The following is a 41,148-nucleotide window of genomic DNA, read 5'->3' on the forward strand; positions in this document are numbered from 1 at the left end:
CTAAATAATTAGAGTTTCTTGCAATTTGATCATATCGCTTTAATAAATTTGCCTTAGCTCGTTTTACCTCTTCTGATGTAACAGGATTATTTTTAAAATCATCTAAAACATTTAACAATGTACTTTCTGCTTCATTTAAAGATTTATCTGAAGGTACATCAACATTAAAATACATAAATGAAGGTTCTTTTGTAAATGGGGAATAAGACCATAATGAAGATGCCTTTTCTCCATCAATTAACGCCTTATATAACCTTCCCGAAGGCTCATCGGTTAAAATATTCTCTAAAACTGCCATTGCAGCATAATCTTCGTGTGAACCAGCCGGTGTATGATACATGGATGAAACAATTTGTAAGTCTCCTACTCTACTCAATGCCACTCTTTTTTCACCATCTTGAGCAGGCTCTATAGTTGGAATATCTCTTAAAGGAGCCTCTGGTTTTTTAATTCCTGCAAATTTTTTCTCAATAAGTGCCAACATTTTCTCTGTTTCAAACTTCCCTGTAACCATTAAAACAGCATTATCTGGTCTATAATATTTTTTATAAAAACCTTGCAGATTTTCTATTGGAACACGCTCTATATCAGACCTATTACCAATAGTAGACTTACCGTAGTTATGCCATAAAAAACCAGCACTAATAACTTTTTGCATAAGAACTCTTGTTGGCGAATTTTCACCACTTTCAAATTCATTTCTAACTACAGAAAATTCAGACTCTAAATCTTTTTTTGCTATATATGAATTTACCATTCTATCAGCTTCTAAATCTAAAGCCCAATCTAAATTTTCATCATTAGCATTAAACGTTTCAAAATAATTAGTACGATCATAATAAGTAGTTCCATTAGGTCTAGCACCACGAGCCGTTAACTCTTTTGGGATATCTGGATGATTTGGTGTCCCTTTAAACACCATATGCTCTAATAAATGAGCCATACCTTTTTCTCCGTAACCTTCGTGACGTGATCCTACTTTATAAGTGATATTTACAGTTATTGTTTGTGAGGAATTATCTGGGAATAGTAAAACTTTTAAACCATTATCAAGCATATACTCAGTTATACCTTCAACATTGGCTGTTTGTTTAACTTGTGCTTCTGTAGTAAAACTTACTAAGTAGGCTAATAATAAAATTGTAAAAATTTGATTGATGTTTTTCATATGATTCTATTTATTGATTTTCGATTGTCTTATACAACTTCTGTAATAATCATTCATCTGACTAGCTAAATTTTTATTTATGGATGCTTCATTATCTATTTTTTAGTAGAAACCATAAATGTAGGAATTTAATACTATAAAGCAGTTAAAAAAATTATAAATTTAAGTAAGACTCTTGTTAATATCTAGCTAATTGGTAAATCCACTTTCTGTATACGAATTTGTTAACAAATTCCATTTTTATTCCTCATAAATAATCGTATTTTTACCGATATTTAAACCAAATCATTTAATGGGTAAAATCATTGCAATTGCTAACCAAAAAGGAGGTGTTGGAAAAACAACAACATCTATAAACCTAGCTGCTTCACTTGGCGTTCTAGAAAAAAAAGTATTACTTATTGATGCTGACCCTCAAGCAAATGCAACTTCTGGAATTGGAATTGATGTTGAATCTGTTGAAATAGGCACCTATCAGCTTTTAGAACATTCAAATTCTGCAAAAGAAGCTGTCGTTAAAACTGACACACCAAACTTAGACATTATTCCAGCACATATTGACTTAGTTGCTATTGAAATAGAGCTTGTTGATAAAGATGAACGTGAATACATGTTAAAAAAAGCATTAAGAGATATTAAAAACGATTATGATTACATTATAATTGATTGTGCGCCTTCTTTAGGTCTTTTGACTTTAAACGCTTTAACAGCTGCTGATGCTGTAATAATACCTATTCAATGCGAATATTTTGCTTTAGAAGGTTTAGGAAAATTATTAAACACAATTAAAAGTGTTCAAAAAATTCACAATACAGAATTAGATATTGAAGGCTTATTATTAACCATGTATGATTCACGGTTACGTTTATCTAACCAAGTGGTTGAAGAAGTACAAAAACACTTTAACGATATGGTTTTTCAAACCATTATACAACGTAACGTCCGTTTAAGCGAGGCTCCAAGCTATGGAGAAAGCATAATTAATTATGATGCTTCTAGTAAAGGAGCTAGTAATTACTTAAGTTTGGCAAAAGAAATTATCAATAAAAACTCTTAAATTATGGCTAAGGCAACAAAAAAACAAGCTTTAGGTAGAGGTTTATCGGCTCTTTTAAGCGACCCTAGCAACGACATACAATCTGTTCAAGATAAAAATGCTGATAAAGTTATTGGTAATATTATTGAATTAGATATAGATTTTATTGAGGTTAATCCTTTTCAACCTCGAACTAATTTTAGTGAAGAATCTTTACGCGAACTAGCTTCTTCTATTAAAGAATTAGGTATTATTCAGCCTATAACCGTTAGAAAACTTGGATTTAACAAATATCAATTAGTTTCTGGTGAGCGTCGTTTTAGAGCTTCAAAATTATTAGGTTTAGAAACAATTACATCATACGTCAGAATTGCTAACGACCAAGAATCATTAGAAATGGCTCTGGTTGAAAATATTCAACGTCAAGATTTAGATCCTATAGAAATTGCATTATCATACCAACGCTTAATTGATGAAATTAATTTAACACAAGAACAAATGAGTGAGCGCGTTGGAAAAAAACGCTCCACTATTACAAATTATTTACGTTTATTAAGATTAGATCCTATCATACAAACAGGTATGCGAGATGGGTTTATATCTATGGGACACGGGCGTGCTTTAATTACTATTGAAGACCAAGCAACACAATTAGATATTTATGAAAAAGTATTATCTAATAAGTTATCTGTAAGAGAAACCGAAGTTATGGTACGTAACTTTAACGATAATGATGAAGTAAAAGTACCTTCAAAAGGTAAAGAAGAAGACTCGGAAGAATTGCCAAAATTCATAAAAAAAGGCATAAGTACATTTTCAGAATACTTTGGGCATAAAATTGACGTTAAAGTTTCTAAGAACGGTAAAGGAAAAATAACGATTCCTTTTCATTCTGAGGAAGATTTTAATCGTATTAAAAAATTAGTTCAAGGTGCCAAATAAATTCATATTAGCAAGTCTATTCGTATTACTTTTTTGCTTTTCAATTATTGGACAAGAAAAAAAAACAAAAAAACAAAAACCTGAAAAAGAGATCGTAATAGATACATTGGTTAATATTAACGAACCAATAAATCCACTTTCTCCAGCAAAAGCAGCTTTTTATTCTGCTGTTTTACCTGGTTTAGGGCAAGCATACAACAAACAATATTGGAAAATCCCTATTGTTTATGCAGCTTTAGGTACTGGAATATATTTCTACACAAACAACAACAAAGAATACAATAGATATAGAGATGCTTATAAAAGTAGATTAGCTGGCTTTAAAAATGATGAATTTTACACACAAGATGCTTTAGGTAATCCTGTTGAAAGAGTTACAACAGATGGCTTGGAACGTGCTCAAAAATTCTACAGAAAAAACAAAGAAATGTCGCTTTTGGCTATTGTTGGCATTTACGCTTTAAATATTATAGAAGCTAATGTATCATCGCATTTAATGCAATTTAATGTCGATGAAAACTTATCTTTAACACCACATTATAAAATGAATGAGATTGATGCAACAAGCAATCTCGGATTAACTTTAAATTTTAAATTTTAACATGAACATTGCTTTACTAGGATACGGAAGAATGGGTCAAACCATAGAACAAATTGCCATTAAACGTGGACATAATATTGTTTTAAAAGTAGACAAAGACGATAAAGATTACGATATCACAAAAGCAGATGTTGCTATAGATTTTAGTATACCTAACGTTGCTTTCAATAACATTTCTAATTGTTTAAACAATAATGTTCCTGTTATTTCAGGAACAACGGGTTGGTTAGAAAATTATGATAATGCTGTAGCCTTATGTAAAGAAAAAAAGGGCGCTTTTATTTATGCTTCTAATTATAGTTTAGGAGTTAATATCTTTTTCGAGTTAAATAAAACATTAGCAAAAATGATGAGCAATTTGAAACAATACAATGTTTCAATGGAAGAAATTCATCATACTAAAAAACTTGATGCTCCTAGCGGAACAGCTATATCATTAGCAAACGATGTTATTGAATTTAACAATAACTTTAAAGCATGGGAATTAGATTCAACAAAAGAAGAAGCTACAATTCCAATTGTAGCTAAACGTATAGAAGACGTTCCAGGAACGCATACTGTAACATACGAAAGTGAGGTTGATACAATTACTATTGAGCATATTGCACACAACAGACAAGGGTTTGCTCTTGGTGCCGTTATTGCAGCCGAATGGATTATTGGAAAAACGGGCGTTTTTACAATGAACGATGTGTTAAATATTGGTTAATACTTATAACTTTATGTAACAACATAAACAAGTATTACTACTAACAAAAAAATTAAATATTACGATTATGACATTAATGCAATGGTTTATTTTTATCCTAATAATTCAAGTAATTCATGGTTTAGGAACTTGGAAACTATATCTAAAAGCAGGTAGACAAGCTTGGGAAGCTTTTATTCCTGTTTATAATGGTATTGTTTTAATGAAAATAATCAACCGTCCTTGGTGGTGGTTTATTCTTCTATTTTTACCTATTGTAAACCTCATTATGTTTATAGTTGTATGGGTAGAAACCGCTAGAAGTTTTGGTAAAAACCAGCCTGTAGACACATTTTTAGCTGTTATATCATTAGGTTTTTACAACTACTATTTAAATTATTTTACCAATGTAAAACATGTTAAAGATAGAAGTATTAATCCTAAATCGGGTTCAGGTGAATGGACAAGTTCTATTTTATTTGCAATAGTAGCAGCTACTATTGTACACACCTATTTTATTCAACCATTTACTATTCCTTCTTCTTCATTAGAAAAATCGTTATTAGTAGGCGATTTTCTATTTGTAAGCAAGTTTCATTATGGTGCTAGAATACCAATGACAACTGTTGGAGCGCCTATGGTACACGATACCATTCCTAAATTAGGTGTAAAATCTTATTTATTTAATGATCATTTTGAAGAAAGAAAAACATCATTAGCTAATAAATTACAATTACCTTATTTAAGATTCCCAGGGTTTGAAAACATTGAACGCAATGATATTGTAGTATTCAATCAGCCAGCAGACACCTTGCTGAACATGAATGACTTTCATCCTGATAGAAATTATTACAAACCGATAGATAAAAAGACCAATTTAGTAAAACGTTGTGTTGCTATTGCTGGAGATTCTTTAGAAGTTCGTGATGGTTATGTATACATAAATGGTAAAAAAAATATACTACCTGATAGAGCTAAAATACAATTCATGTCCAAGGTTCAATCTATAAACTATCTTAATGATAATTTTATTAAACAACTTGGTAGTACAGAATATTATCGATTTTATATAATATCACGAAACAAAATAGATCGATATATCCAACAGAATTATGGATTACAAGCTATTGAAGGTGACAAAAACAACTTCTTAATACAGGTTTCTCCAAGTGAAAACCTAAGACAGTTTATAAATCAATATGATCTAAAATTAACTGGAAGACTAATTATAAACTTAACTGACGAATCATTCAACAGATTAAAAAATGATCCAAATATTAAATCGATAGAAAAGATTCAATCGCAAAAAGGAGACAGAAATTCTTCTGTTTTCCCCCATGATCCAAATTACAAATGGAATACGGACTTTTTTGGACCTTTATATATACCTGAAGCAGGAAAAACAATTAACATAAATCTTGATGTATTACCTCTTTACAAGCGTGCTATTACAGAATATGAAGGAAACTCATTAAAAGTAAAAGGAAATCAAATTTTTATTAATGACAAATTAACAACCACCTATACTTTTAAACAAAATTACTATTGGATGATGGGTGACAATCGTAATAATTCTATAGATGCTAGAATGTGGGGCTTTGTACCATTTGATCACGTTGTTGGAAAGCCAGTATTCATTTGGATGAGTTGGGACGGATTAAAACCAAGATGGGAACGTTTCTTTACTACCGTTAGCGGATCAGGAAAAGCAACTTCTGTTTTCATTCCGTTTATAGTTTTACTATTTGGAATATTTGGATTTAATAAATGGAGAGCACGTAAAAAAGCTAATAATTAATTTGTTGATATTTTGTCATTCCTGCGAAAGCAGGAATCTTATAGATTGAAACTTAATTATAAAAGTAGATCCCTGTCTTCGCAGGAAAGACAATACAAATGAATATTATAATTCACCCTACATACTTTCCTAATATTGCACATTTTGTTGCTATGGTAAAAGCCAAGGAAGTAAGGCTAGAGGTAGATGACAACTTTTTAAAACAAACTTATAGAAATAGGACTTATATATACGGAGCTAACGGAAAACTAGCTTTAAATATTCCTGTTATACACACGCAAAAAAATCGTCAAAAATATCGTGAGGTTAAAATTTTTAATGAAGAAAAATGGCAAAGTCTGCATTGGAAATCTTTACTTTCGGCTTACAGAACCTCTCCTTTTTTTGAATATTACGAAGATGAACTCCAACCTTTATTTGATTTAAAAGTTGATTACATTTTAGATTTTAATTTAAAATGTTTTGAAATTATTTGCGATTGCCTACAATTAGAATTAAATATTTCTAAAACCGAAGTTTATCAAAATACAATTGAAGGAGTTTCAGATTTCAGATATTTAGTAAATGCTAAAAAAGAACAACCTTACTCTTTTGATACTTACATACAAGTTTTCAATAACAAACATGGTTATATTCCTAATTTAAGCATCTTAGATTTATTATTTAATGAAGGACCAAATGCTTTAAATTATTTAGAATCTCAAACCTTAATTATTCAATAATGCTACAAACTATTGCACATTACGGATGTCATATTTTTATTCCGTTACTTGTTGCTTTACTTTTCTATAAAAGAACATGGAAAACAGCCTTTTTAATTATGTTTGCAGGCATGCTAATAGATTTAGACCATCTATTAGCGACTCCTATTTTCGACCCAAATAGATGCAGTATTGGTTTTCATCCTCTTCACTCCTATTTTGCTATTTTGTTTTATTTATTTCTTTTAATTCCAAAAAAATCACGATTAGTTGCATTGGGCTTAGTCATACATATTTTTTCAGATTTTGTAGATTGCTCGTTTATGTAATTATTTAGGAATAGATTCCAGCTACACGAGAATGGCAAACTTATTTATCCAGACTTAAGGTAGTCATAACAGGATAATGATCTGAATAATGCGCTTCATAGGTTTGAAAACCATTAACAGAAAAAGCATCATCAGCAAAAATAAAATCAATTCTTACTGGAAAGAATTTAAAATCGTAAGTACGTCCAAAACCACTCCCGCGTTCTTTAAACGTGTCATTTAAATCGCCTTTAATTTTTCTATATACATAAGAGAATGCTGTATTATTAAAATCGCCACAAATAACCATTTTATATGTACATTGCTTTTTATGCATTAAAAACAATTCGGTTTGAAACTGCTGCATCTTAAAAGTTCTGCCAATACGTTTTAATATACGCTCAGAATCCTCTTTTTTAAGACTTTCCATCTTGGTATCAATACGTAAAGATTCTAAATGAATATTATAAAATCGCATGGTATCTAATCCTTTTACAACATCTGCAAAAATGGCATTATTACCAGTATCTGGAAACTCTATAGATCCTGAATTAATAATAGGAAACTGAGAAAAAATAGCTTGTCCGTATTTTGTTTTTTTTCCTGAAAGTTTTTCAAACTTATGTTTGAAAAATGAAAGATCTATATTTTTATGTGGATGATATTCTTGAATACTTAACACATCTGGTGCTTCCGTTTTTATAAAATCTACAATTTTAGTTTCAACTCCTTTCTCAGGAATCCAATCATACAAATTAAAGAGGCGAACATTATAATTCATCACCTTTATATTCTGAGGATTTTCAACTTTTTGAGAAGATGAAAATTTATATAAAGTGCCAAAAGACAAGTACCCTATTAGTAAAACAACCAAAGACATCATGAATTGTTTTTTACGTTTTACCAACCAATAAACAAAAAACAAAACATTAATTAAACCTATAAAAGAAACTCCTAAATTAAGAACTGATAAAACCGAAAATGTTTTAGGAGGTAAAAAAGGTAAAGCATAAGAAAACAACAACAAAGCTGCAAAAACAACATTGATGAAATAGAGTATTTTATCAATAAAACGCAACTTTTTCATGTGTTCATATATTCTTTTAGAGGCAACACAATACTACTTACCTGCTCTAAATAAATATTCTTTTTCTTCGGCAGTTAAACCATCATAACCACTTTTACTAATCTTATCTAAAATAACATCAATTTTTTTCTGATTATTAAACTCATTAAAATCAGCTTTGGCATAACCTCCAACTTTACTTTTATTTTTGTGTACTGTTTTTAAAGGCGATTTTTTTGAAACTTTAAACATTCCTGTTATACTATCCATTAAACCTTCAAAACCTCTGCCTATGTCATTTCCTTTCAGTAATTGTTTAGCATAGAAATAACCTAATAAAGCACCACCTAAATGCGCTAAATTACCTCCTGTATTACCTAACGGATCATTAAGTCCTGCTACAACTCCTAAAACATCAATAATTACAATAGCTAAACCTACATACCAAAGCTTTAAATTAAAGGTAAAAAAACGAACATCTTGATTAGGCAAATAAGTACATAGAAATATTAACAATGCTCTTATGGCTGCAGAAGCACCAACCAAATGCGTATTAATACCAAACACACTAGGAAACAAGGTATAGCAAAGCATAAACAGCATACCTCCAGACATTGCTCCTAAAAAATAAATATTCAATGCCATTTTTGGGCTAAACAAGTTTAAAAACATACGTCCTATAAAATATAACCATAGCATATTAAACAGAATATGTATAAAATTATAATGTAAAAATGCATAGCTAATAATTGCCCAAGGCTTTATAATGAAATTAGAAAAGTCACTAGGTAAATCTAGCCACTTCAAACTAGTCTCATCAGGAAGAGTCAAAAACTTAGTTAGCAAATAACCAATAATAAAAACTACTACATTAACAGCAATAATTTTTTCTAACACATTAAGATTAGATAATTTTTCTTTTATGTCTTGAGAGAGAGTTGTCATTAGTTCCAACGATTTCTATTAAACTGCGTTTTTTTCCAATACCACATAATTAAAAAGCCTATTAGTGCACCTCCAACATGTGCAAAATGAGCTGTATTACTAGGACTAAATATAGAATGCCCACTTAATCCTGAAATTAAATCTAAAAGAATAATTCCTGGAATAAAATATTTTGCTTTTACAGGAATTGGTAAAAAAATCATCATTAATTCAGCATTTGGGTTCATCATAGCAAAAGCAGCCATAATCCCCATAATACAACCAGATGCTCCTACCATTGAACTATTGTTTGTAACAACATTCATTTCATACAAAGCATTAAATGCTGATTGATCAATAACAGAAGTATTAATTCCATATTCATAAAAAACATGAATCATTTCTTTTGACAAAATTTTACTATCAAAAATATTACCATTCAAAATATTTAAATTAATAATTTTATCTACTAAATCATTTGGTAATCCTAATGCTGAAATCTCATTTAATGATGGAATATATTGGAAATAATAATACCCAACCTGCAAAGCTACAGCTCCTAAACCTGCAGAAATATAAATAAATAAAAAACGTTTAGACCCTAAAACTTGCTCAACTGGAGAACCAAACATCCAAAGAGCAAACATATTAAACAAAATATGTGAAACACCTCCATGCATAAACATGTGCGTTATTATTTGCCAAGGCCTAAATGCATCATTTTTTGGAAAATACATAGCAAACCATTCATAAAACAATTCACCATTACCTATGGACAAAGTACCAATAAACATAATCACATTAATGATTATTAAATGCTTAACGGTTTCTGAAATCCTCATCATAATCTATATAAATTTTTTATCTAATTCATCAACACTCATCGTAACAAATGTGACTCTATTAGTAGGCGAAACATTAGGTTCTTTACAAGCAAACAACTTATTTACCAAATGTTCTTGTTCATCTTTTTGTAATGATTGCCCTGTTTTAATAGCTAAACTTTTAGCCATAGATTTTGCTAATAAATCGGCTGCACTAAAATTACTATCTGGCACTTCATTTTCAACATCACTAATTAATTGTTCTAAAATAATAGAAACCTCACTTTCTGGCACACCAACTGGCACGCCTGTAATTTCTACCAACTCTTCTTTAACGTTAGAAAACATAAAACCTGTATGTTCTAAATCGTCTTTTAATTGCTGAATAACAACAATTTCTTGAGTTGAAAAATGCAGCTGAAGCGGAAACAACAGTTGCTGACTCATAGCTTCCTTAACCGTTAAGTTTTGAAGAAAATCTTCATACAAAACACGTTGATGCGCGCGATGCTGATCGATAATCATCATACCAGATTTAATAGTACTTACAATATATTTGTTATGAAGCTGATAGGTAGTATGAGTATGCTCTACTTCTTTATCATTTTCAAATATAGACACGGTTTCTGCCTCACTTTCAAAATGCACTTCACTAAAATCTTGTTCGGTTTTGGTGCCTTTAGATTCTAATCCAACATATAAACTTTCCCAACTAGAACTAGAAGCTGGTTCCTTTTTATAAGCCACTGCCCTAGCTTTAGAAGCGGTTTCTTCTTTAAACGGATTAAAGCTTCTATCTATTTCAATTTTAGGAGTATCTGCTTTGTCTTTATTACTATAACTGTATGGTGTATCTAAACTAGGATCGCGATCAAAATCTAACACAGGTGCTATATTAAACTGTCCTAAACTATGTTTTACAGCCGAACGTAATAAGGCATAAAGTGTATGCTCATCATCAAACTTAATTTCTGTTTTTGTTGGATGAATATTAATATCTATAGTTTGCGGATCTACCGTAAGATTTAAAAAATAACTTGGATGCGTACCGCTTTTTAGTAAACCTTCAAAAGCCGAAGAAATAGCATGATTTAAATAGGCACTTTTTATAAAACGGTCGTTCACAAAAAAATACTGTTCGCCTCTAGATTTTTTAGCAAACTCTGGTTTTCCTACAAATCCTGAAATTTTTAACACCTCGGTTTCTTCTTCAACAGGTACTAATTTTTCATTTGTTTTATTTCCAAAAATATTAACTATACGTTGTCTAAAATTACTAATTGGTAAATTAAATGATTCACTTCCATTATTATAAAGTGCAAAACTAATACCTGGATGCGCCAATGCTACACGATGAAACTCATCAATTACATGGCGTAATTCTACTGTATTTGATTTTAAAAAATTACGTCTAGCAGGAATATTAAAAAACAAGTTTTTTACAGAAATAGAAGATCCTTTAGGTGTTACAACAACTTCTTGAGAGGTAACGCTGCTACCTTCAATAACTATAACATTACCAACATCATCACTTTCCTGCTTTGTTTTTAATTCTACATGTGCAATAGCAGCAATACTAGCTAAAGCTTCACCACGAAACCCTTTAGTGTTTAATTGAAATAAATCATCGGCACTTCGAATTTTAGAAGTGGCATGACGCTCAAAACTTAATCGAGCGTCAGTATGACTCATACCTTTACCGTCATCAATAACTTGTACAAGTGTTTTACCTGCATCTTTTATTATAAGTTTAATAGTTGATGCTCCTGCATCTATAGCATTTTCAAGAAGTTCTTTAACTACTGATGCTGGACGTTGTACAACTTCTCCAGCAGCTATTTGATTTGCTACATGATCTGGTAAAAGCTGAATGATATCTGCCATGTATTATTTAGAAAAGAAAATAGATAAATCGAAATCGATGATAAAAAGAAACAATAAAACAAGCACAGCTACAATAATAAGTATGCGTCGGTTTGCTTCTTTATCTTTATTTGTTTTTAATTCGTTTAAAGCATTAACAAATTTAGTTTTCAACCCATTATTATTACCAACCGTTGTTCTATATTCATCAAACTTATGTTTAATTTCATAAGGATTGCCTTGTCCTTTATCATCATAAAAACGAGGTGTATAACTAAACTTTTTATTTTTACGCAATTTTAAGATTCCCATAATTTCTAAGTTTTTTAAGTTACATGTATTTTTTTTCTAATAAATACATACAAATCAATAATAATACCAAAACAAAGATTAAGGTACGCATTGACATAGACGCTCCTACTTTACGTTTATTATTTTGCTTCCATTTTGAAGCAAAATCTTTCTCATTAGATGTTTCTAAATTAGAATTGCCTTCTTCTTTTGAAAATCTTGATTGATAATTAAACGATTTATTTTTACGCTGTTTAAACAAAGTGTATGAATGCTTATACCTCAAAAATACTTAAAAATAGGGAGAAACTAAGAATTGAAATGCCAAAAATTGTTAACAAAACACCTTAAACAGAAATACTCTTAAAATTTAAAAATGACTAGCTATTATTTCTTAACTCAGCCATTTTTATGGCAGCTATAGCAGCTTCGGTGCCTTTATTACCGTGTTTACCTCCAGAACGCTCTATAGATTGTTGCATATTATTATCGGTAAGCACACAAAAAATTACAGGTGTTTCATGCAATACATTAAGGTCTTTGATGCCTTGTGAAACCCCTTCGCAAACAAAATCGAAATGTTTTGTTTCACCTTGAATTACACTACCAATAGCAATAACAGCATTTACCATTTGCTCTTGCATTTTCTTACTTCCGTAAATAAGCTCGAAACTACCTGGAACGTTCCAACGCACTATATTTTCTGGCAATACACCATTTTCTATTAAAGCGTCGTAAGCCCCTTGGTATAAGCCTTCGGTAATATTATCATTCCATTCTGAAACAACAATCCCAAACCGAAATTTACTCGCGTCTGGGATTGTTGCTTTATCGTAATCTGATAAATTTTTATTTATCGTAGCCATTTTATATTAAAATTGGTACTATTTATTTGCTAAAACTTTTGCTTTTCCAATAAAGACATCAACCGTTGAAGCTTCATTAGCATTAGGAAACTCTTCTTTTATTTTTTCGAAATAAGATAAAGCTTTATCAGCTTTTCCTAAATCTAAAGCAATAGCTCCTGCTTTATATAAATACATTGGTGTTGTATAGCCATTGTTACGCATATTAGCAGCTTCTTCATAATACCCTAAAGCATCATCTTTCTGGTTTAATTGCACAAAAGCATCACCTATATTTCCTTTTGCTAAAGGCGCTAAAATTTCGTCATCACTTTTAAAATTACTTAAATACTCAACGGCATTCTTGTAATCTTTTAATCTTAAATAAGCAGTACCTGCATAATAGTTAGCTAAATTAGCCGCTGGTGTTCCGCTATATTCTTCAATAACATCTAACATTCCAAATTTACCTTCACCTCCATTTAGTGCTAAATTGTATAAAGAATCTTTTTTAACACCTGTTACTGCTTCATCAAAATATTTCTGAGCTTGAAACATATCGTTCATAGCATTTACCTGCTTTGGTTTTGCTATATATTCTTTATAAGCTAAAGACCCTAAAACCACAACAGCTACAAGTCCTACTATAATAAAAATATATTTCTGATTCTTAGCAACGAAGTCTTCAGTTTTAGATGCCGTTTCATCTAACGTATTAAACACTTCTGCAGTTGTAGAACCTTCTTCTATATTATGCTCTTTCTCTACTTTATTTTTAGGTTTATAACCTCTTTTATTATAAGTCGCCATTTATTCTTTCTAAATTAATGTGGAGCAAAAATATAATTTTTCTTCAGAACTAAAAGGGTATTTATTTGATATTTTTCAATAATTTGCACTTCTTTTTATGAATTACAAGTTCGAAGCACACAATAAGTTGCCATTTTTATGATTTTAAAATCACTTTCATTACTTAATTACAAGAATTTTGATAGTAAATCATTTACTTTCAATGAGAAAATAAACTGTATTGTTGGTAATAATGGTATTGGTAAAACCAATGTTTTAGATGCTATTTATCATTTATCTTTTGGAAAAAGTTATTTTAATCCGGTAGCAACTCAAAACATTAAGCACAATGAAGATTTTTTTGTGGTTAATGGTGAATATGAAAAAGAAAGTAAACCTGAAAAAATTATTGTTAGCCTAAAACGCGGACAACAAAAAGTAATTAAACGCAATGGAAAAGCCTATGAAAAATTTAGCGAACACATTGGCTTTTTACCTTTGGTCATTATTTCGCCTGCAGATAGAGATTTAATTATTGAAGGCAGTACTACACGCAGAAAATTTATAGACAGCGTTATTTCGCAAAGCGATAAAAATTATTTAAGCTATTTAATAAATTACAACAAAATCTTGGCACAACGCAATGCCTTACTTAAATATTTCGCACTTAATCATACGTTTAATAAAGACACCCTTGAGGTTTACAACAAGCAACTTACCGATTATGGCTCTCAAATTTTTGAAAAACGTGATACTTTTTTAAAAGCATTCATCCCTATTTTTAAGTCGCGTTACGAAGCCATTAGTAATGGCAACGAAGCGGTAGATTTAAAATACCATAGTGATTTATTTGAAAATGATTTAAACACACTATTACAACAAGCTATTAACAAAGATAAAGCGTTACAATATACCAGCGTTGGCATTCATAAAGACGATTTACATTTTAATATAGCAGAACATCCTATTAAAAAATTTGGAAGTCAAGGTCAGCAAAAATCGTTTTTAATAGCCTTAAAATTAGCGCAATTCGATTTTATAAAAGCACAGAGCAATGTAAATCCTATTTTACTATTAGATGATATTTTTGATAAACTGGATGAAAACCGTGTTTCACAAATTATTAAGTTAGTAGATGACGAGAATTTCGGACAACTATTTATAAGCGACACACATGCCGAACGTACTGAAGCAGCTGTAAAACAAGTGCATCAAAGTTATGAGATTTTTAAGCTTTAAACCTGTTTAAATGAACCTTAAAGAACACTACAACAATCTCTACACAGAATCTATTCAAAAAATATCTAATAACAATTATCAAATTGATGATTTAATAGAATCTTCATTAGATAAAAGATTCGGAATCACACTTGTTATAAGACCTTCTATTGAAGTTAAAAATGAAATTCAAAAATTTCTAAATGAAATAAAATCAATAGATCCAAATCAATATTATTATCAAAATTCAGATATTCACATAACAGTTATGTCTATTATATCATGTTATGATGGATTTAAATTAGAAAACATCAAACAATCTGAATACATAAAAATTATTGAAGAAAGCATCATTAAAAATTCTAATTTAAAAATTGATTTTAAAGGAATTACTGCATCTCCTTCGTGTATTATGGTACAAGGTTTTATGAATAACGAATCTTTAAACAACATAAGAAACAACTTAAGAGAAAACTTTAAAAACACTACCTTAGAGCAAAGTATTGACAAACGTTATTCTATACAAACAGCACACAGTACAGTAGTTCGTTTTAAAGAAAAATTAAATAAAAAATCTGAATTATTAAAAGCCGTTGAAAGCTTTAAAAATTATAACTTTGGTTCATTTTCTGTAAACAACATAGAATTAGTTTATAATGATTGGTATCAAAAAGAAAAACACGTGAAGAAATTATTTAAATTCGATATTTAAAAATAAACCTACTTAACAAGTTATAAATAAGACACTATGGCAAAACGTAACAACGAACATATAAGCATAAGTGACGCCTTAAGAGAATTTGTTGAAACCAATAAGTTAGAAAAAGGTTTAGACAAAGTAAATGTTGCCGATGCTTGGGCAAACCTTATGGGAAATGGCGTTAACAACTACACAACATCTGTAAATTTAGAGCGAGACACCTTATATATACAATTGAGTTCTAGTGTTCTTAGAGAAGAATTAAGCTATGGCAAACAAAAAATAATAGACATGCTTAACGAAGAATTAGGCAAAGAAATTATTAAAAAACTGGTACTGCGATAATTAGATATTTTAAAATATTATAAATATTTTAAAATAAAAGAAAAAGCTATCATTATTTATGCTACCTTTGAGACTTAATTATTTTAATACAAATACAATGAGTAAAGGTACCGTAAAATTCTTCAACGATTCAAAAGGATTTGGATTTATCACTGAAGATGACAACAACAAAGAACATTTCGTACACATTTCAGGACTTATCGATGAAATTCGTGAAGGTGATGCAGTTGAATTCGATCTACAAGAAGGTAGAAAAGGATTAAACGCCGTAAACGTAAAAGTAATCTAAGATATATACTTTAACAATTACAACTTAAAAGTCTGTCAAAAATATTTGACAGGCTTTTTTTTATTTCTTATCTTTTCCTCGCATAACTCACTGTTAAGTAGAAAATTATTATTTGGCATTAAGTTTGCAATCCAATTAGTAATTAATTTAATATTTTTAAAACAATGAGTAAAGGAACAGTAAAATTCTTCAACGATTCTAAAGGATTCGGATTTATAATAGAAGAAGGTTCAAACAAAGAACATTTTGTTCACATTTCTGGATTAATCGACGAAATTCGCGAAGGTGATGAAGTTGAATTTGATTTACAGGAAGGTAGAAAAGGTTTAAACGCAGTAAATGTAAAAGTAGTTTAATATATATTACTAACATTATTGAAACAAAAATCCCGCAACAATGTTGCGGGATTTTTTTATATAAATATTTTTTAATACTTAAAACATATCTCTTCCAGAGAAATGAAAAGCACCTTCAATAGCAGCGTTATCATCGCTATCACTTCCGTGTACTGCATTTTCACTAATAGAATCTGCAAACATTTTACGAATAGTACCTTCAGCCGCATCAGCAGGGTTTGTAGCACCAATTAAAGTTCTAAAATCTTCAACTGCATTTTCTTTTTCTAAAATTGCAGCAACAATTGGTCCACGAGTCATATATTCAACTAACTCTCCAAAAAACGGACGCTCATTATGAATTGCATAAAATGTTTCAGCATCAGCTTTAGTCATCTGTGTTAATTTCATTGCAACAATTCTAAATCCTGAAGCTGAAATTTTTTCTAATATTGCGCCAATGTGTCCTTTTTCAACCGCATCTGGCTTTAGCATTGTAAATGTTCTATTTGTTGCCATTTTTTTAAATTTAATTTTGCGCAAAAGTAATGTATTTCTATTTAAAAACAATATAAACAAATTTTAAAAAATTGTATCTTCGCTCACTATGACAAAAGAAGATATTACAAGTATAAAACAGCTACTTTCAACAAAAAAAAAGATAGTAATTGTACCACATAAAAACCCTGATGGCGATGCTATTGGCTCTACTTTAGGTTTATACCACTACTTATTAAAAAACAACAATCACGATGTTACAGTAATAACGCCAAATGATTATCCTAGTTTTTTAAAATGGATACCTGGTGAATCAACTATTTTAAAACACGATTCGCAAACAAAAGCTTGTAATACTTTAGTTGAAACTGCCGATATTATTTTCACCCTAGATTTTAATGCATTTCATAGAACAGGAAATATGGAAACTGTTCTAGAAAAAAGCAGTGCTATTAAAATAATGATAGACCACCATCAAGCGCCAGATGATTATGCCACTTATATGTTTAGTGATGTAAGCATGAGTTCTACCTGCGAAATGATATATCATTTTATTGATATGCTTGGTGATACCGATGCTATAAATGCTGAAATCGCTACCTGTTTATATGTGGGAATCATGACAGATACAGGCTCGTTCAGGTTTCGTTCTACCACAAGTAAAACACATGAAATTATAGCGCATCTTATTGAAAAAGGAGCCGATAATTCTCAAATTCATAATAACGTTTACGATACTAATACATACGAACGTTTACAATTATTAGGATGCGCACTTAATAACTTAAAAGTTATTCCAGAATCTAGAGCGGCCTATATTAGTTTATCACAAGAGGAATTATTTAAATATAATTATAAGAAAGGTGATACCGAAGGCGTTGTTAATTATGCGCTATCTTTACAAAACATAGTACTTGCTGCTATTTTTATTGAAGACAAACAAGAAGGTATTATAAAAATATCGTTGCGCTCGAAAGGCGATTTTTCGGTTAACGAATTATCTCGTTCTCATTTTGAAGGTGGTGGACACACCAATGCTGCTGGAGGAAGAAGCCATTTATCACTAAATGATACTATTGAAAAATTTATCAATATATTACCTAGCTATAACAAAGCCTTAAATAATGAATAAATTTTTAACATTAATATGCATTGTATTTATAGCGGCATGTAAAAGTCCTGAAGCTAGAAAGCCTGTTTCAACTAAATCTGGCTCATTTATTAATGCATCTATTGAACGTAACAAAAAATTAAACGCAAAAGAACAAGCTGCTATTGAAAAAATTATTGCAGAACAAAATAAAAATTATATAGCCTCTCAAAGTGGATTTTGGTACTACTACAATAATAAAGTTGAAAATGATTCTTTAAAAGCACCAGGTTTTGGAGATATTATAAACTATAATTATGATGTAAAACGCTTAAATGGTGACCTTATTTATTCTAAAGAAGAAATAACAACTCAAAATTATGCTATGGACAAGCAAGAGCTTTTTACTGGCTTAAGAGAAGGCTTAAAACTTTTAAAAACTGGTGAAACAGCAACTTTTATATTTCCATCTCAAAAAGCTTATGGTTATTATGGAGATGAAAATAAAATATCACACAATACACCTATAGTTTGTGAAGTCACCGTAAATTCTATAACAACCCAAAACTAAATATATTACAATGCACCTATTAAAACATACTATTAAAATTTCATTCTTAGCATTATTAATAAGTTTTACAGCATGTAAAGCACAATACCCAGATCTAGAAGACGGCATGTATGCTGAATTTGTAACTACAAAAGGCATTATGGTAGCAAAACTAGATTACGAGAAAACACCCATTACAGTTGCCAATTTTGTATCATTAGCCGAAGGAGAAAACACCTTGGTTAATGAAAAATATAAAGGAAAAAAATTCTATAATGGCACCATTTTTCATCGTGTTATTAATGATTTTATGATTCAAGGAGGCGATCCTTTGGGTAATGGAACTGGAAACCCTGGTTACAAATTCATGGATGAGTTTAACCCTGAATTAACACATGATAAAGCAGGTATTTTATCTATGGCTAATTCTGGACCAAAAACAAATGGAAGTCAGTTTTTCATAACAGATAAACCTACGCCACACTTAGATAACAGACATACTGTTTTTGGAGAACTTGTATTAGGGTTAGATGTAGAAGATAGTATATCTAATGTAAAAACAGGCGCTAATAATAAACCCGAAGTAGATGTTATTATTACAGAATTAAATATTATACGAAAAGGAAAAGAAGCTAAAAAGTTTGATGCTCCAGATATTTTTGTGAATCATTTTGCTGAAGCTGAGAAAAAAGAAAAAGAAGCTGCAGCAAAAACTGAAGCGCTTTTAAAAGCAACAAAAGAGAAATTTAGCAAACAAAAAGAAGAAGCCATCACCCTGCCATCTGGTTTACAATATGTAATTACAGAAAAAGGAAATGGTGAAAAATTACCAGAAAACGCTGAAGCTTTAACACATTACGCTGTTTACTTTGAAGATGGAAAATTACTTGACACTAGTAAATTAGAAGTTGCAGAAGCACTTAACGCAGTAAATGAAAGAAAAAAAGCAGCTAATGCCTACAAACCAATTACCGCCAATATTAGTCCTGATGCCAGTATGATTGCTGGTTTTAAAGAGGGCTTACAACAATTAAGTGTTGGAGATAAAGCTACTCTTTTTATACCTTATCATTTAGCTTACGGAGAAGCAGGAAACAGAGGAATTCCTGGGAAAACGAATATTATTTTTGAAGTTGAAATTATAGAACTTATTAAATAAATTTTAACACTAAAGAGATTTCAAACTTTTATATTTACGTTGAAAAAATAAAAACTATGCAACTATTAAAATTTGATTGGAACCCTATAACAGGCATTGACATTATAGGGAATTTCAAACTCCATTTTTACAGCCTTATGTGGGTAACTGCATTTATTGTTGGATGGTATATTATGAAACGTATTTTTACAAAAGAAAAAGTATCTTTAGATTACTTAGATCCGCTTTTTATTTATACCGTTTTAGCTACCATGTTAGGCGCTCGCTTAGGTCACGTGTTATTTTATCAATCGGAATTAATAAGTCAAGATTTCTTTAGCATCTTTTTACCTTTTAAATTTAAAGGCGGTTTTGAATTTACAGGCTTTCAAGGACTTGCTAGTCATGGTGCTGCAATAGGTATTATTATTGGTATGTATTTATACCGAAGAAAATATAAATACAAATCGCTTTTATGGATTTTAGATAGAATTGTAATTTCTGTAGCTTCTGGTGCTGTTTTTATTAGAATAGGAAATTTTATTAATTCTGAAATTATTGGAAAAGTAACCGATTCTAATTTTGGAGTTCGTTTTATTCAAGATGAATATTACAAAAGAGAAATTACACAACTTACAGGAATCAAGGATGTAAAAAAAGCTTACGCTGCTGTTACCGACAACCCGCAATTTGCAGAGTTATTAGACAAAGTACCATACCGACACCCTGCTCAATTATACGAATCGTTTTGCTATATTTTTGTGTTTTTAATTTTATGGTATTTCTATACTAAAACTAATAAAAAAGACCAAACAGGCTTTCTTTTTGGACTATTCTTAGTACTGCTTTGGACTATTCGTTTCTTTGTCGAGTTTTTTAAAGAACCACAAAATCAAGAACGAGCAGATTGGTTACTAAACACAGGACAATGGCTAAGTATTCCGTTTGTACTATTAGGACTTTACTTTATGTTCATTTTCAAACCAAAATCTGTAGTTAAGTAACATGAGATTGAAACGATATGCTTTATTAACTTTTGGAGTGTTAACTCTAATTTTATCTTCTTGTAAAGAAGACAAAAAGGTTGTAAAGCAAACAGAAATAACTTTTACTAAGGAAGGCGAACTATCCATTATTAAATCAGATTCTACAAAAGTAAATTTAGATATTGAAATTGCAGATACTGACTATGATATACAAACAGGATTGATGTACCGAGATTCTATGGCGAAAAATCAAGGCATGCTATTTGTTTTTAATGACTTTAAAGAGCGTTACTTTTATATGAAAAACACGCGCATTCCTTTAGATTTAATCTATATTGATGATGCTTATAAAATAGTAAGCTTTCAAAAAAATGCAAAACCTTTTGATGAGAGTTCGCTACCTTCAAATGCACCAGCAAAATATGTTTTAGAAATTAATGCTGGTTTGGTTGATACTTGGAAACTTTCTGTTGGTGATAGTATTATTTACACACAGAAATAGTTTACTAAACCTTTCTTTTAATGACACAACAAACTATAATTGCTACCGCCGCTGCTTTCGGAATGTTATCTGTAATATTTGGCGCTTTTGGAGCTCATGCTTTAAAGAAAATATTATCTACAGATCAATTACACAGTTTTGAAGTTGGTGTAAAATACCAAATGTATCATGCTATTGTTTTATTGGTTTTGGGCTTTAATGCTGAAATGGTAACAACTGCAACATATTGGTGCTTCACTATTGGCATTGTACTATTCTCTTTTAGTATTTATGGCCTTGTTTTAAGTGATGCCAAAGGGAAAAAACTTCGGTTTTTAGGACCTATTACTCCAATAGGAGGTTTGCTTTTAGTAAGCGGTTGGTTATTGGTATTAATTAATGCTTTATCTTTTTAATATCTTTTCTGTATTAAAAATTGATAAAACTGCTAAATTTCCGCGAAAACGATAGAAAATTTTATTCTTTTACTTATTCAGGAAAACCATTTAAAGCCAAAGTCTCAAATTCCTGTTTATCATTTTCAAAAATTAAAAACACTTTAAGCTCTGGATGTTTTTTTAAAAAATCTTTTATTTTTTCAATCCCCATAGCTTTAAATGCTGTAGCATAGGCATCGGCTGTCATACAATCATCTGCAATTACAGATATACTCAACAAATTAGTTTTACTTGGATAGCCAGTTTTAGTATCAATTATGTGCGCGTAACGATTACCATTTTCATCTACTTTAAACTTTCTGTAGGTTCCAGAAGTTGCCATAGATTTATCTTTTAGAAACACAACTTTGTTAATAGATTGAGAACCATCAAAATTAGGGTTCTCTACTCCTACTTTCCATAAGTTTTTACTTGAAACATTTTCACCTTTTGCTCGAAGTTCTCCGCCTATATTAACAAGATAATTTTCTACATTTTGACTTTCTAAATACCTACCAACTACATCAACGCCATAGCCTTTTGCAATGGCATTAAAATCTATAAATGCATCCGAGGGCTTAACTATTTTATTTTCAACAATAGATGCTTTATCAAAACCAACCGATAGCATCAGTTTATTGATTTTTAAACTATCTAAATCAATAACTTTTCCTTCTGGACCAAAATCCCATGCGTTTACTAAAGCGCCAATTGTAGGGTCGAAAGCGCCTTCTGTTTCTGTAAATATTTCTTTAGATGTTTTAAATACATTTTTAAAATGAATATCAACATCAACTGCTTCATTTCTATTAATTTTTGAAATATCTGAATTTACCTGATAGGTAGACATCGATTTATTAATTACATAAAACAAGCTATCAAGTTGTTTTTCATAATTAACTTTAGAATCATAAGTAACCTGATAAAATGTTCCAAAAACAGACCCTTCTATAAAAGTATTCTTAAAAGGTTGTTCGGGGTCTTTTTTTGAATCCTGTTTACATGAAAAAAAAGCAACACAAAAAAGGATTAATAGTATTCTATTCATTTAATTCAAATTAGTTTCTAAAACTTGTATTCCATTATATTCTAACAAATACTCTTCATTTAAATAAATAGCCGTTTTTTCCTTATCGTTATTACCTAAACCAACGCCTGCATATAATACTTTGGCATCATTTTCTCTGGCGTGTTTTTTAAAAGATTCCATCCAAACAACATCAAAATTATTAGGATTATCTGGCAATATTACAGCTCTTACAATAACAAAATAATACTGTTTGTTTTTATCCATGCAAACAAATTGCGGATGCTTTTTTAGCTTGCTATTAATAGCTATAAATTCAAAACCACGTTGTTCTAAATCTTTCCCAACATGATTCATGGCTAAATTGTGTAATTCTTGTTCTGTAAGCGGTTTACTCATACTGCAAAAATAAAAAAACCGATACAATGTACCGGTTTTTTATATGTTTTTTGATTTATATCATAATTAGGATTCTATCCTCCAAAATCATCAAATCTAATATGCTCATCTGGAATACCAAAATCTTCTCCCATTTTCTGAACGGCTTTGTTCATTAATGGAGGTCCACAGAAATATAATTCTATATCTTCTGGTGACTCATGCAGACTTAAATAATTATCGATAACACAGTTATGAATGAATCCTACGAAACCATCACCTGGCGCATCAATATTTTCTTTTACTTTCCAGTTATCTTCTGGTAAAGGTTCAGATAAAGCTAAATAGAATTTAAAGTTAGGAAACTCTTTTTCTAACTCATAGAAATGCTCTAAATAGAATAACTCACGTTTAGAACGTCCACCGTACCAATACGTAACTTTACGACCCGTTTTCAAGGTTTTGAATAAGTGATATAAGTGAGAACGCATTGGTGCCATACCTGCTCCACCACCTACATATAGCATTTCGCTTTCTGATTCGTTAATAAAGAACTCACCATAAGGTCCAGAAATTGTTACTTTATCTCCTGGCTTTTGGTTGAATATATAAGAAGAAGCTATTCCTGGATTAACATCCATCCAGCCTCCTTTGGCTCTATCGAACGGTGGACAAGCCACACGTACGTTTAACATAATTTCACGTCCTTCAGCTGGAAAAGAAGCCATAGAATAAGCACGTTCTATAGTCTCAGTATTTTTCATTACTAAAGGCCATAATTTAAACTTATCCCATTCTGCTTGAAACTTGTCTGGTGTTTCATGCTCTTCTGGGTGAGCAGTAATATCCATATCAGAATACTTTACTTCACATGGTGGAATTTCAATTTGAATATATCCTCCTGCTTTGTATCCCATATCTTCTGGAATCTCTACAACAAACTCCTTAATAAAAGATGCTACGTTATAATTTCTAACAACAGTAGCTTCCCATTTTTTAATTCCGAAAACTTCTTCTGGAATTGTAATATTCATGTCTTGTTTTACTTTTACCTGACATGATAAACGTGCACCGTGTTGTAACTCTTTTCTTGAAAAGTGAGGTGTTTCAGTAGGAAGAGCTTCACCACCTCCAGATAATACATGACATTCACATTGAATACATGTTCCACCACCACCACAAGCAGATGGTAAAAATATTTTTTGAGAACCTAGAGTAGATAATAAACTACCTCCTGAAGCTACTTCTATTTCACGCTCACCATTAATCGTAATTTTTACTGGACCAGATGGTGATAATTTTTGCTTTACAAATAATAGCAATGCTACTAACAACAATGTAATTATTAAAAATGCTGTTACAGTTGCTATAACCGTTCCTAATGTTCCTGCGGCTAATATCATATTACTTATTTACTTTTATGTTGTTAGCTAACACTTCTTTTTTGTCTTTAGAATCAACCTTAACAGTCTTTTCTTCTTTAGGAGCTTCTTCATCACCTCCTGTTAACATTCCTCCAAAGCTCATAAACCCAATCGCCATTAAACCTGTAATGATGAATGTAATTCCTAAACCTCTTAATGCTGGTGGTACGTTTGAATATCTAATTTTTTCACGAATTGCAGCAATAGCTAAAATTGCTAAAAACCATCCAATACCAGAACCAACTCCATAAACAGTCGCTAATCCTAAAGTAGGTATTTCACGAGATTGCATGAATAATGACCCTCCTAAAATAGCACAGTTTACTGCAATTAATGGTAAGAAAATACCAAGTGAGTTATATAATGACGGTGAAAATTTCTCAACAACAATCTCTACCAATTGTACCATAGTTGCAATGGTAGCAATAAACATGATAAATGATAAGAAACTTAAATCGTAATCGGCATATTCTGCTCCTAACCAAGATAACGCTCCTGGTTGTAATAAATATTGATCTAATAACCAGTTTAAAGGCACCGTAATTAACATTACGAAAATAACTGCAGCACCAAGACCAACAGCTGTTGCTACCTTTTTAGATACCGCTAGGTAAGAACACATTCCTAGGAATGTAGCAAATACCATATTATCTATAAATATCGATTTAAAAAATAATTCTATATATTCCATTTTTTATAAGTCTTCAGTTTCAGTTTACAGTATTCAGTGCATTAATTGCTTACTGAATAATGTTTACTACAAACTATTTAATGATCTTCTATTAATGATGTATTTCTACTACGTTGAACCCAAATGATAATACCAACTACAATTAATGCCATTGGAGCTAATAACATAAATCCGTTATTTTCATATCCATATGCATAAACTCCAGTTTTCTCAATAGGATCTCCTAAAACTTTAATTCCTAATAAAGTACCAGCTCCTAATAATTCTCTAAAAAATGCTACTATAATTAAAATAACACCATATCCTAAAGAGTTTCCTATACCATCTAAAAATGATCTCCATGGTCCGTTAGCTAAAGCAAAAGCTTCAAAACGCCCCATGATAATACAGTTTGTAATTATTAATCCAACAAAAACCGAAAGCGTTTTACTTAACTCATAAGCAAATGCTTTAAGTACTTGATCTACTATAATTACTAAAGCAGCAACTACAATTAACTGCACAATAATTCTAATTTTTGATGGAATGATATTTCTCATTAAAGAGATAACAACGTTTCCTATTCCTAATACAAATAATACTGAAACAGACATTACAATAGCAGCTTCTAATTCGGCTGTAATTGCTAAAGCTGAACATATTCCTAATACCTGAATAGTAATAGGGTTATTATCTGCTAACGGATCTTTAATTAATGCTGCGTCTTTTTTTGATAAAAGTCCCATAATTATTTCAATGTTTTAAAATAAGATACATATTGTTTCAACTCTGATTTTAGCATGGCTGTAACTCCATCACCAGTAATAGTAGCACCTGCAATAGCATCAACTTTATTATCTGTTTTTCTTTTATTTTTCGGGTCGTTATTTCCTTTAGCAACTGTAATGCCTTTAAAAACACCGTTATTCATTAAGTTTTCACCTATAAAATCGTCCATAAAGAAACGTTGCTTAATGTTTGCTCCTAAACCAGCTGTTTCTCCTTTGTGATCGAAATAAGCACCTTGTACTACCATGTTTTTATCCATAGCAACATAGCCCCAAATAGCATCCCAAAGTCCTTTTCCTCTTATAGGAGCTATATAAAATGTTTTACCATCTTTATTTCCAACAAACAATGGTAACCTTCTTTCGTTTCCAGCTTTTGCACTTGTTTGTTCTTTCTTTACATCTATTAGATAAGCTTCTTTATCTTCAGACACATCACCACCTTGAATAACTAATTGTTTCGAGATGTATTTTGCAAATAACTCAGGTGCTTCATCTGTAGAAACAAAAATAGCACTGCTTTCATCGTTTGCATTAACACCCATGGCGTATAATATATTCTGTTGCTTTTCTAAACGTTCGTTATTATCAATTTTTGGTCTTAAAGAAGATGCCGTAAATGCTAATAAACCTCCAACTACTATCACCATAGCAATGGCAAAAAGTATTGTATATGTATTTGAATCCGTTTTATTACTCATGATTAAGCCGTTTTAACTTTTAAACGTTTCATTCTTTTCTTCACATTTCCTTGAACCACATAATGGTCAATTGTAGGTGCAAACACATTCATTAATAGAATAGCTAGCATAACACCTTCTGGATATGCAGGATTAAAGACTCTAATTAATATAGATATAAATCCTACTAAAAATCCGTAAATCCATTTTCCTTTAGTAGTTTGAGATGCTGTAACAGGATCGGTAGCCATAAACACGGTACCAAAAGCAAAACCACCAATAAGTAAATGATGCCAAAACGTCGTACTCATTAATCCGTAAAACTTACTACTTTCAGTAATAATTCCAGCATCAACAATTTGATTAAAAATTAATCCCATTACTAAAGCTCCAAGAGCAGAAGATAACATGATTCTCCAGCTTCCAATTTTAGAGAAGATTAAAAACAAACCTCCTAATAAGATAAGTAGTGTGGATGTTTCTCCAACAGAACCAGGTATAAATCCTAAAAACATATCAGAGACAGAATAAGCCATCTCTTTTCCTTGCGCTAATGTTCCTAATATAGTTTCACCAGAAATAGCATCTAAATTTTGTCCAGCAGCAATAAGTTTATCTTGAGCTACAGCGCCTTCAACCCATACTTTATCTCCAGACATCCAAGTTGGATATGCAAAGAATAAAAAGGCTCTAATAGTTAAAGCAGGATTTAAAATATTCATTCCTGTTCCTCCAAAAACTTCTTTACCAATAACAACACCAAAGACTACTGCTACTGCAAGCATCCATAATGGAATATCTACTGGTACAATTAAAGGCACTAACATTCCTGTTACTAAATACCCTTCTTCTACTTCGTGCTGATTAATAATAGCGAATATGAATTCAATTCCTAAACCAACTCCGTAAGACACAATAACTAACGGTAATATTTTCCAAAAACCAATTAAGAAGTTATCCATAGACCAAAATTCTGGACTAAAGAATCCTGCAGTTATTGCTTGAATATCTCCAATCTGAACATTATGTTGGTATCCAGCATTAAACATTCCGAAAATTAAACAAGGTACCATTGCCATAATAACGGTATTCATGGTACGCTTTAAATCATCGGCTGCTTTTATATGAGTTCCATTATGTGTGGTCTCATTTGGCAAGTATAAAAACGTGTGGATTGCAGAAAATGCTGGCAACCACTTTTTGTCTTTATTCTTTTCCTTAAAATTATGTAAATTCTCTTTTAAACCCATTATCCTATCTCTTTAAGCATTAAGTCTAATCCTTCTCTAATTATTTTTTGATGCGGTTGTTTAGACACACATACAAATTCTGTTAATGCAAAATCTTCAGGTGCTACTTCGTACATTCCTAAAGCTTCCATTTCATCTAAATCTTTATACATACAAGCTTTTAAAATTTGCATAGGATAAATATCTAAAGGAAAAACTTCTTCATATGTCCCAGTTGTAACAAAAGCACGATGCTCACCATTTGTATTGGTATTTAAATCGTATTTCTTTTTAGGATTTAACCAAGAAAAAGTCATTGCTCTTGATGTAGAGACCTTATTAAACACAGGTTTAGTCCAACCAAAAAACTCATAATCATCACCTTCAGGAATTACAGAAACTACATTACTGTAATAATCTAAATTACCATCTGGCTTTACTTGTTTCCCTGTTAATACATTACCAGAAATTATACGATCGTTACCATCTTTAGCTACACCTTTATCATAAATAAGAGTCGAAATTTCGCTTCCTATTTTAGTAACAAAGTATCTTGGTTTTTCAACAGAAGAACCCACTAGAGCAACTGTACGCTCAGCATTAAACTTTCCTGTTAATAATAATTCACCAATAATAACAAGATCTTGAGCATTAACTGTCCAAACAACTTCACCTTTATTTATTGGGTCTACTTTATTAATTAGTGTACCAACATTACCTGAAGGGTGCGGTCCTGAAACTTTATGCGTTGTAGCTCCAGATAAACCAGCAAGTGGAGAATTAGAACTTCCAACAGCAATATGCAGTTTACCTTCAGTCAATTTACTTAAAGCTGTAACCGCTGCTTGCAATGCTTCTTCTTTACCTTTTAGAGTAAAATCTAAATCGGCTGCTAAAGGAGCGCTTGCATAACCAGAGACAAATATCGCTTTTGGCGATTTTTCTGGATTGGCAATTACATCATAAGGACGTTGTTTAACAAATGGCCAACAGCCAGATGCTAATAAATGTGCTTTAATGTCTTCTGGTTTTGATGTCTCTAAATTAAAAGCACCATAATCTACATAAGATTGTGTTTTATCTGCTTCAATTTTAATAGCATCAATACGTCTTTTTGGTCCACGCTGTACTTCAATTACTTTCCCTGAAACTGGTGAAGAAAACTTAACCGATTCTTGAGATTTATCGAAAAACAAAGTGTCTCCAGCTTTTACTGAAGTACCCTCTTTTGCAACAAGTTTTGGAATAACGCTGTGAAAATCTTCTGGCCTTATGGTGCAGTAGTTACTAATAATCGCTTGTTCAACGACTTTTTCAGCTTCACCCTTAAGTTTAATGTCCAGACCTTTTTTAATACGAATGTCGTTTGACATATTTATTTTTATTGAAATTAGTTGTCTAAAAATCGGGGCAAAAATACAAATTTCTTCAGTAAAAAAAGAAAATGTTATTTCTAGTTTATTATTTGTATTCATTCTAAATAAACAAATACTAATAAGGCATAAAAATTGTATATATTTACTTAAAAATTGATAATTACATGTTAAAAAATATCAAATACACCATATATCTGTTTCTTTTTTCTCTTTTAGGGTTTTCTCAAATTGAAGAAGTAGCTCCTCCAGAATATATAAAAACCATCAATTTTAAAGGCAACACTCCCGAAACTCAATTACCAATTTTAAAATTAGGAGAATATGTTATTCTCGAATTCGACGCTTTAAATGGAGATGAAGATGATTACTATTATAAAATTGAACATTATAATTACGATTGGACACCTTCTGTTTTAATGAAATCTGAATTTTTAGATGGTTTTGACAACCAACGTATTAGAAATTACGAGAATTCATATAATACCTATCAAATATATTCTCATTACAAATTAACCATTCCAAATGCACAAACAAAAAGGTTAAAAGTATCCGGTAACTATATGTTATCTATTTACAATAATGATGATGAATTAGTTTTCTCAAGAAAATTTATGATTTATGAAGACAAAGTTAATGTTGGAGTTAATATAAAACGCACTAGAAACATTGAATATATTCAAGAAAAACAACGTGTTGATATTATTGTTGCATCTGAAAGCATGCAATTTAACAACCCTAAACAAACGGTAAAAGCACTAATTGTTCAAAACAACAATTTAAACACGGCAATCTCAAACATAAAACCGCTTTACACCATTGGAAATCAGCTTATTTATAAATACGATAACGAAACTAGTTTTTGGGGAGGTAACGAATATTTATATTTTGAAAACAAAGATGTACGTGCCGCTAACACTGGAGTTCAATTTATAGATTTAAAAGATTTATACCATAATTACCTGTTTACTAATATAGAGCGAATAAACAAACCCTATACATACAACCCAGATATTAATGGTAATTATGTTATAACCAATGTTGATGCCGACGACCCAAGTATAGAATCAGATTATGTTTGGATGCATTTTTCCTTAGTGGGAAACGATTATTTAAAAGACAAGAGCGTACATATCTACGGAAACTTCAACAATTACACTATTGATGAAAGTACAAAAATGACGTATTATGAAGCGGAAAATATTTTTAAAAATGCCTTATTATTAAAACAAGGGTTTTACAATTACAAATATATTGTAGTAAATAGCGATAACACCTTTGATGAAGGTGCTATTAGTGGCAACTATTACCAAACCGAAAACAATTACAAAGTCATTATCTATTATAGAGATTTAGGAGCACGCTACGATAAAATTATAGGAATAGGAGAAGGTAATTCTATTAATATCACAAATTAACCTAGATGTTTTTGCATTTCAACTAATTTATAGAGTAAACACATCCTTTTTTAGTACTAACCACTTAATATTTATTATTTTAGCACACGTAAACATATTACACATATTATAACTAATAATGGTTCAACAAGTTACCAGTGGAATAAAAATTTCGGTAGAAACCAACTACGAAGGCTCATTTTATAAAAATTATAAAATACAATACGCCTTTGCCTATACTGTAACTATAGAAAACCAAAGCAAAGACTCTGTACAACTTAACGCACGCCACTGGGAAATACTAGATGCTTTAAACAATGTAGAAATTGTTTCTGGTGAAGGTGTTATTGGTAAAAAACCAGTATTAAACCCTGGCGAATCTCACACTTATACCTCTGGTTGTTTATTAACGTCACCTTTTGGCGCTATGCAAGGGCATTATAATATGGTAAACTTTACCACTACCAAAAACTTTGAAGTTACCATTCCAACATTCAAGCTGAGTGCTAAGTTTGCTATAAATTAATTTTTCTGAAGATATTATTTAGATCTAAAAAGAAAAACTAAACTTTTCGCTCAAACCTAAAAACTTTCCCATTCTGCTTTACATGAAAGAATTTACAATTAGAATAATGTACAAATTGAAATTCTAAATCGTAATTAAAAGCAGCATCATCTATCACAAACTTGTCTTGTATATCAATATTTCCATAAGGTGAAATGCGTTTAAAATGATATTCTACATTATGCTCTGTTTTGTGCAACTCAAACCAAGCTCCTGCAGCAATACCAGATAACCATTGTGCTTTTTCATGTAAACCATCAACAGGTTTTGATTCTAATGTACCAATAAAACAAGGTTTATGATCTTTAAGTTTATCTAAAAAACAACGCAGGTTTTCACTTTTCTGAGAGCCTTTAAACTCTGAAATATTACCAGTTTCAGACACTTCAAAAGGATGAGCTTCTGTATTTGACAATAATACGTTACCAACAGTACTAGGTGTAAACCATTTAGAGTTTTCTAGATTTTTTTTCATCTTTAAATCGGTTACCGAAGCAATCAATGTATCGGTTACAAAACGCGCACAATTACAAGCATCTTTTATAAAAGCAGCATACCTTATAAAATGTTTGTTTTGCATATTGGTAATATGCGTACGTGCTTTTTCATAATTAACCGCATTACAAACTGAAGCAACTAATTTCCCATCGCCATGTGTTAATTTAGGATGCGTTGCTAAAAACTCTAAAATAGCATCTAAATTTTTAATCGTATTGTTTTCTATTTCTGCTTTTACAGGAAAATGTAATTCGCTATCGGTATCGCTCCCTCTAACTCTTCCTGTAGGTTCTGGTGTTATGTATCGTCCAAAATCATGATATTCTAAAACACCTGTTTCTTTATTAATTAACACCAAGGCCGCATGTCCTGCTCGTAAATAATTCTTTTTACCAACACCTAGAAAGCGTAAAAACGGAGAAAACCATTCTTCAGAAACCATAACAATAGTATCTGGGTAAGCCAGGGTTAAAATAATTCCAGTACTATTCATTTACTATTTGGGGTATATTTAATGTTTTTGAAGTAACTAAATTATCTTGAAGGCTATCATAATGCATTTCTATAGCATCACCTTGTTTTTTAACCTGTGTGATACTTGTTGTTTTTACAAATCCACGATTCATAACAACACCATAATCATCATTACCATTCCCTGCCGTTTTATGAAACTTTAATATAGAACTTGCATTTAAAGCATTTTCAGTTTTAAAATCCTCGAACCATTGTAAACGCTCTTTTCTCATGGCAACGTTATACAAAGTAGAAGAGGACCAAATTTTAGGTTCTAAAGGTAATTCTCTAAAATATTTTTGTTCACCACCCCAAACCAATTCATAGAATTTTAAAGTATCATTCCAATCGGCAATAACAATTGTAAATGGTTCAATATTATCAAAATCATAAACCTCAACCGTTTTTAAAATAGAATCAGCTAACATAAACTCTTTAGCAACTACGCCTCGACTCATTCTATAAGTTTCTTTGCGCTCATGTTTTTCAAATCCACCATTAAGCACACAAATCAATCTATTTTTTTCACTAACACCAATCCAAGTACCACCAGACAATTCATCTTTAGGAAATAACAAGGTTGTATTTTCAACGTTGTAAAGGTCTGGAGTTAATGATATTCTATTTGGAGCTTCATCTCTATTAGAAGTTAAAATAAAATCATTTTTACCTTTAGGAATAATAGTTACTGTACACATAAAAAATGTAGTCTTAAAACCGTTTAGCAACTTACAAAAAATAAATAAAATTTAACGCGCATTTAATAAATGTTCGAGATATAAATCATTTGAAAATTCGTAAATTTGCACCCTATTTACTGAATATTCAATAACGAAAAATCAAATATCATGGGAAAAGGCTTTTTTAACGTACCAATTGCCGTAAACGAACCTATTAAAAGTTATGCTCCGGGAACTCCAGAACGTGATGCTGTACTAAAAGCATATAAAGATATGTATAACAGCAAAATCGATGTTCCTTTATATATAAATGGTGAAGACATAAAAACTGGAAACACTAGAACAATGTCGCCTCCACACGATCATCAACATGTGGTTGGAACCTATCATATTGCAGAACAAAAACATATAGACGACGCTATTTCTACTGCCTTAGAAGCAAGAAAATCGTGGAGTTTAATGCCTTGGGAACAACGTGCTGCTATATTTTTAAAAGCTGCAGAATTAATTGCAGGTCCTTACAGAGCAAAAATTAACGCTGCAACTATGATGGCGCAATCTAAAACTATTCATCAAGCAGAAATTGATGCGGCTTGCGAGTTTATAGATTTTTTACGTTTTAATGTACAGTTTATGACTGACATTTACATGGAACAACCAGAAAGCACAAATGATGCTTGGAACCGTATTGAATACCGTCCACTTGAAGGTTTTACATACGCTGTCTCTCCATTTAACTTTACAGCTATTGCTGGAAATTTACCTGCTTGTATGGCATTAATGGGTAATGTAGTTGTTTGGAAACCTAGCGATAGTCAGGTATATTCTGCTAAAGTTATTATGGATATTTTTGAAGAAGCTGGTGTACCTCCAGGTGTTATAAATGTTGTTTTTGGAGATCCTGTCATGATTACCAACACCGTTATGGCTAGTCCAGATTTTTCTGGATTACATTTTACAGGTTCTACATTCATTTTTAAAGAACTTTGGAAACAAATAGGAAACAATATTCATAACTATAAAACGTATCCTAGAATTGTTGGAGAAACTGGTGGTAAAGATTTTATTGTAGCCCACAAATCGGCTAACCCTAAACAAGTTGCAACAGCTATTATTCGTGGAGCTTTTGAATTTCAAGGTCAGAAATGTAGTGCTGCTTCTAGAGCTTACATTCCAAAAGGTATTTGGAACGAGGTAAAAAACTTTGTTATTGAAGATGTGAAGTCTTTAAAAATGGGTTCTCCTGAAGATATGAGTAACTTTATTACAGCCGTAATTCATGAAGGTTCTTTTGATAAATTAGCTAAATATATAGATCAAGCTAGAGCAGATAGCGATGCCGAAATTATTATTGGTGGCGGTTACGATAAAAGCAAAGGATATTTTATTGAACCTACAGTTATTCTTACTACAAATCCTAAATACACAACCATGTGTACTGAGTTATTTGGTCCTGTAATTACTATATACGTATATGAAGATGACGCTTACGCGGAAACACTAAAACTTGTTGATGAAACGAGCGAATATGCATTAACAGGTGCTATTTTATCGAAAGACAGATATGCAATTACACAAGCAACTGAAGCTTTACAAAACTGTGCTGGAAACTTCTATATAAACGATAAACCAACTGGTGCTGTTGTAGGACAACAACCTTTTGGTGGCGCACGAGCTTCTGGAACAAATGATAAAGCTGGTAGTCCACAAAACTTATTACGTTGGGTATCTCCTAGAATGATTAAAGAAACATTTGTAACGCCAACAGATTATCGTTATCCATTTTTAGGAGAATAGATTAATTCCTTTGAAAAAAGGAATCTTATAATAATTTAAAAACAGGTACCAATAATATTGGTGCCTGTTTTTGTTTAATGAAGGTTAATTAATCTATTTGACTTTATAAAAATTTTCATCTATCTTCGTTTAACGTATGATATAAAACATTAAAACGATTTCATATCAACGTCGTTGTGCTTCATTATCAGAAACCGTTAACCAATGATAAAATTTTTTAGAAAAATTCGCCAAAACTTACTTATGGAAAACAAAACTGGAAAGTATCTGAAATACGCCATTGGTGAAATTCTCCTTGTTGTAATTGGAATTTTAATTGCTCTTTCTATTAATAATTGGAATGAGAATAACAAAAAAGAGGACACTCTAAATAATATCTATAGTATTATTAAGAAGGACCTGGAACAAGATATTACGGCTATAGAGAACAGTTTTAACATAATGAATCCAAGGGAAGAGATTTTTATAAAAGTGATGAATAAAAGTATGACTTATGAAGACTATATAAATTGCAATAAATGTGGAACAATATTAGATGGGTACCCAGATTATACAATGCAAAAACATGGCCTAGATCTTCTTGAAGATTTAAGTCAATTTATAAATACAAAAAACGACAGCCTACCCCAAATTATTATAAATTTTTATGCCTACTTTGACAATGAACTCAAGGTGGATATTGATGATCTTTTATTACACCATAGAGAAGACATTATTTACTACAAAAACAATATGTCATGGTTTGGTGATTATTATAATGGTATTATTGGAGATGAATTCATTACGTATGCACTTAATTCATGGGATTATAGAAATCGAGTAACAGAATTTCATTTACTATACTATAAGATTTATTTTGGTCATTTAAGAGATTATAAAAAAAAGGCTAAGGAAATTATTGCACTGATAGATTCACATCTAAATAAATAACGCAAGCACAACAATGGCTATAAACAATTGCTATTACGGGCTCGTTCTGAAAATTACTGCAGAATTTTCTGCTTATCATGGTCCGTACTAACCTACGCAACTGTTCATGACCGAAACCGTTAAACGAACCTGAAAATAAATAGTCGAACTATTAGTCTTTTCCGCGTTAAGGATTACAGAGAAAAGCCCACAACTATTTAAGAATGAGGACTTGTAGCGAAAAGCCTGACCCGATAGGGTAACGCCCAATTTTACATTAACAGATTAACGATCTATAAACAATTATAAATAACTGCTAAGAAACACAACACCTAAGCTTACTCAATAATTATTTTTCTACTTACTATGCCGTTTTCGGTTTCTAACTTAATAATATAAGCACCTGTTTTAACAGATAAAGGTATAGCTATATCTGATGTTGAATCGATATCGAAATCTATAATACTTTGTCCTAAAATATTATATAATTTTGCACGAGACAAATACATGTTATTTTTATTAACGATGTTTAAATGCGATACTTTTGAATCAAAATACACTAAAATATTATTACTATTTTCAAGATCATCAACCTGTAAGAATTGGTCGTTTTTTTGAAAAACAAGCTTAAATCTATCATTATAAGTCCCTGCTTCTAAATAAATTTCAAAAGGCTTGTTATTAATTTCCGAAACTTCGCCTGTAATAGCATCACTAATATAAATTGATTTATTAGCATCAATATTTTCTAGAGCATCAATTTTAATAGAAGCTAATCCAGATGTTTTAACAATCACTCCTAAAGCAAGTTCTTGAGATTCTTCGAAATTATTAACGCCTTGAATAACAAATGGATTGTTATTAAATGTCCAATACATATCTTCTTCACTTACATCAACCATAAAAGCATCATATCCTAAATCAAATCCATTTGATGCTTTCTCTTTAAGCCCAACTACTATTTGCCTATGATATCCTAAAGGAGAATTATACATTAATTTTATAGTAGGTGTTTCATTTATACCTGCTTTTACATTGCTTTTATCCTTTTTAGTATTCGAAGATTTAAAAAACAAAGATGTTGATGTGTTTTCAATAGCAAACACACGTTGACTATTTTTAAATACAACATCACCACCATCAACAGTTAAAATTGGAGTTCCATTATTATCATTAAAACCATCTAAAGCTGTAGACACAAAAAAGCCTTGATTTACTGCAATATATTGCCCAGGAACTTTGACACCAGCAGACAGATTATCATTAATTCTACTATCTGTAGAAATAGCTACAGCTCCTCCAGTTAGATTTCTGGTAGCATAACCACCAACATAACCACTTAAATAGTGTGAGTTTTCTTGCCCAAAATGATCCCAAAAATACAATGCCCCATTAATAACGGTACCATTAGTATTATTTCCACCATCTGCAATACTTATATTATCTAAGATAAATTGGGTTGCATCAATAGCTGAAGGATATGGATTCCCTATTAACCTTTCAACATCACCTGTACCAGATATTTTATTCAACGGTAACGCTATATCTCCATTATTAGGTAAACCTTCAAATACATAATTTTGCATATCTGAAACAGAAACACCTTCTAATGTACCTTTCATAGTAAAACCTTCCCCAGGAAGTAGGGATGACACTTCATCTATCTTAGCCCAAGAATTATAATCATCTGCTTCACCATAAAATTTATATAACCAGTAGGTACTAATTGTTCTAGCTAAACCTGGGGGCGGAATACCTCCACCTGAAGTAGGAGCTGTGTTAAAAAGTATATTTTGATAAGCAGAAGCGTTTGTTCCATCATTCAGAATTCCAGAAATAGTATAATTTGCATTAGTAGCAGACACTCCATTACCTCTAGTTTGTGTATCACCTCCTATTGGACCAACAGAAGATGACCAATAATTATAATTAAATGCATTTGCTGTCCCTTGTTGATCACGCGTTATAACACCTCCACTATCAGCATCAACAATACTACCTTCTAATTGTATTAATTGTGACTCGCCATCTAAATCTATAACACCATCTAATTCTAAATAATGACTAATTGTTAAACTCTGACCTGTTCCTGTACCCGTAACCATATTAGTAGTTCCATCTATAGTTAGTGTACCTACCAATGAAATTAATCCGTTTAAATAAATATCTCTACTACCTGAGTTAACATCATTTGTTAATTCAACAATATTCCAATCTATAACTGTTGTTCCATCAATACCAACTGTATTTGGAATATATATATCATTATTATTTAACCAAGTTGTACTAGTATCCCAACTACTATCTCCATCTGTTTCATAAGGAAGCGGAGCAGAAGTAATTTGAGATGAATCGATATTTTGTGGTATTCCCTCAATATTATAGCTAGAACTATCAAAGGCTGTATTAGAATCTAATGGATAACACCCTAATAAATTGGCCCATAATACCCCACCAGAAACAGTTGTTTTCGTTATAGAACCTTGAACACTTGCGGCGTTTTGCTCTATGTGCTGATTCATCATTTCTCTAATTTGAGCTTCTGTTAAAGCAACATCCCAAATACGAACTTCTTGTATAGCACCATCAAAATAATTTATTTCTAAAGGTGTTGTTGAGAAGTTTTCTAAATCTGCTCCAATTTTAAAACTTTGAGAATTATTAAGAGGTGCAGACGAAGGAGACACTGAAACCACCTCAATACCATCAATATACATAGTAACAACAGCACCATCATAAGTTACAGCAATATGGTGCCATTCATTGTTTGGTATAGCATACGGAGACGTTATATTTAAAACTTCATTATTTGAATTATCATACCATATTAAATTGGGGAAACTATTTTTTAAACTTAAATGATATCCTGTTTTTAAACCAGCATCAATATTTCCTTTTGACAATATTGTTCCTGTAGCAACTGTGTTTTCTTCATAAACCCAAGATTCTAACGAAAATGCACCTGTTAAATCATGATTATCACCAAAATCTATATGCTCATCTATACCATCAAAATCAATTAAATAATCAATAATATTAACTGTATAATTTTCAACTTCACCATTAAACCCTGCTTCACAACTTGATGGATATCCTGCAAACTTTGTAGCCACACGCATTCCTGTAGATCCAATTTCGGCGTATGTTGGAACAATAATTGATAAAGGTGAATTTGATGTAGCTCCATTAACAACATTGGTTGCAGTCCCCATATCATACTCCTCTCCAACATCATCGTAATCTCCGTCATTATTCCAATCTATCCAGACATTGGTATAAATAGTATTTGCCCCATCTGTATTAACATTTACAATTAAATCATGTACTGCACCTTTGTATACATTCGTAGATATATTGGTAAAGTCCTCAGAAGAATTATCCTTTATTATATCTGCATTACTAATGGTATTAAATTCTACATAAGTAACACTTGTATCAAACAATGTACTTCCATTAGATGCACAATATTCACCTTGACCTTGTACAAGAAAAGTATAAGGATCCTCATCAGTATCATCGTTAGCTATAGATATTATTGCTGTATGTGTACCAGAAGTTGTAGGATCGTAAGTAATTGTAAATGTAGTACTTCCTCCAGCTACAATTGTTTGACTTGGAGTAGCTGTTAATGTAAAATCGGCAGTAGCCCCTGTTATTGTTATATAAGGACTAGCACCACTTAATGTTAAATCTGCTGTACCTAAATTTTGAATTACAAAAGTATGAGATGCTGATGTACTACCTGTTGCTTCAACTCCACCAAAATCGGTATCATCTGCTAAAGAAATTATAGTATTTCCATCTGGAATACCTATTCCATTTCCCTCTACATATATTTCTGGACCTACATAAGTAGTCTGTAATCCACTTAAATCAATTATTTGAATTTCATGAGACATTGAATTCCCACTTCGGTGTGCCCAATGCGCTGCTTGTGTTGTAGATTTTAAATAATAATTTCTCCACCCTCTACCATAGGCTGTACCGTTTCCTGAAGATGAAGAAGCCCCTACAATAAGCGCTTGATTAATATCTGATAATCCAGCTGATGCTATATTAACTATTCGCTCTCCAGCACCGCTAGATGTATTTTGAAAGCGTGTTACATTTAAACCTGTATTAACTAAAACATGTACAAAATGCCTATTTGTTCCAGCTGAATCATGACCTGCACTTCTAAATGTCCAATCGACTCTTTGATTATTATTCCCTGGATCGGTTACTGGCCATAAATCTGAAATAGCATCATTAGCGCCACTAGCGTTAATATCTGCTCTAAATTGGCTAAAAATCACAGCTTCATCCCATGAAGATACATTCGTAGCTGTTCCAGCACCATCGGATCCTTCTCTTAAAGTAATTGTACCAGAATCTGAACTTACGTTTCCAGAATCACCATGCAAAACAGTCCAATTACTCCCTGTAAATTCAACCAAAGTAATATAGACCCTTACATTATTTCCATTAGATCCTTTTTGAACTCGTAAAGTTGTTGCGCTTTCTAAATAAGCAACAGCTGTTGCCGAATCTGCATCTTGTGCTGTTGCATTATTCATAATACCTGTTATAAAAGGTATACATTTATTTGCATTAGCTATTCCTGAAACAGCTTGTGCAACACTATTATTAGTTCCATTTAAATCAATAGCATACCTTCCTCTAACAATAATTTCATTACCCCCATTTGCTGGTCCAATATACTCCCATATTGAAGTATTGAATCGCATATCTCTATTATTAGAATTAGCTTCTCTATAATATGTTAAAGTATTGGTATTAGTTAATTGTCTAGCACCAGCCATATCATCACCAGGTCTATTCCCTCCATTAGTTGGAGACCCAGCATGTGTTTTTCTATTATTGTTAGCCAATTCAATAGTGTTATTTAAAGAGCTAACTGCAGAAAAACTTGTATTTGTTCCACCAGAACGAGAAACATCATCTTGAACATGCTGCACTCTAAAGTCTGCCGTTTGAGAAAAGGCCTCAGTAAAGCTTAGCATAAAAATTAAGAATATACTCTTATAAAAGAGCAAATTTAAGATTGAGAGTCTTTTCATTTATTATTTAATAGCAAAATACCGGACAAAAATAAAATAAAATTTCAATTTCAAACGATAAAACGCTAAAAAAAACCGATTAAAAGCATTTTTAATCGGTTTTTTACAATAAATACTACAAAATATATTTTTTTGAAAGATTATTTTTTCGACAAAAAAAAAAAAAAAAAAAAAAAAAAAAAAAAAAAAAAAAAAACTTAAATTCTATTAGATAAAAATTTAATTTAAAAAAATCTTTTTAGTAAACAT

At 31.2% G+C, this 41,148-nt stretch carries 43 protein-coding genes (1 of these 43 only partly in view); 22 read left to right on the plus strand and 21 right to left on the minus strand.

Annotation, left to right across the window (positions count from 1 at the left end; genetic code table 11):
- A protein-coding gene (locus ACH5TX_RS12290) for a M16 family metallopeptidase (protein ID WP_439339796.1) crosses the window boundary here: on the minus strand, window positions 1–1,168 show its 5' portion. It extends 1,592 nt beyond the left edge of the window; the window shows 1,168 of its 2,760 coding nt (coding positions 1–1,168); the start codon lies at window positions 1,166–1,168; its stop codon lies beyond the left edge, outside the window.
- Between the two features lie 292 nt (window positions 1,169–1,460).
- Here ACH5TX_RS12290 and ACH5TX_RS12295 point away from each other — a divergent pair, with 292 nt between their 5' ends.
- The 7 genes from ACH5TX_RS12295 to ACH5TX_RS12325 all read left to right on the plus strand — a co-directional run bounded on the left by ACH5TX_RS12295 (window position 1,461) and on the right by ACH5TX_RS12325 (window position 7,263).
- Window positions 1,461–2,225 (plus strand): ParA family protein, encoded by a 765-nt coding sequence (locus ACH5TX_RS12295; protein WP_439339797.1) that lies wholly within the window; start codon window positions 1,461–1,463, stop codon window positions 2,223–2,225.
- Between the two features lie 3 nt (window positions 2,226–2,228).
- Window positions 2,229–3,146, plus strand: a complete 918-nt coding sequence (locus ACH5TX_RS12300; RefSeq protein WP_439339798.1) for a ParB/RepB/Spo0J family partition protein — start codon at window positions 2,229–2,231, stop codon at window positions 3,144–3,146.
- The gene (locus ACH5TX_RS12305) at window positions 3,136–3,747 is read left to right on the plus strand and encodes a DUF5683 domain-containing protein (RefSeq protein WP_439339799.1); all 612 of its coding nucleotides are present in this window, start codon (window positions 3,136–3,138) and stop codon (window positions 3,745–3,747) included. Before ACH5TX_RS12300 ends, ACH5TX_RS12305 begins: the two co-directional genes overlap by 11 nt.
- A 1-nt stretch (window position 3,748) precedes the next feature.
- Window positions 3,749–4,456, plus strand: coding sequence for a 4-hydroxy-tetrahydrodipicolinate reductase (dapB, locus tag ACH5TX_RS12310; RefSeq protein ID WP_439339800.1), 708 nt, complete (start codon window positions 3,749–3,751; stop codon window positions 4,454–4,456).
- A 67-nt stretch (window positions 4,457–4,523) separates the two neighbouring features.
- Window positions 4,524–6,233, plus strand: coding sequence for a signal peptidase I (gene lepB / locus ACH5TX_RS12315; RefSeq protein ID WP_439339801.1), 1,710 nt, complete (start codon window positions 4,524–4,526; stop codon window positions 6,231–6,233).
- 98 nt (window positions 6,234–6,331) lie between these two features.
- On the plus strand, window positions 6,332–6,955 hold the full coding sequence (locus tag ACH5TX_RS12320) for a WbqC family protein (RefSeq protein ID WP_439339802.1): 624 nt from the start codon (window positions 6,332–6,334) through the stop codon (window positions 6,953–6,955).
- Window positions 6,955–7,263 carry a DUF6122 family protein gene (locus ACH5TX_RS12325; RefSeq protein WP_439339803.1) on the plus strand — a complete coding sequence of 103 codons (309 nt, stop codon included), beginning with the start codon at window positions 6,955–6,957 and terminating at the stop codon, window positions 7,261–7,263. The genes ACH5TX_RS12320 and ACH5TX_RS12325 overlap by 1 nt, the downstream gene beginning before the upstream one ends.
- A gap of 40 nt (window positions 7,264–7,303) precedes the next feature.
- Here the strand turns inward: ACH5TX_RS12325 and ACH5TX_RS12330 are convergent, their stop codons facing one another.
- From ACH5TX_RS12330 to ACH5TX_RS12365, 8 genes are all read right to left on the minus strand, one after another.
- On the minus strand, window positions 7,304–8,329 hold the full coding sequence (locus ACH5TX_RS12330; protein ID WP_439339804.1) for an endonuclease/exonuclease/phosphatase family protein: 1,026 nt from the start codon (window positions 8,327–8,329) through the stop codon (window positions 7,304–7,306).
- 33 nt (window positions 8,330–8,362) lie between these two features.
- On the minus strand, window positions 8,363–9,253 hold the full coding sequence (locus tag ACH5TX_RS12335) for a rhomboid family intramembrane serine protease (protein WP_439339805.1): 891 nt from the start codon (window positions 9,251–9,253) through the stop codon (window positions 8,363–8,365).
- Window positions 9,253–10,077 carry a rhomboid family intramembrane serine protease gene (locus tag ACH5TX_RS12340; protein ID WP_439339806.1) on the minus strand — a complete coding sequence of 275 codons (825 nt, stop codon included), beginning with the start codon at window positions 10,075–10,077 and terminating at the stop codon, window positions 9,253–9,255. The genes ACH5TX_RS12335 and ACH5TX_RS12340 overlap by 1 nt, the downstream gene beginning before the upstream one ends.
- 3 nt (window positions 10,078–10,080) lie before the next feature.
- Window positions 10,081–11,940 (minus strand): DNA mismatch repair endonuclease MutL, encoded by a 1,860-nt coding sequence (gene mutL / locus ACH5TX_RS12345; RefSeq protein ID WP_439339807.1) that lies wholly within the window; start codon window positions 11,938–11,940, stop codon window positions 10,081–10,083.
- 3 nt (window positions 11,941–11,943) lie between these two features.
- Entirely contained in the window at window positions 11,944–12,231 is a 288-nt protein-coding gene (locus ACH5TX_RS12350; RefSeq protein WP_439339808.1) for a riboflavin synthase subunit beta, read from the minus strand.
- 19 nt (window positions 12,232–12,250) lie between these two features.
- Window positions 12,251–12,496 carry a hypothetical protein gene (locus ACH5TX_RS12355; RefSeq protein WP_439339809.1) on the minus strand — a complete coding sequence of 82 codons (246 nt, stop codon included), beginning with the start codon at window positions 12,494–12,496 and terminating at the stop codon, window positions 12,251–12,253.
- Window positions 12,497–12,590: 94 nt separating this feature from the next.
- Window positions 12,591–13,076: a 6,7-dimethyl-8-ribityllumazine synthase gene (gene ribH, locus ACH5TX_RS12360; protein ID WP_439337138.1), complete on the minus strand. Its 486-nt coding sequence runs from the start codon at window positions 13,074–13,076 to the stop codon at window positions 12,591–12,593.
- An 18-nt stretch (window positions 13,077–13,094) separates the two neighbouring features.
- Window positions 13,095–13,865 (minus strand): tetratricopeptide repeat protein, encoded by a 771-nt coding sequence (locus tag ACH5TX_RS12365; RefSeq protein WP_439339810.1) that lies wholly within the window; start codon window positions 13,863–13,865, stop codon window positions 13,095–13,097.
- Between the two features lie 138 nt (window positions 13,866–14,003).
- On the opposite strand from ACH5TX_RS12365, the gene recF reads away from it, so the two are divergent.
- The 5 genes from recF (at window position 14,004) to ACH5TX_RS12390 (ending at window position 16,752) form a co-directional block, all read left to right on the plus strand.
- Window positions 14,004–15,083, plus strand: coding sequence for a DNA replication/repair protein RecF (recF, locus tag ACH5TX_RS12370; protein ID WP_439339811.1), 1,080 nt, complete (start codon window positions 14,004–14,006; stop codon window positions 15,081–15,083).
- Window positions 15,084–15,093: 10 nt separating this feature from the next.
- Window positions 15,094–15,774: a mutarotase gene (locus ACH5TX_RS12375; protein ID WP_439339812.1), complete on the plus strand. Its 681-nt coding sequence runs from the start codon at window positions 15,094–15,096 to the stop codon at window positions 15,772–15,774.
- Window positions 15,775–15,810: 36 nt separating this feature from the next.
- Entirely contained in the window at window positions 15,811–16,107 is a 297-nt protein-coding gene (locus tag ACH5TX_RS12380; RefSeq protein WP_439337134.1) for a DciA family protein, read from the plus strand.
- 97 nt (window positions 16,108–16,204) lie between these two features.
- A complete protein-coding gene (locus ACH5TX_RS12385) occupies window positions 16,205–16,396 on the plus strand; it encodes a cold-shock protein (protein WP_034044451.1) in 192 nt (63 codons plus the stop codon).
- A gap of 164 nt (window positions 16,397–16,560) precedes the next feature.
- The gene (locus ACH5TX_RS12390; RefSeq protein WP_439337133.1) at window positions 16,561–16,752 is read left to right on the plus strand and encodes a cold-shock protein; all 192 of its coding nucleotides are present in this window, start codon (window positions 16,561–16,563) and stop codon (window positions 16,750–16,752) included.
- Between the two features lie 78 nt (window positions 16,753–16,830).
- On the opposite strand, the gene ACH5TX_RS12395 is transcribed toward ACH5TX_RS12390, so the two are convergent.
- Entirely contained in the window at window positions 16,831–17,250 is a 420-nt protein-coding gene (locus tag ACH5TX_RS12395) for a nucleoside-diphosphate kinase (RefSeq protein WP_439337132.1), read from the minus strand.
- Between the two features lie 88 nt (window positions 17,251–17,338).
- On the opposite strand from ACH5TX_RS12395, the gene ACH5TX_RS12400 reads away from it, so the two are divergent.
- Genes ACH5TX_RS12400 through ACH5TX_RS12425 form a run of 6 tightly spaced genes read left to right on the plus strand, consistent with a single transcriptional unit; the run spans window position 17,339 to window position 21,890 of the window.
- The gene (locus ACH5TX_RS12400) at window positions 17,339–18,361 is read left to right on the plus strand and encodes a DHH family phosphoesterase (RefSeq protein ID WP_439339813.1); all 1,023 of its coding nucleotides are present in this window, start codon (window positions 17,339–17,341) and stop codon (window positions 18,359–18,361) included.
- Window positions 18,354–18,890 (plus strand): gliding motility-associated peptidyl-prolyl isomerase GldI, encoded by a 537-nt coding sequence (gldI, locus tag ACH5TX_RS12405; RefSeq protein WP_439339814.1) that lies wholly within the window; start codon window positions 18,354–18,356, stop codon window positions 18,888–18,890. The genes ACH5TX_RS12400 and gldI overlap by 8 nt, the downstream gene beginning before the upstream one ends.
- Window positions 18,891–18,900: 10 nt before the next feature.
- On the plus strand, window positions 18,901–20,028 hold the full coding sequence (locus ACH5TX_RS12410) for a peptidylprolyl isomerase (protein ID WP_439339815.1): 1,128 nt from the start codon (window positions 18,901–18,903) through the stop codon (window positions 20,026–20,028).
- Window positions 20,029–20,084: 56 nt separating this feature from the next.
- Complete coding sequence (gene lgt, locus ACH5TX_RS12415) at window positions 20,085–21,011, plus strand: prolipoprotein diacylglyceryl transferase (protein ID WP_439339816.1); 927 nt, start codon at window positions 20,085–20,087, stop codon at window positions 21,009–21,011.
- 1 nt (window position 21,012) lies between these two features.
- A complete protein-coding gene (locus ACH5TX_RS12420) occupies window positions 21,013–21,495 on the plus strand; it encodes a DUF192 domain-containing protein (protein WP_439339817.1) in 483 nt (160 codons plus the stop codon).
- A gap of 20 nt (window positions 21,496–21,515) precedes the next feature.
- Window positions 21,516–21,890: a DUF423 domain-containing protein gene (locus tag ACH5TX_RS12425; RefSeq protein WP_439339818.1), complete on the plus strand. Its 375-nt coding sequence runs from the start codon at window positions 21,516–21,518 to the stop codon at window positions 21,888–21,890.
- A gap of 73 nt (window positions 21,891–21,963) precedes the next feature.
- Here ACH5TX_RS12425 and ACH5TX_RS12430 read toward each other — a convergent pair whose 3' ends face one another.
- From ACH5TX_RS12430 to ACH5TX_RS12465, 8 genes are all read right to left on the minus strand, one after another.
- The gene (locus tag ACH5TX_RS12430) at window positions 21,964–22,959 is read right to left on the minus strand and encodes an FAD:protein FMN transferase (RefSeq protein WP_439339819.1); all 996 of its coding nucleotides are present in this window, start codon (window positions 22,957–22,959) and stop codon (window positions 21,964–21,966) included.
- Window positions 22,960–23,337 carry a DUF8840 domain-containing protein gene (locus ACH5TX_RS12435; protein ID WP_439339820.1) on the minus strand — a complete coding sequence of 126 codons (378 nt, stop codon included), beginning with the start codon at window positions 23,335–23,337 and terminating at the stop codon, window positions 22,960–22,962.
- 74 nt (window positions 23,338–23,411) lie between these two features.
- The gene (gene nqrF, locus ACH5TX_RS12440) at window positions 23,412–24,719 is read right to left on the minus strand and encodes an NADH:ubiquinone reductase (Na(+)-transporting) subunit F (protein ID WP_439339821.1); all 1,308 of its coding nucleotides are present in this window, start codon (window positions 24,717–24,719) and stop codon (window positions 23,412–23,414) included.
- A 1-nt stretch (window position 24,720) separates the two neighbouring features.
- The gene (gene nqrE, locus ACH5TX_RS12445; RefSeq protein WP_439339822.1) at window positions 24,721–25,431 is read right to left on the minus strand and encodes an NADH:ubiquinone reductase (Na(+)-transporting) subunit E; all 711 of its coding nucleotides are present in this window, start codon (window positions 25,429–25,431) and stop codon (window positions 24,721–24,723) included.
- A gap of 77 nt (window positions 25,432–25,508) precedes the next feature.
- Window positions 25,509–26,156, minus strand: coding sequence for an NADH:ubiquinone reductase (Na(+)-transporting) subunit D (locus ACH5TX_RS12450; protein WP_439337120.1), 648 nt, complete (start codon window positions 26,154–26,156; stop codon window positions 25,509–25,511).
- A 2-nt stretch (window positions 26,157–26,158) separates the two neighbouring features.
- The gene (locus ACH5TX_RS12455) at window positions 26,159–26,899 is read right to left on the minus strand and encodes a Na(+)-translocating NADH-quinone reductase subunit C (protein ID WP_439339823.1); all 741 of its coding nucleotides are present in this window, start codon (window positions 26,897–26,899) and stop codon (window positions 26,159–26,161) included.
- Window positions 26,900–26,901: 2 nt separating this feature from the next.
- On the minus strand, window positions 26,902–28,128 hold the full coding sequence (locus tag ACH5TX_RS12460; protein WP_439339824.1) for an NADH:ubiquinone reductase (Na(+)-transporting) subunit B: 1,227 nt from the start codon (window positions 28,126–28,128) through the stop codon (window positions 26,902–26,904).
- Window positions 28,128–29,480 carry a Na(+)-translocating NADH-quinone reductase subunit A gene (locus ACH5TX_RS12465; RefSeq protein ID WP_439339825.1) on the minus strand — a complete coding sequence of 451 codons (1,353 nt, stop codon included), beginning with the start codon at window positions 29,478–29,480 and terminating at the stop codon, window positions 28,128–28,130. Before ACH5TX_RS12465 ends, ACH5TX_RS12460 begins: the two co-directional genes overlap by 1 nt.
- Window positions 29,481–29,647: 167 nt before the next feature.
- Here ACH5TX_RS12465 and ACH5TX_RS12470 point away from each other — a divergent pair, with 167 nt between their 5' ends.
- Both ACH5TX_RS12470 and apaG read left to right on the plus strand, forming a co-directional pair.
- Entirely contained in the window at window positions 29,648–30,898 is a 1,251-nt protein-coding gene (locus ACH5TX_RS12470) for a type IX secretion system plug protein (RefSeq protein ID WP_439339826.1), read from the plus strand.
- A gap of 118 nt (window positions 30,899–31,016) precedes the next feature.
- Window positions 31,017–31,403, plus strand: a complete 387-nt coding sequence (gene apaG / locus ACH5TX_RS12475) for a Co2+/Mg2+ efflux facilitator ApaG/CorD (protein WP_439339827.1) — start codon at window positions 31,017–31,019, stop codon at window positions 31,401–31,403.
- A gap of 37 nt (window positions 31,404–31,440) precedes the next feature.
- Here the strand turns inward: apaG and ACH5TX_RS12480 are convergent, their stop codons facing one another.
- Together ACH5TX_RS12480 and ACH5TX_RS12485 are read right to left on the minus strand one after the other, a co-directional pair.
- Window positions 31,441–32,433, minus strand: a complete 993-nt coding sequence (locus ACH5TX_RS12480; protein WP_439339828.1) for a DUF6695 family protein — start codon at window positions 32,431–32,433, stop codon at window positions 31,441–31,443.
- Window positions 32,426–33,151: an NRDE family protein gene (locus ACH5TX_RS12485; protein WP_439339829.1), complete on the minus strand. Its 726-nt coding sequence runs from the start codon at window positions 33,149–33,151 to the stop codon at window positions 32,426–32,428. Before ACH5TX_RS12485 ends, ACH5TX_RS12480 begins: the two co-directional genes overlap by 8 nt.
- Window positions 33,152–33,301: 150 nt before the next feature.
- Between ACH5TX_RS12485 and pruA the strand changes: the two genes are divergently transcribed.
- Together pruA and ACH5TX_RS12495 are read left to right on the plus strand one after the other, a co-directional pair.
- Window positions 33,302–34,930: an L-glutamate gamma-semialdehyde dehydrogenase gene (gene pruA, locus ACH5TX_RS12490; RefSeq protein ID WP_439339830.1), complete on the plus strand. Its 1,629-nt coding sequence runs from the start codon at window positions 33,302–33,304 to the stop codon at window positions 34,928–34,930.
- 243 nt (window positions 34,931–35,173) lie between these two features.
- A complete protein-coding gene (locus ACH5TX_RS12495; protein ID WP_439339831.1) occupies window positions 35,174–35,860 on the plus strand; it encodes a DUF6090 family protein in 687 nt (228 codons plus the stop codon).
- Between the two features lie 317 nt (window positions 35,861–36,177).
- Here the strand turns inward: ACH5TX_RS12495 and ACH5TX_RS12500 are convergent, their stop codons facing one another.
- Entirely contained in the window at window positions 36,178–40,842 is a 4,665-nt protein-coding gene (locus tag ACH5TX_RS12500) for a DUF8693 domain-containing protein (protein ID WP_439339832.1), read from the minus strand.
- Window positions 40,843–41,148: the final 306 nt, after the last annotated feature.

The sequence above is a fragment of the Thalassobellus citreus genome, from assembly GCF_044385915.1.
Lineage (GTDB): Bacteria > Bacteroidota > Bacteroidia > Flavobacteriales > Flavobacteriaceae > Thalassobellus > Thalassobellus citreus.

What these genes read in the sequence shown, in the direction of transcription:
- ACH5TX_RS12325 (WP_439339803.1), top strand. Translation starts at nt 6,955, where the DNA reads ATGCTACAAACTATTGCACATTACGGATGTCATATTTTTATTCCGTTA.
- lepB (WP_439339801.1), top strand. Translation starts at nt 4,524, where the DNA reads ATGACATTAATGCAATGGTTTATTTTTATCCTAATAATTCAAGTAATT.
- ACH5TX_RS12485 (WP_439339829.1), bottom strand. Translation starts at nt 33,151, where the DNA reads ATGTGTACAGTAACTATTATTCCTAAAGGTAAAAATGATTTTATTTTA.
- ribH (WP_439337138.1), bottom strand. Translation starts at nt 13,076, where the DNA reads ATGGCTACGATAAATAAAAATTTATCAGATTACGATAAAGCAACAATC.
- ACH5TX_RS12470 (WP_439339826.1), top strand. Translation starts at nt 29,648, where the DNA reads ATGTTAAAAAATATCAAATACACCATATATCTGTTTCTTTTTTCTCTT.
- ACH5TX_RS12385 (WP_034044451.1), top strand. Translation starts at nt 16,205, where the DNA reads ATGAGTAAAGGTACCGTAAAATTCTTCAACGATTCAAAAGGATTTGGA.
- ACH5TX_RS12425 (WP_439339818.1), top strand. Translation starts at nt 21,516, where the DNA reads ATGACACAACAAACTATAATTGCTACCGCCGCTGCTTTCGGAATGTTA.
- ACH5TX_RS12330 (WP_439339804.1), bottom strand. Translation starts at nt 8,329, where the DNA reads ATGAAAAAGTTGCGTTTTATTGATAAAATACTCTATTTCATCAATGTT.
- pruA (WP_439339830.1), top strand. Translation starts at nt 33,302, where the DNA reads ATGGGAAAAGGCTTTTTTAACGTACCAATTGCCGTAAACGAACCTATT.
- ACH5TX_RS12435 (WP_439339820.1), bottom strand. Translation starts at nt 23,337, where the DNA reads ATGAGTAAACCGCTTACAGAACAAGAATTACACAATTTAGCCATGAAT.
- ACH5TX_RS12450 (WP_439337120.1), bottom strand. Translation starts at nt 26,156, where the DNA reads ATGGGACTTTTATCAAAAAAAGACGCAGCATTAATTAAAGATCCGTTA.
- ACH5TX_RS12390 (WP_439337133.1), top strand. Translation starts at nt 16,561, where the DNA reads ATGAGTAAAGGAACAGTAAAATTCTTCAACGATTCTAAAGGATTCGGA.
- recF (WP_439339811.1), top strand. Translation starts at nt 14,004, where the DNA reads ATGATTTTAAAATCACTTTCATTACTTAATTACAAGAATTTTGATAGT.
- ACH5TX_RS12480 (WP_439339828.1), bottom strand. Translation starts at nt 32,433, where the DNA reads ATGAATAGTACTGGAATTATTTTAACCCTGGCTTACCCAGATACTATT.
- ACH5TX_RS12350 (WP_439339808.1), bottom strand. Translation starts at nt 12,231, where the DNA reads ATGGGAATCTTAAAATTGCGTAAAAATAAAAAGTTTAGTTATACACCT.
- lgt (WP_439339816.1), top strand. Translation starts at nt 20,085, where the DNA reads ATGCAACTATTAAAATTTGATTGGAACCCTATAACAGGCATTGACATT.
- ACH5TX_RS12430 (WP_439339819.1), bottom strand. Translation starts at nt 22,959, where the DNA reads ATGAATAGAATACTATTAATCCTTTTTTGTGTTGCTTTTTTTTCATGT.
- ACH5TX_RS12410 (WP_439339815.1), top strand. Translation starts at nt 18,901, where the DNA reads ATGCACCTATTAAAACATACTATTAAAATTTCATTCTTAGCATTATTA.
- nqrE (WP_439339822.1), bottom strand. Translation starts at nt 25,431, where the DNA reads ATGGAATATATAGAATTATTTTTTAAATCGATATTTATAGATAATATG.
- dapB (WP_439339800.1), top strand. Translation starts at nt 3,749, where the DNA reads ATGAACATTGCTTTACTAGGATACGGAAGAATGGGTCAAACCATAGAA.
- ACH5TX_RS12500 (WP_439339832.1), bottom strand. Translation starts at nt 40,842, where the DNA reads ATGCTAAGCTTTACTGAGGCCTTTTCTCAAACGGCAGACTTTAGAGTG.
- ACH5TX_RS12375 (WP_439339812.1), top strand. Translation starts at nt 15,094, where the DNA reads ATGAACCTTAAAGAACACTACAACAATCTCTACACAGAATCTATTCAA.
- ACH5TX_RS12460 (WP_439339824.1), bottom strand. Translation starts at nt 28,128, where the DNA reads ATGGGTTTAAAAGAGAATTTACATAATTTTAAGGAAAAGAATAAAGAC.
- ACH5TX_RS12400 (WP_439339813.1), top strand. Translation starts at nt 17,339, where the DNA reads ATGACAAAAGAAGATATTACAAGTATAAAACAGCTACTTTCAACAAAA.
- gldI (WP_439339814.1), top strand. Translation starts at nt 18,354, where the DNA reads ATGAATAAATTTTTAACATTAATATGCATTGTATTTATAGCGGCATGT.
- ACH5TX_RS12395 (WP_439337132.1), bottom strand. Translation starts at nt 17,250, where the DNA reads ATGGCAACAAATAGAACATTTACAATGCTAAAGCCAGATGCGGTTGAA.
- apaG (WP_439339827.1), top strand. Translation starts at nt 31,017, where the DNA reads ATGGTTCAACAAGTTACCAGTGGAATAAAAATTTCGGTAGAAACCAAC.
- ACH5TX_RS12495 (WP_439339831.1), top strand. Translation starts at nt 35,174, where the DNA reads ATGGAAAACAAAACTGGAAAGTATCTGAAATACGCCATTGGTGAAATT.
- mutL (WP_439339807.1), bottom strand. Translation starts at nt 11,940, where the DNA reads ATGGCAGATATCATTCAGCTTTTACCAGATCATGTAGCAAATCAAATA.
- ACH5TX_RS12300 (WP_439339798.1), top strand. Translation starts at nt 2,229, where the DNA reads ATGGCTAAGGCAACAAAAAAACAAGCTTTAGGTAGAGGTTTATCGGCT.
- ACH5TX_RS12320 (WP_439339802.1), top strand. Translation starts at nt 6,332, where the DNA reads ATGAATATTATAATTCACCCTACATACTTTCCTAATATTGCACATTTT.
- ACH5TX_RS12455 (WP_439339823.1), bottom strand. Translation starts at nt 26,899, where the DNA reads ATGAGTAATAAAACGGATTCAAATACATATACAATACTTTTTGCCATT.
- ACH5TX_RS12340 (WP_439339806.1), bottom strand. Translation starts at nt 10,077, where the DNA reads ATGATGAGGATTTCAGAAACCGTTAAGCATTTAATAATCATTAATGTG.
- nqrF (WP_439339821.1), bottom strand. Translation starts at nt 24,719, where the DNA reads ATGATATTAGCCGCAGGAACATTAGGAACGGTTATAGCAACTGTAACA.
- ACH5TX_RS12380 (WP_439337134.1), top strand. Translation starts at nt 15,811, where the DNA reads ATGGCAAAACGTAACAACGAACATATAAGCATAAGTGACGCCTTAAGA.
- ACH5TX_RS12335 (WP_439339805.1), bottom strand. Translation starts at nt 9,253, where the DNA reads ATGACAACTCTCTCTCAAGACATAAAAGAAAAATTATCTAATCTTAAT.
- ACH5TX_RS12365 (WP_439339810.1), bottom strand. Translation starts at nt 13,865, where the DNA reads ATGGCGACTTATAATAAAAGAGGTTATAAACCTAAAAATAAAGTAGAG.
- ACH5TX_RS12295 (WP_439339797.1), top strand. Translation starts at nt 1,461, where the DNA reads ATGGGTAAAATCATTGCAATTGCTAACCAAAAAGGAGGTGTTGGAAAA.
- ACH5TX_RS12420 (WP_439339817.1), top strand. Translation starts at nt 21,013, where the DNA reads ATGAGATTGAAACGATATGCTTTATTAACTTTTGGAGTGTTAACTCTA.
- ACH5TX_RS12465 (WP_439339825.1), bottom strand. Translation starts at nt 29,480, where the DNA reads ATGTCAAACGACATTCGTATTAAAAAAGGTCTGGACATTAAACTTAAG.